This window comes from Affinirhizobium capsici, from assembly GCF_977018625.1.
The window spans coordinates 1,815,078-1,872,614 of record NZ_CDRNXD010000004.1; the positions used below are offsets into that span (position 1 = coordinate 1,815,078).

Annotated in this window: 50 protein-coding genes (2 of these 50 running past the window's edge); 23 read left to right on the forward strand and 27 right to left on the reverse strand. The window is 57.2% G+C overall.

Annotation, left to right across the window (positions count from 1 at the left end; translation table 11 throughout):
- Both AC0JZ1_RS12195 and AC0JZ1_RS12200 read left to right on the forward strand, forming a co-directional pair.
- A protein-coding gene (locus tag AC0JZ1_RS12195; protein WP_471882626.1) for an energy-coupling factor transporter transmembrane component T family protein crosses the window boundary here: on the forward strand, window positions 1-474 show its 3' portion. It extends 150 nt beyond the left edge of the window; only the last 474 of its 624 coding nucleotides appear in the window; the start codon falls outside the window, past its left edge; its stop codon occupies window positions 472-474.
- 35 nt (window positions 475-509) lie between these two features.
- Complete coding sequence (locus AC0JZ1_RS12200) at window positions 510-1,073, forward strand: biotin transporter BioY (RefSeq protein ID WP_471882627.1); 564 nt, start codon at window positions 510-512, stop codon at window positions 1,071-1,073.
- On the opposite strand, the gene AC0JZ1_RS12205 is transcribed toward AC0JZ1_RS12200, so the two are convergent.
- Window positions 1,070-1,453, reverse strand: a complete 384-nt coding sequence (locus tag AC0JZ1_RS12205; RefSeq protein ID WP_471882628.1) for an acyl-CoA thioesterase — start codon at window positions 1,451-1,453, stop codon at window positions 1,070-1,072. The genes AC0JZ1_RS12200 and AC0JZ1_RS12205 overlap by 4 nt on opposite strands.
- A gap of 157 nt (window positions 1,454-1,610) precedes the next feature.
- On the opposite strand from AC0JZ1_RS12205, the gene AC0JZ1_RS12210 reads away from it, so the two are divergent.
- The 5 genes from AC0JZ1_RS12210 (at window position 1,611) to AC0JZ1_RS12230 (ending at window position 4,713) form a co-directional block, all read left to right on the forward strand.
- Window positions 1,611-2,546, forward strand: a complete 936-nt coding sequence (locus AC0JZ1_RS12210; protein ID WP_471882629.1) for a histone deacetylase family protein — start codon at window positions 1,611-1,613, stop codon at window positions 2,544-2,546.
- Window positions 2,547-2,548: 2 nt separating this feature from the next.
- Window positions 2,549-2,803, forward strand: a complete 255-nt coding sequence (locus tag AC0JZ1_RS12215; RefSeq protein ID WP_471882630.1) for an exodeoxyribonuclease VII small subunit — start codon at window positions 2,549-2,551, stop codon at window positions 2,801-2,803.
- 55 nt (window positions 2,804-2,858) lie between these two features.
- A complete protein-coding gene (locus AC0JZ1_RS12220; protein WP_471882631.1) occupies window positions 2,859-2,987 on the forward strand; it encodes a hypothetical protein in 129 nt (42 codons plus the stop codon).
- 477 nt (window positions 2,988-3,464) lie between these two features.
- Window positions 3,465-3,758: a hypothetical protein gene (locus AC0JZ1_RS12225; protein WP_471882632.1), complete on the forward strand. Its 294-nt coding sequence runs from the start codon at window positions 3,465-3,467 to the stop codon at window positions 3,756-3,758.
- 133 nt (window positions 3,759-3,891) lie between these two features.
- Window positions 3,892-4,713 (forward strand): hypothetical protein, encoded by an 822-nt coding sequence (locus tag AC0JZ1_RS12230; protein ID WP_471882633.1) that lies wholly within the window; start codon window positions 3,892-3,894, stop codon window positions 4,711-4,713.
- 3 nt (window positions 4,714-4,716) lie between these two features.
- Here the strand turns inward: AC0JZ1_RS12230 and AC0JZ1_RS12235 are convergent, their stop codons facing one another.
- Entirely contained in the window at window positions 4,717-5,925 is a 1,209-nt protein-coding gene (locus AC0JZ1_RS12235) for an ROK family protein (protein WP_471883433.1), read from the reverse strand.
- Between the two features lie 224 nt (window positions 5,926-6,149).
- On the opposite strand from AC0JZ1_RS12235, the gene xylF reads away from it, so the two are divergent.
- The 3 genes from xylF to AC0JZ1_RS12250 all read left to right on the forward strand — a co-directional run bounded on the left by xylF (window position 6,150) and on the right by AC0JZ1_RS12250 (window position 9,434).
- Window positions 6,150-7,190 (forward strand): D-xylose ABC transporter substrate-binding protein, encoded by a 1,041-nt coding sequence (gene xylF, locus AC0JZ1_RS12240; RefSeq protein ID WP_471882634.1) that lies wholly within the window; start codon window positions 6,150-6,152, stop codon window positions 7,188-7,190.
- 121 nt (window positions 7,191-7,311) lie between these two features.
- Entirely contained in the window at window positions 7,312-8,634 is a 1,323-nt protein-coding gene (locus AC0JZ1_RS12245) for a sugar ABC transporter permease (RefSeq protein ID WP_471882635.1), read from the forward strand.
- Between the two features lie 14 nt (window positions 8,635-8,648).
- A complete protein-coding gene (locus AC0JZ1_RS12250; protein ID WP_471882636.1) occupies window positions 8,649-9,434 on the forward strand; it encodes an ATP-binding cassette domain-containing protein in 786 nt (261 codons plus the stop codon).
- 37 nt (window positions 9,435-9,471) lie between these two features.
- Here AC0JZ1_RS12250 and AC0JZ1_RS12255 read toward each other — a convergent pair whose 3' ends face one another.
- Genes AC0JZ1_RS12255 through AC0JZ1_RS12275 form a run of 5 tightly spaced genes read right to left on the reverse strand, consistent with a single transcriptional unit; the run spans window position 9,472 to window position 13,414 of the window.
- On the reverse strand, window positions 9,472-10,380 hold the full coding sequence (locus tag AC0JZ1_RS12255; protein ID WP_471882637.1) for a homocysteine S-methyltransferase family protein: 909 nt from the start codon (window positions 10,378-10,380) through the stop codon (window positions 9,472-9,474).
- Between the two features lie 18 nt (window positions 10,381-10,398).
- Window positions 10,399-11,088, reverse strand: a complete 690-nt coding sequence (locus tag AC0JZ1_RS12260; RefSeq protein WP_471882638.1) for an ABC transporter permease — start codon at window positions 11,086-11,088, stop codon at window positions 10,399-10,401.
- A 12-nt stretch (window positions 11,089-11,100) separates the two neighbouring features.
- Entirely contained in the window at window positions 11,101-11,826 is a 726-nt protein-coding gene (locus AC0JZ1_RS12265; protein WP_471882639.1) for an ABC transporter permease, read from the reverse strand.
- Window positions 11,827-11,837: 11 nt separating this feature from the next.
- Window positions 11,838-12,611: a transporter substrate-binding domain-containing protein gene (locus AC0JZ1_RS12270; protein ID WP_471882640.1), complete on the reverse strand. Its 774-nt coding sequence runs from the start codon at window positions 12,609-12,611 to the stop codon at window positions 11,838-11,840.
- Window positions 12,611-13,414, reverse strand: a complete 804-nt coding sequence (locus AC0JZ1_RS12275) for an ABC transporter ATP-binding protein (RefSeq protein ID WP_471882641.1) — start codon at window positions 13,412-13,414, stop codon at window positions 12,611-12,613. The genes AC0JZ1_RS12270 and AC0JZ1_RS12275 overlap by 1 nt, the downstream gene beginning before the upstream one ends.
- A 192-nt stretch (window positions 13,415-13,606) precedes the next feature.
- Here AC0JZ1_RS12275 and AC0JZ1_RS12280 point away from each other — a divergent pair, with 192 nt between their 5' ends.
- Complete coding sequence (locus tag AC0JZ1_RS12280; RefSeq protein WP_471882642.1) at window positions 13,607-14,077, forward strand: Lrp/AsnC family transcriptional regulator; 471 nt, start codon at window positions 13,607-13,609, stop codon at window positions 14,075-14,077.
- Here AC0JZ1_RS12280 and AC0JZ1_RS12285 read toward each other — a convergent pair whose 3' ends face one another.
- From AC0JZ1_RS12285 to AC0JZ1_RS12295, 3 genes are all read right to left on the reverse strand, one after another.
- A complete protein-coding gene (locus AC0JZ1_RS12285) occupies window positions 14,078-14,458 on the reverse strand; it encodes a response regulator (protein WP_471882643.1) in 381 nt (126 codons plus the stop codon).
- A gap of 2 nt (window positions 14,459-14,460) precedes the next feature.
- Window positions 14,461-16,770, reverse strand: a complete 2,310-nt coding sequence (locus tag AC0JZ1_RS12290; RefSeq protein WP_471882644.1) for a GAF domain-containing protein — start codon at window positions 16,768-16,770, stop codon at window positions 14,461-14,463.
- Between the two features lie 269 nt (window positions 16,771-17,039).
- A complete protein-coding gene (locus AC0JZ1_RS12295; RefSeq protein WP_471882645.1) occupies window positions 17,040-19,022 on the reverse strand; it encodes a DEAD/DEAH box helicase in 1,983 nt (660 codons plus the stop codon).
- A 237-nt stretch (window positions 19,023-19,259) separates the two neighbouring features.
- Here AC0JZ1_RS12295 and AC0JZ1_RS12300 point away from each other — a divergent pair, with 237 nt between their 5' ends.
- Window positions 19,260-20,177, forward strand: coding sequence for a pirin family protein (locus AC0JZ1_RS12300; RefSeq protein WP_471882646.1), 918 nt, complete (start codon window positions 19,260-19,262; stop codon window positions 20,175-20,177).
- 68 nt (window positions 20,178-20,245) lie between these two features.
- Here the strand turns inward: AC0JZ1_RS12300 and AC0JZ1_RS12305 are convergent, their stop codons facing one another.
- A complete protein-coding gene (locus AC0JZ1_RS12305; RefSeq protein ID WP_471882647.1) occupies window positions 20,246-20,485 on the reverse strand; it encodes a hypothetical protein in 240 nt (79 codons plus the stop codon).
- 292 nt (window positions 20,486-20,777) lie between these two features.
- Here AC0JZ1_RS12305 and dxs point away from each other — a divergent pair, with 292 nt between their 5' ends.
- From dxs to AC0JZ1_RS12320, 3 genes are all read left to right on the forward strand, one after another.
- Window positions 20,778-22,694 carry a 1-deoxy-D-xylulose-5-phosphate synthase gene (gene dxs, locus AC0JZ1_RS12310; RefSeq protein ID WP_471882648.1) on the forward strand — a complete coding sequence of 639 codons (1,917 nt, stop codon included), beginning with the start codon at window positions 20,778-20,780 and terminating at the stop codon, window positions 22,692-22,694.
- Between the two features lie 153 nt (window positions 22,695-22,847).
- Window positions 22,848-23,108, forward strand: coding sequence for a hypothetical protein (locus tag AC0JZ1_RS12315; protein ID WP_471882649.1), 261 nt, complete (start codon window positions 22,848-22,850; stop codon window positions 23,106-23,108).
- Window positions 23,109-23,203: 95 nt separating this feature from the next.
- On the forward strand, window positions 23,204-23,437 hold the full coding sequence (locus AC0JZ1_RS12320) for a hypothetical protein (RefSeq protein WP_471882650.1): 234 nt from the start codon (window positions 23,204-23,206) through the stop codon (window positions 23,435-23,437).
- Window positions 23,438-23,537: 100 nt separating this feature from the next.
- On the opposite strand, the gene AC0JZ1_RS12325 is transcribed toward AC0JZ1_RS12320, so the two are convergent.
- The 3 genes from AC0JZ1_RS12325 to AC0JZ1_RS12335 all read right to left on the reverse strand — a co-directional run bounded on the left by AC0JZ1_RS12325 (window position 23,538) and on the right by AC0JZ1_RS12335 (window position 27,112).
- Window positions 23,538-23,924, reverse strand: a complete 387-nt coding sequence (locus AC0JZ1_RS12325) for a pentapeptide repeat-containing protein (RefSeq protein WP_471882651.1) — start codon at window positions 23,922-23,924, stop codon at window positions 23,538-23,540.
- Window positions 23,925-23,973: 49 nt separating this feature from the next.
- Window positions 23,974-24,981, reverse strand: a complete 1,008-nt coding sequence (locus tag AC0JZ1_RS12330; protein WP_471882652.1) for a DUF4424 domain-containing protein — start codon at window positions 24,979-24,981, stop codon at window positions 23,974-23,976.
- Between the two features lie 130 nt (window positions 24,982-25,111).
- A complete protein-coding gene (locus AC0JZ1_RS12335; protein WP_471882653.1) occupies window positions 25,112-27,112 on the reverse strand; it encodes a methyl-accepting chemotaxis protein in 2,001 nt (666 codons plus the stop codon).
- Between the two features lie 244 nt (window positions 27,113-27,356).
- Here AC0JZ1_RS12335 and AC0JZ1_RS12340 point away from each other — a divergent pair, with 244 nt between their 5' ends.
- Together AC0JZ1_RS12340 and AC0JZ1_RS12345 are read left to right on the forward strand one after the other, a co-directional pair.
- Window positions 27,357-28,133: a TlyA family RNA methyltransferase gene (locus tag AC0JZ1_RS12340; RefSeq protein ID WP_471882654.1), complete on the forward strand. Its 777-nt coding sequence runs from the start codon at window positions 27,357-27,359 to the stop codon at window positions 28,131-28,133.
- Entirely contained in the window at window positions 28,130-29,377 is a 1,248-nt protein-coding gene (locus AC0JZ1_RS12345) for a class I SAM-dependent RNA methyltransferase (RefSeq protein WP_471882655.1), read from the forward strand. Before AC0JZ1_RS12340 ends, AC0JZ1_RS12345 begins: the two co-directional genes overlap by 4 nt.
- A 9-nt stretch (window positions 29,378-29,386) precedes the next feature.
- Here AC0JZ1_RS12345 and AC0JZ1_RS12350 read toward each other — a convergent pair whose 3' ends face one another.
- From AC0JZ1_RS12350 to AC0JZ1_RS12365, 4 genes are all read right to left on the reverse strand, one after another.
- On the reverse strand, window positions 29,387-29,641 hold the full coding sequence (locus tag AC0JZ1_RS12350) for a hypothetical protein (RefSeq protein WP_471882656.1): 255 nt from the start codon (window positions 29,639-29,641) through the stop codon (window positions 29,387-29,389).
- Window positions 29,642-29,755: 114 nt separating this feature from the next.
- Window positions 29,756-31,837 carry a methyl-accepting chemotaxis protein gene (locus AC0JZ1_RS12355; protein ID WP_471882657.1) on the reverse strand — a complete coding sequence of 694 codons (2,082 nt, stop codon included), beginning with the start codon at window positions 31,835-31,837 and terminating at the stop codon, window positions 29,756-29,758.
- 323 nt (window positions 31,838-32,160) lie between these two features.
- Window positions 32,161-32,922 carry a crotonase/enoyl-CoA hydratase family protein gene (locus AC0JZ1_RS12360; protein ID WP_471882658.1) on the reverse strand — a complete coding sequence of 254 codons (762 nt, stop codon included), beginning with the start codon at window positions 32,920-32,922 and terminating at the stop codon, window positions 32,161-32,163.
- Window positions 32,923-32,941: 19 nt separating this feature from the next.
- The gene (locus AC0JZ1_RS12365) at window positions 32,942-34,720 is read right to left on the reverse strand and encodes an acyl-CoA dehydrogenase (RefSeq protein WP_471882659.1); all 1,779 of its coding nucleotides are present in this window, start codon (window positions 34,718-34,720) and stop codon (window positions 32,942-32,944) included.
- Window positions 34,721-34,958: 238 nt separating this feature from the next.
- Between AC0JZ1_RS12365 and AC0JZ1_RS12370 the strand changes: the two genes are divergently transcribed.
- Window positions 34,959-35,954 (forward strand): transporter, encoded by a 996-nt coding sequence (locus tag AC0JZ1_RS12370; protein WP_471882660.1) that lies wholly within the window; start codon window positions 34,959-34,961, stop codon window positions 35,952-35,954.
- 47 nt (window positions 35,955-36,001) lie between these two features.
- On the opposite strand, the gene AC0JZ1_RS12375 is transcribed toward AC0JZ1_RS12370, so the two are convergent.
- The 4 genes from AC0JZ1_RS12375 to AC0JZ1_RS12390 form a co-directional block, all read right to left on the reverse strand.
- Window positions 36,002-36,508, reverse strand: a complete 507-nt coding sequence (locus tag AC0JZ1_RS12375; RefSeq protein ID WP_471882661.1) for a BA14K family protein — start codon at window positions 36,506-36,508, stop codon at window positions 36,002-36,004.
- A gap of 216 nt (window positions 36,509-36,724) precedes the next feature.
- Window positions 36,725-37,204 carry a BA14K family protein gene (locus AC0JZ1_RS12380; protein WP_471883434.1) on the reverse strand — a complete coding sequence of 160 codons (480 nt, stop codon included), beginning with the start codon at window positions 37,202-37,204 and terminating at the stop codon, window positions 36,725-36,727.
- Between the two features lie 106 nt (window positions 37,205-37,310).
- Window positions 37,311-38,393, reverse strand: a complete 1,083-nt coding sequence (locus tag AC0JZ1_RS12385) for an FAD-binding oxidoreductase (protein ID WP_471882662.1) — start codon at window positions 38,391-38,393, stop codon at window positions 37,311-37,313.
- A 4-nt stretch (window positions 38,394-38,397) separates the two neighbouring features.
- A complete protein-coding gene (locus AC0JZ1_RS12390; protein ID WP_471882663.1) occupies window positions 38,398-39,642 on the reverse strand; it encodes an aromatic ring-hydroxylating oxygenase subunit alpha in 1,245 nt (414 codons plus the stop codon).
- Between the two features lie 506 nt (window positions 39,643-40,148).
- On the opposite strand from AC0JZ1_RS12390, the gene AC0JZ1_RS12395 reads away from it, so the two are divergent.
- From AC0JZ1_RS12395 to AC0JZ1_RS12405, 3 genes are read left to right on the forward strand one after another with little or no spacing between them, the layout of a single operon-like run.
- Window positions 40,149-40,754: a DUF6656 family protein gene (locus AC0JZ1_RS12395; RefSeq protein ID WP_471882664.1), complete on the forward strand. Its 606-nt coding sequence runs from the start codon at window positions 40,149-40,151 to the stop codon at window positions 40,752-40,754.
- Between the two features lie 43 nt (window positions 40,755-40,797).
- Window positions 40,798-41,784: an L-threonylcarbamoyladenylate synthase gene (locus AC0JZ1_RS12400; protein ID WP_471882665.1), complete on the forward strand. Its 987-nt coding sequence runs from the start codon at window positions 40,798-40,800 to the stop codon at window positions 41,782-41,784.
- A 2-nt stretch (window positions 41,785-41,786) separates the two neighbouring features.
- Entirely contained in the window at window positions 41,787-43,217 is a 1,431-nt protein-coding gene (locus AC0JZ1_RS12405; RefSeq protein WP_471882666.1) for an FAD-binding oxidoreductase, read from the forward strand.
- 9 nt (window positions 43,218-43,226) lie between these two features.
- Here the strand turns inward: AC0JZ1_RS12405 and AC0JZ1_RS12410 are convergent, their stop codons facing one another.
- Window positions 43,227-45,515: a DUF1217 domain-containing protein gene (locus AC0JZ1_RS12410; RefSeq protein WP_471882667.1), complete on the reverse strand. Its 2,289-nt coding sequence runs from the start codon at window positions 45,513-45,515 to the stop codon at window positions 43,227-43,229.
- Between the two features lie 341 nt (window positions 45,516-45,856).
- Between AC0JZ1_RS12410 and AC0JZ1_RS12415 the strand changes: the two genes are divergently transcribed.
- Entirely contained in the window at window positions 45,857-46,423 is a 567-nt protein-coding gene (locus AC0JZ1_RS12415; RefSeq protein WP_471882668.1) for a DUF6101 family protein, read from the forward strand.
- Window positions 46,424-46,499: 76 nt separating this feature from the next.
- On the opposite strand, the gene ubiA is transcribed toward AC0JZ1_RS12415, so the two are convergent.
- The 4 genes from ubiA to AC0JZ1_RS12435 all read right to left on the reverse strand — a co-directional run bounded on the left by ubiA (window position 46,500) and on the right by AC0JZ1_RS12435 (window position 57,058).
- Window positions 46,500-47,459, reverse strand: a complete 960-nt coding sequence (gene ubiA / locus AC0JZ1_RS12420) for a 4-hydroxybenzoate octaprenyltransferase (RefSeq protein WP_471882669.1) — start codon at window positions 47,457-47,459, stop codon at window positions 46,500-46,502.
- Window positions 47,460-47,593: 134 nt separating this feature from the next.
- Window positions 47,594-52,801: a hypothetical protein gene (locus tag AC0JZ1_RS12425; RefSeq protein WP_471882670.1), complete on the reverse strand. Its 5,208-nt coding sequence runs from the start codon at window positions 52,799-52,801 to the stop codon at window positions 47,594-47,596.
- Between the two features lie 503 nt (window positions 52,802-53,304).
- Entirely contained in the window at window positions 53,305-54,579 is a 1,275-nt protein-coding gene (locus AC0JZ1_RS12430) for a class I SAM-dependent methyltransferase (protein ID WP_471883435.1), read from the reverse strand.
- 160 nt (window positions 54,580-54,739) lie between these two features.
- The gene (locus tag AC0JZ1_RS12435) at window positions 54,740-57,058 is read right to left on the reverse strand and encodes a Tex family protein (protein WP_471882671.1); all 2,319 of its coding nucleotides are present in this window, start codon (window positions 57,056-57,058) and stop codon (window positions 54,740-54,742) included.
- A 174-nt stretch (window positions 57,059-57,232) separates the two neighbouring features.
- Here AC0JZ1_RS12435 and purD point away from each other — a divergent pair, with 174 nt between their 5' ends.
- Window positions 57,233-57,537, forward strand: the beginning of a protein-coding gene (gene purD / locus AC0JZ1_RS12440; RefSeq protein WP_471882672.1) for a phosphoribosylamine--glycine ligase. Its footprint extends 958 nt past the window's final position; the window shows 305 of its 1,263 coding nt (coding positions 1-305); it begins with the start codon at window positions 57,233-57,235; its stop codon lies beyond the right edge, outside the window.

Consider the following 57,537-nt stretch of genomic DNA (forward strand, 5'->3'; position numbering starts at 1 on the left):
CTTGCCATGCAGGTGGGGCTGACGCCTGGTCCCCTCTGGCAGCGCATCAAGCCGGTTCTCTTCACCATCGCGCTTCTGGCACTGGTGAACTACGTCGTCGTGTCCCCGAGGGAGGCACTGGTGACGATACTGCGCCTGCCTGCCATCGTCGTGCTGGCCAGCATTGTGACCGCGACGACTTCGCTTTCCGCCTTCATGGATTGCCTCACCAAGGCTGCGCAACCGCTGGAACGGCTGGGCCTTTTTCGTGCTGCCGATGTGGGGCTCGCCTTGGGTCTGGTTCTTCGCTTCGTGCCGGAAATCGCTGCACGGCATGAAACGTTGCGCGAGGCGCATAAGGCACGCGGCATTCCCTACCGGCTGCACCGCGCCATTGGGCCGCTGATTATCGCCACGCTGAAGGATGCGGATAGCATTGCCGAGGCAATTGACGCGCGCGGCATTCGCGGCCAGAAAAGCGCACAACAAGAATAAATTTTTGAGGCTCTTCGCCTTCGAGGGAGACTTTCATGAATACAAGAGATCTCGTGCTTGCGGCGCTTTTCACCGCTATCATCATCGTTCTTGGCCTTATTCCGCCAGTCACCATTGCTCTTATTCCCGTTCCCATCACGGCGCAGAGCATGGGCGTCATGCTGGCGGGCTGCATTATCGGCGCCAAGCGCGGCGCCCTGGCCTATGCGCTTCTGGTGGTTCTGGTGGCCGTTGGCCTGCCGGTTCTGGCGGGCGGCCGCGGGGGCCTTGCCGTGTTGATGGGGCCGACCGGCGGCTACATTTTCGGCTGGATCATCGGTAGCTTTGTGGCAGGTCTCGTGGCGCAGCAGTTTGTGCGTGAAGGCCAGACGGCAGCACGCCAGTTCGGCGGCTTCCTGATTGCCAGCCTCATCGGCGGCATTGTCGTGGTCTATGCCATTGGGATGCCGTGGCTCTCAATGGTTTCAGGCACACCGTTCGACAAGGTGGTGATGGGTTCGCTGGCATTCATTCCCGGCGATCTCCTGAAGGCCGTGATTGCCGCACTGGCAGCGCGTGCGGTGATGGTGGGCTATCCGCTTTTGCCTCAGAGAGCTTAATCGAGGTATTTATACAGCCAATCGCGAAGCTCCTCGGGAAGCGGCACAGCCTTGCCGCTTTCATCGTTGCAGGCAGTCCAGACCACCTCTGCCTCGGCCACCCGTTCATCGCCGCGATACATGATGATGACGAAACCTGCCGATCTGCCGCCAATCTTGCTGACGCGCACCGTGCATTCTACCCGTTCGCCGAAGTGGAGCGCGCGAAGCAACGTGCAGGACACTTTCGAGACATAGAAAGCGGGATCGGATGATGCTGGTTGTCGCGTGGCCCAGAACCGGGACAGCGCCTCTTCCGCATGGGTGATGTAGGCGGCACTGAACATCTCGCCGCGCAAGCCGACATCCCTGAACGGCACTTCGAAAACATTGGCTTTCATTCTTATCCCCCCGCTCCGGCTATCATTTAAGTACAGGCTCTCGCGGCGCACAAGTTAGCAAACCTGAGAGAACGGTTGGCGGCGCTTGAAATTACGCCGCTTCTTTGCCATTTCGAAAGCGCCCGCTTTCATTCGAGGCGGCAGGAGGCAAAAGCCCATGACGACCCGCCTGTACGAACACAAGATTTTCCTTGAACACAACACGCCCGAAGGCCATCCAGAGCGGGCCGATCGCCTGCGCTCACTGCACATCGCGCTGGAGCATCCGAATTTTGAGCGGTTGGAGCGGTTGGATGCACCGCAGGCCAATGAAGATGCCGTCTTGCTCGCGCACCCGGAAAGCCATCTCACCTCCGTGATGCGGGAAATTCCCGAAGAAGATGACCGGATCCGCCAGATCGAGGCGGATACCTATGTGAGCCAGAAAAGCTTGCAGGCGGCGCTCACGGGCATTGGCGGTGCACTGGCTGCCGTGGATGATGTGTTTACCGGCAAGGCGGATAATGTGTTCGTGGCGTCTCGCCCACCCGGCCACCATGCGGAAAAGACGAAGGCCATGGGCTTCTGTCTCTTCAACAATGTGGCGATTGCCGCCCGCCATGCGCAGAAAACCTATGGCGTGGAACGTGTAGCCATTGTCGATTGGGACGTGCACCACGGCAACGGAACCCAGGATATTTTCTGGAACGATCCGTCTGTTCTCTTCTGCTCAACACACCAGATGCCGCTTTACCCCTGGAGCGGTGAAGTGAAGGAAACCGGCGAGCACAATAATATCGTCAATGCGCCTCTCGAAACGAATTCGGCGGGCGAGCATTTTCGTGAAGCCTTTTCCAGCCGCGTTCTGCCCGCGCTTCATAACTTCCGGCCCGATTTCATTCTGATTTCCGCCGGTTTCGATGCGCATCATCGCGATCCGCTGGCCCAGATCAATCTGGTTGGTGACGATTTTGATTGGGCGACAGGCCGCTTGATGGAGATTGCTGGCCGATATGCCGATAACAGGCTCGTCAGCCTGCTGGAGGGCGGCTATGATCTGGAAGGGCTGGCGGAATCGGCTGGCCTCCACATTTGCAGATTGATGAAGGGTTGAGAATGGCAGACGGCGCAGAGAACCACGATGTCAGCGGCTTGAGCTTCGAGAAGGCCGTGGCAGAGCTGGAAAGCATCGTGACCCGGCTGGAGCGGGGCGACGTGGCGCTGGATGAATCCATCGCCATCTACGAGCGGGGCGAAGCTTTGAAGAAACATTGTGAAAAGCTTTTGAACGCAGCGGAAAACCGCATCGAGAAGATTCGTCTCGACCGCGCAGGCAAACCGCAAGGCGCAGAACCGCTGGACGGCGAATAGTATTTACACCGTACAGAGACGGGAACTTAGAACCGTCTCTGTACGTTTTGCGGCCATGGCAAAAGATACCGGACCCAAGGCCCGCAAGGGCATGATCAGCTTCGTTGTTACCATTCTGCTTGTGGCGCTGGCGCTTGCCGCGATCTACATGATCGGCTTTACGCCGGGTGAGACGAACCCGTAAAGCGGCGCCCCTCTTCCAACATCTGCGCATCAACGAAATAAACCCGTGACATCTTGCAGTGTGCAGCACAACCTCGATGACGTAGCTTGGTTGTGGAGCCGGAAGTAACGGGCCGGTTCCGGGACTCGTAATCCCTCGTACGTTAGGCTGGCATCCGCTATACGAGATGCCCCCTCAGTCATTCTTCGGTGGCTGAGTGCTTGAGCTTGTCTTATAAGGCTCTCCACCTTCTATGGCTGGGGAGGCCCCGACGTATGTTCAAGGCGTTCGCGCCTAAAGGTCGGGGCGGTCGTACGTACGCGATTTACGAACTCCCCGGCCGCCAGAGGCTTCCAAGCAACTCGTCTTTGGCGCGCCCCCGTTTCATGTAGACACCTGCCTGCCAGCGCCAAGCGCGACGTTCGCGCAGACGCGTCCCGCAGTGCGCATTGCCGGAGCCGGAGATGGAGATGGAGATGGAGATGGAAAAATTACAACGTGATTGCGGATTTTCTGGCGACGTTCCGCGCCTCGCCAGATTTCATCAAGGCACTGTGGCTGCTGATTCCGCCAGTGTTTGCAATCACCGTGCTGGCCCTGATTTTGAAACGAACAAGACGCGCCATGCCAGAAGCAAAGGTGGTGGATGCCCTGAAGCAAATCGAAATCCTGCCCCTAGCCGAACCGCCCTTGCGGCTGGAGAGGGTGAACGAATTCAAGCTCCAAGAGATAACGCGGGATATTTACAAGGATCAAGGGGAGCATTTGGCTGTTTCGCCAGCCCAAAAATGAAAACCCCAGCTCAAGGCTGGGGCTGAAGTTCAGGTATCTACGTAAGGCCGTATGCTTGCGCAAATTGGTGCCTTACGACAACCCGTGATTAAACATTAGGGGGTTAGATCGCGGATGTCAACAACAGCGCCGATTGAGTGAAATGCCTTTCACTGTTCCCCTGCACCCTGAAATTATCCCGGTTACAGTAACGCGAGAGCGTTTAAAAAGCTATCTGAGCGTATTCCAACATTCCTCACAACATCAACTGATGGCTTGCTATGTGTGGAATTCACATGTCTGTTCAGCACTGCATCCTCTTCTATCAGCTGCGGAGATCACGCTTCGCAACTCGGTCGACAAGGCGCTGGTCTACGATCCTAAATTGAGTACCTTCTGGTGGAGTGGATCAAAACTCAGGTACAGGTCCTATTCTGGGGGCACCCCGATACCAGATGTGGTTCAGAAAATTCGCGACAATTTTTCTAAAGCAACCAACGCTGCCCGCCGTGATAAGCAGTTGCGATATGGCATCACGGCGTGGCCCAAACATGATGACGTTATAGCGAAAACGGACTTCTCCACCTGGGAATGGATTTTTGACCAAGAGTTTCTAGGGCCAGGACTGATCTGGCAATCAAAACTCGGTAAAGTCTTAAAAGGACCATGGCCAGCAACAAGCGTTAACGCAACACTGACCGAAGTCGCACGATTAATCAAAATTGTTCGGGAGTTCAGGAACCGGCTTTCGCATCATGAACCGGTTTGGAAACGCAGCGGGATCCACACTGAGGTGGAGGCCATTGCTCACCTTCAAGAGAAAATCGATAATATTGTTCAACTTGTCCAATTAGTTTCCCCTAATCAGCTCGACCTGTTGGTAAAGAACAAATTTGTCTCACACGCTCGAATGATCTGCTCTATCGATGAGCTGAACAGGAGGAAGCGAGACGCGACCCCACCCAAACCTTGCTGATCATCACCGCAATTGCGTGAGCCGCTGATCAATGGCGGCGAGTGCCAGATCCACATGGCCTTCGAAGACCAGCGATTGTTCATCCGAAACGATGGAGATGTTCGGCATTCCATTCAACCGCGTATGGAGCGTTTGTGAGAGCCCTTCTTCCAGGCCGCTGGACAGAAGATCATAAAAGCGGCTGCCGGGCCCGGTTATAACAACAGGCATATCGCCCACCATGCTGAGCACACGGGAAAGGCCTTGGCCCAAAGCGATGCCTGCTTGGCGAAAGGCAAATTGCGCCATGCGATTGTTCTGGCGGGCAGAAAGCGCGATCTTTTCCATTTCAGCAATCGGCACGAATTTCGCTGGAATGGTGTTGGGTGGCACCTGGAAGGCAAGGCGCAGGATTCCGTAAAATCCGGCGGAAGCCTCGATGCAGCCATAGGCTCCGCAGCGACAGAGCCGGTTATCCGGCGCGTTCAGCATATGGCCGAAATTCGGAGCCGTGGCGACAATATCGCCGCCCTCCTCCCGCGCCACACCAAGCCCGATGCTATGGCCGAGCGAAAGTGCAATGAGGCTCGATGCGCGAGGAGTATCCTTACTCAGCAACAGGCGTTTACCAAGCGCCTGCACCACCAGCAGGCTCTCATTGCTCAGTGTCAGTGTCGCATTGGGATAGGAGCCTGTCAGGCTGCTGAAGTCCACCTCTTCCCGGCCCAAGACCGGCGACCAGACAAGGCGGCTTTGATCCGAATCTACGATGCCTTTGCTGCTGAGGGAAAGATGCAGAACCGCATCCGGCGCCAGACGTGAACGCATCATCAAGCGCTGGATGGATTGTAAAATATCCTCAATCATGCGCTCTGGCCGGGCGCTCGTAATGTCACGCGCCGTGCTGAAACGGTCGATTAGTTTGCCGCGATAATCCGACAGCGCATAATGCAGCGCATCAGAGGAAATTTGTACCGAAATGGCATGAGCGTGGATGCTTCCCCGCTCCAACAGGACGCGTGGACGCCCTCGCCCGCTCGGTGCACTTTGCTCCTGTCGCTCAATGGCGCCCGTTTTTTCGAGTTCCGTCGTCACTGCCGTCACCGTGGCAGAGGCAAGGCCTGTAAGCTCGGAGAGTTCAGTATGGGAAAGCGCACCTTTCAGCCGCAAGACTTTCAACACAGCCAGCATGTTCTGGCGGCGCAAAAGTTCGGTAGAGGGCTTTAAATTCATCATGCTCAAGGCCGCAGCCTACTCATTTCACAGCGAGCTTGTGGCCTCGCTAAATTTCACACTTCAAGGGCAGTTGACACCTTACGCATCATCTGCCAGTTATTTTCTCGACTGTCGAGAAAAACAATTCCTGCACGGATTGGAGGGGCTCGACGGCACATCACGCGGGGGACCTGGAGCGGACGAGGAGGTTCGCAGTCCCTGCATTCACTTGGGAGGTTTACATGAAATCAGTACTCAAGCTGATGGCCTGCGCGGCTGTTCTGGCTTCCGTTCACACGCCTGTTTTCGCCAAGGATCTGGTGGTTGGCGTTTCCTGGTCCAACTTCCAGGAAGAGCGTTGGAAGACCGACGAAGCCGCCATCAAGAAGGCTCTGGAAGCTGCTGGCGCGAAATATATTTCCGCTGACGCCCAGACTTCTGCCGCCAAGCAGCTGACCGACATTGAAAGCCTGATCTCGCAGGGTGCAAACGCCCTCATCGTTCTGGCGCAGGATTCCTCCGCAATTGGCCCGGCCATTGAAAAGGCTGCCAACGAAGGCATTCCTGTGATTGGTTACGACCGCCTGATCGAGAACCCATCGACCTATTACATCACCTTCGACAACAAGGAAGTCGGTCGTCTTCAGGCCAAGGCAGTCTTCAAGGTCAAGCCGGAAGGCAATTATGTGTTCATCAAGGGTGGCTCGACTGACCCGAACGCCGATTTCGTCTTCTCCGGCCAGCAGGAAGTGCTGAAGGATGCCATTGCATCCGGCAAGGTGAAGAATGTCGGCGAATCCTACACCGATGGCTGGAAGCCGGAAATTGCCCAGAAGAACATGGAGCAGTTCCTGACCAAGAATAACAACAAGGTCGATGCTGTTGTATCGTCCAACGACGGCATGGCCGGCGGTGTTGTGGCAGCGCTCGAAGCGCAGGGTCTTGCCGGTTCCGTTCCTGTCTCCGGTCAGGATGGCGACAAGGCAGCGCTCAACCGCATCGCACTTGGCACGCAGACGGTTTCCGTCTGGAAGGATAGCCGCGAGCTTGGCAAGAAGGCCGGTGAAGTGGCCGTGGCGCTCGCCAAGGGCACCAAGATGACGGACCTGCCTGGCACGCAGAAGTTCAAGGGCGGCACCAAGGGTGTTGAAATGAACTCCGTATTCCTCACGCCAATTGCAATCACCAAGGACAACCTGAATGTTGTTCTGGATGCTGGCTGGATCTCCAAGAAGGAGCTTTGCCAGGGCGTGAAGGCCGGAAGCGTGAAGGTTTGCAGCTAATCGCTGCGACCAAATAGCAAAGCAAAACGGCAACTCGTTCTTCTGATCGGGACGTCGCGGCATGGCCGCGGCGTCTTTCGCTCGGGCATGCTTGCCGTATAACGAGGGGAGTTGAAGGCTTATGACGGATCACACCATTCCGGCTGCCGCCAGCCGCACCACAGGTGCGCGCGCAGCAACCGGCAATCCGCTGAAGCGCTTTTTCCAGGCCACCGAAATCGACACGCGCCTCTTGGGCATGGTGGTCGCGATGGTGGTGATCTGGATTGGTTTCCACATCATGTCTGGCGGATTGTTCCTGACATCGCGCAACCTCTGGAACCTGTCCGTTCAGGCTGCTTCCGTTTCGGTCATGGCAACGGGCATGGTTCTGGTCATTGTCACGCGCAATATCGATCTGTCTGTCGGCTCCATTCTGGGCTTTGTCGGCATGATCATGGCCGTCACCCAAACCAAATTCCTGCCCGCATGGCTTGGTTACGACCATCCGATGAATTGGGTTCTGGCGCTCAGCGTCGGCCTTGTTCTGGGTGCGGCCATCGGTGCATTTCAGGGTGCCATAATCGCGTTTTTCGGCGTTCCCTCCTTCATCGTTACGCTGGGCGGACTTCTGATCTGGCGCGGGGCAGCCTGGATGGTCACCAGCGGCGCGACCGTTGCGCCCATGGATGTGAACTTCCGTTTGATGGGCGGCGGCGCGGATGGCTCCATCGGGGCCAATGCCAGCTGGATCGTTGGCATTATCGCCTGCGTGTTTATCGTTCTGTCCATCCTGCATTCCCGCAAGCAGCGCAAGCGCTTCGGCTTTCCCTTAAAGCCCGTCTGGGCTGAACTTGTGGTGGGCGTGGTTGGCTGCGGCGTGGTTCTAGGCGCCGTGAAGGTGCTGAACAGCTATTACATGCCAGTAAACCTTGCCCGCAAATATGCGGAGGAGAACGGCATTGCCTGGCCAGAAAACGGCCTCGATATTCCGCTTGGCATCGCCATTCCGGTTCTGATCGCTCTCGGCATTGCCATTGCCATGAACTTTCTCACCAACCGCACGCGCTTTGGCCGTTATGTTTTCGCCATCGGCGGCAACCCGGAAGCTGCAGAGCTGGCCGGTATCAAGACGCGCTGGGTCACGGTGCGGCTGTTTGCGCTGATGGGTGCGCTTTGCGCTATCGCCGCTGCCATTTCCACGGCACGCCTCAACGCTGCTACCAATGCGCAAGGCACGCTGGATGAGCTTTACACAATCGCGGCAGCCGTCATTGGCGGCACATCGCTTGCCGGTGGTGTTGGGACGATCGCAGGCGCGGTTCTAGGCGCGCTGGTCATGCAATCACTCAATTCGGGCATGGTGCTTCTGGGCATGGACGCACCGTTGCAGAGCATCGTTATCGGTGCAGTGCTGGTTCTGGCCGTATGGCTCGACACCATCTACCGCGCCAGAGCCCGATAGAAGGAACATGAAAGATGACGCAAGACAAAACACCTCTGGTGGAAATGCGCGACATTTCCATATCCTTCGGCGGCATTCACGCAGTAGACGGTGCCTCGGTCGATCTGTTCCCCGGTGAAGTGGTGGCCCTGCTCGGACACAATGGCGCTGGCAAATCCACCCTCATCAAGATTCTCTCCGGTGCCTATAAGAGAGATTCCGGTGAAATCCTGATCAATGGTGATAATGCCGACATCAACAATCCGCGCGATGCCAAGAAATACGGCATCGAGACCATCTACCAGACGCTGGCGGTGGCCGATAACGTGGATGCGGCAGCCAATCTCTATCTCGGCCGTGAGCTTCGCACTCCCTGGGGTACGCTGGACGATGTGGCAATGGAGGCCAAGGCGCGCGAAGTGATGGGCCGTTTGAACCCGAACTTCCAGCGCTTCAAGGAGCCGGTGAAGGCGCTCTCCGGTGGTCAGCGCCAGTCTGTTGCCATTGCCCGCGCCATTCTGTTCGACGCTCGCATCCTCATCATGGACGAGCCGACGGCGGCGCTCGGCCCCCAGGAAACGGCTCAAGTTGGTGAACTTATCACCCAGCTGAAACGGGAAGGCATCGGCATCTTCCTCATCAGCCACGACATTCACGATGTCTTCGATCTGGCAGACCGGGTCTTCGTGATGAAGAACGGCCGCGTGGTGGGCCATGCCAAGACCGAGGACGTGACCAAGGATGAAGTGCTCGGCATGATCATCCTCGGCAAGGTGCCGCCGGGTGCTGTGGCGGGTCCGGGCGCCATGCAAGTGGCGTAAAACTGCAAAAGGCGGCTCCAGGGCCGCCTTTTCTGAATCACCGCGCCTTCAGCACGCCTGAGAGCGTGTGGATGTGGGCAGCGCCGATGCCGCAGCAGCCGCCGATGAGGGTGGCGCCCGCATCTGCCCAATTGCAGGCAAAGCGGGAATAGGCGTCGTCTGTTAGGTCTTTGCGGGTGTCGTGCAGGCCTTCATTGGCGGCGCTATCATCCGCATCGGCCTCGAAGGCATTGGCGTAGACACCGATTTGAAGCGAGACGCCCTTTTGCTTGAAGATTGCTGAGGCGGTTCTGACAGCTGCTTCCATGACTTCCGGCTTGGCGCAATTGAAGAGAAGCGCTTGCGCACCGGAGCCTGCCGCCCAGCCTGCCGCATCGGCAACTGTTTCACCAGAGCGGAGCTTCGGTTCCGCGCCTTTGACCTGTGCATCATCATCCGACAGCGTGAACGAGATCCAGAAAGGTTTGCCGGTTTCCTTTACGGCCACGCGCACCGCCTCGCCTTCGGCAATCAGGCTCAAGGTTTCGCCAAGCCAGACATCCACATGCGGGGCAAGGTTCTCAACCAGCACGGAAAGGTAATCCTGCACGCGGGTGGGATCGAAATTCTCTGGCTCGTAGGAGCCGAAGATCGGCGGCAGGCCACCGGCAACCGTGACGGGACGGCCTGCGTTATCGGCGGCCTCACGCGCCAGCCTGCCAGACAGCGCGATCAGTTCGGCCCCTTCCCGCTCGAAGCGCTCATCCCCGATATGAAACGGCACCAGCGCATAGGAATTGGTGGTGATGACATCGGCACCGGCTTCAATGAATTCCTGATGCACCTGCTTGACGATCTGCGGCGAATTGATGAGGGCCAGCGCCGACCATTCCGGCTGCTTGAGTTCTGCACCAAGACGCAGAAGCTCACGGCTCATGCCGCCATCGAGGATACGCAGATTGGTCATGGGATTAGCCTTTCGGAATTATCGGCGGATTGGCACCTGCCCCTCAATGCCCTTGAAAAAGCGGGTGATGAGGAGGGTGAGGAAAACATAGAAAAGCGTGACCACCAGCAGCGGCTCATAGACCAGCAGCGTATCCTGCCGCACCTTGTAGGCGACGGCATAAAGATCCACCACAGTAACCGTGAAGGCGAGCGGCGTGGACTTCAGCTGCAACACGATTTCGCCCGCAATGGTGGGCAGCGCATTGCGAATGGCACGCGGCAACCAAATACGGCGCACAAGCGTCCATGGGCTCATGCCCACGGCGCGTCCGGCCTCCAACTCACCCTTCGGCACAGCCAGCAGCGCGCCACGCAGCACTTCCGCCTCATAGGCCGCATAGTTCAGCGTGAAGGAGAGTGCTGCAAAGAAGAAGCCCTCGCGCAGCACCGGCCACAGGAAGCTCTGGCGAATGCCGGGGATCATGGGCAGAAGCGAGCCAACACCATAATAAAGCAGCCAGAGCTGGATGAGCAGCGGCGTTCCACGAAAGAAGGTGCAGTAGGCGCGAGAGAGATTGCGTGCCACCGGCCCGCCGCTGACCTGCGCGAAGGCAAGGCCAATGGCAAGCAGGAAGCCGAAGACGACGGAAATGACCAGAAGTGCTAGCGTCTGGTAGGCACCATCCAGCAGGAGTGGCCAGTATTTGACGATCCAATCAAACTGCATGCGCCACCTTCCTCAAACCATTTGCGGCTGGCCACGGCGCACGCGCCGTTCCAGTGCCGAGAAGAAGAGGTTCGAAACCAGCGTTATCACCAGATAGAGAAGTGCGGCGGCGAAGAAGAACAGGAAATATTGCTTGGTATTGGCACCCGCCAAACGCGCCGCTGTTGCCAGTTCCTGATAGCCGACAACAGCAATCAACGCGCTATCCTTGGTCACCGACATCCAGAGATTGGCCATGCCGGGCAGAGCATTGGGCAAAAGCGCTGGAAGTGTCACGCGGCGAAACAGCAGGAAAGGCGAAAAGCCGAAGGCGCGCGCTGCCTCGATTTGTCCAACCGGAATGGCAAGGATCGCCCCGCGCAACACTTCCGTCATATAGGCACCCTGGACGAAGCCGAGGACAAACACTGCCGCAGCAAACGCATTGATCTCCACCGCCGGCAGCGACAGGAGGGCCAGAAGCCGGTTGAGCCCATCTGTTCCGGCATAATAGAGGCCGACAATGAGAATAAGCTCCGGCACCGCACGGATGATGGATGTGTAGGCGTTGAAGGCAAAGACCAGCGGGCGATTGCCGGAAAGCTTGGCCGTGGCACCCATCAGACCGATCAGAATGCCAATGCCATAGGCGCACAGAGATATGGCGACCGTATAGAGAGCGCCGGTCAGCAGCGTTCCACCCCATCCCGGAGGATAGGGGGACAGCAGTTCCCACATGCTCATTTGATTGGCCGCCATTCCAGATTGATTTACTTGCCGCCGTAGATGTCAAAATCGAAGTACTTCTTCGAAATCTCATCATACTTGCCGCTCGCGCGCACAGCAGCGATGGCGTCGTTCAGCTTCTTTTTCAGCTCGGTATCTTCCTTGCGCAATCCGCCGCCGACGCCGAGGCCCAGCACGTCCGTGTCATCCGCCACATTGCCCATGTCAGCGCAGCAATCCTTGCCTGTGGGGCTGTTCAGGAATTCGTTCAGCACGATGGAATCGGCGAAGACATAATCGATGCGACCGCTGGCCAGATCTTGCAGCGCTTCATCCAATGTCTGGTAGGTTTTCTGGTCCGCCTGCTTGGCGAAGTGCTTGTTGAAATATTCAGACTGGATGGTTGCGACCTGAACGCCGATGGTTTTACCCTTCACATCCTCCACCGTCGCGCCTGGCTTCTGATCCTTCGGGCCGATCAGCTTGCTCGGTGTCTTGTAGTATTTGTTGGTGAAGTCGATGGTCTTCAGGCGCTCATCCGTGATGGACATGGAGGCCCAGATTACATCCAGCTTCTTGGCCGTCAGTGCCGGGATCAGACCATCCCACGAGGATTCCACGATGGAGCACTTTTCCTTCATCTCTGTGCAGACTGCATCCATCAGCTCGATTTCCCAACCCTTCCAGGTGCCCGAGGCATCCTTGGCGAAAAAGGGTGGATAGGCTTCATTCAGAATGCCGAAGCGAACCTCTGCCTGTGCTGCAAAAGCGGAGGCGATAAATGCAGCGCCTGCGAGAAGGAGGGAAAGAGACTTCATCAGACAAGTTCCTTGGAGGGTGAAGATGAGCGGGCAAAACCGCTGGTGAATATACGCGCACGCTCGGTGAGCGGCGCATCGAAAATTTGTTGGGGTGGCCCCTGTTCAGCAATTTCTCCCTTGTCGAGAAAGATTACCGTGCTGGAAACCTCACGAGCAAAGGCCATTTCATGCGTGACGAGAAGCATGGTGCGCCCCTCCTCCGCCAGATCGCGGATAACTTTCAGCACCTCGCCCACAAGCTCCGGGTCAAGCGCCGATGTGGGTTCGTCAAACAGCATCACCGCCGGGTCCATGCAGAGCGCACGGGCAATGGCGGCACGCTGCTGTTGCCCACCGGACAGGAAGGCTGGGTAGGCATCGCGCTTGTCGGAAAGGCCGACCTTGGCGAGCATGGCCTCGGCCTTCTCAATCGCCTCGCGCTTGCCAACACCTTTGACATGAATAGGCGCTTCGATCAGATTTTCGATGACCGTGCGATGTGCCCAGAGATTGAAGCTCTGGAAAACCATGCCAAGCCCGGTCCGCAGGCGTTCCAGCTGTTTGCGATCAACAGGTTCGAGCCCGCCCTTGCGGGATGCCTTCAGCCGTAATTCCTCACCATCAACGACGATACGGCCTTGATCAGGGCGTTCCAGCAAGTTGATGCAGCGTAAGAGCGTGCTCTTGCCGGAGCCGGAGGAGCCGATGATGGAAACGACATCGCCACGCCGTGCCTCCAGCGATATGCCGCGCAGGACCTCCACGCCTGCAAAACTCTTGTGCAGGTCCTCAATCTTCAGGCTTAAGTGAATTTCGTTCACGATCGGTCGCCGGCTTCGTTTTTAAGTTGCCGCACAATAATGGGATATTGCGCATATTATTTTCGCTGATGTCTCTAATGACGCATAAATTCTCCGCTGGTAAGAAAATTTCGCTTTTTTACAGCACGCTGGACGGAAATTTCCTCTACCGCTATGACTTCAAGCGCAATAACTGGATATAAGGGTGCAGACATGTCGGAAGCGCTGGACGAGTTCGATCGCGCCATTCTCCAAATCCTGCAAAAGGATTGCCAGTTAAAGGCGGAAGCAATCGCCGACGAGGTGGGCCTTTCCCCTTCAGCAGTACAGCGGCGGCTGAAGCGATTGCGAGAAGGCGGAACGATCCAGGCGGAGGTTGCCGTCATCAACCGCAAGGCTACCAATTTCCCGATGACTTTTATTACCGGAATGGAGATCGAGCGCGATAATTACGATGCTCTTGCGCGGTTTCGCCTCTGGGCCGATAAGCAGGAAAATGTCCAGCAGGTCTACTACGTCACAGGGCAAGTCGACCTTATCGCCATCATCACTGCCCGCGATGTGGAGCATTACGACGATATCAGCGCGCAATTGATGGCGGACAACCCGCAGATTCGCCGCATGACGACAAATGTCGTGCTGCGCGATGTGAAGGTGGGGCTGCATGTGCCGGTGAAAGAGTAATCAAGCCAGCATGTCGCGGATGGCATCCAGCAACTCGCCTTCACGGTAGGGTTTGGAGAAAAAGCGGGTTTCCGCCGGAATCTGGTCGCCCGGATCTTCAAGATGGCCAGAAATGATAATGACCTTGATGGGCGGCCAGCGATCCCGAATGATGGCGGCAAGACGCATTCCGTCAACGCCTCGCGGCATATCAACATCCGTCATCACCAGACGGATATCGGGCCGGGCTTCGAGGATGGCAACAGCTTCCGTCGCATCGGCTGCCACAACCGTCTCATATCCTGCGTCCTCTACCAGATCCATGGCTGCAAGACGCTGCAAGGGTTCATCCTCCACGATCAGGATTACGTGGGGCGCCGACTGCTTCATTTCAGAATTCATGATTACTGCCGCAACTGGGAAACAAGGCCTTTCATACGGACATTCAGTCCCGCGGGGTCATAATCGATATCGACGCCTCCGGTTCCAATCAAACCCAAACGAATGAGTCTGGAACCGAAGCCTTTGCCAGTTGGCGAAGTAACGGGTGGGCCATCGGCTTCCCGCCAGCTTAGTGAAAGAATATCTTCTCCATGCAGGGTTTCGACAGTCCAGCCTACCCGAACATTGCCCCTATCGCTGGACCATGCGCCGTACTTCAACGCATTTGTGCCAAGCTCATGCATAAGAAGCGCCAGTGAGAGCGCACTGCGGGGGCCGATTTCGAGGTCCGGGCCCGTCAGTTCATAGCGGTTGTTTGGCGCGAGCTGTCGCAGAACATTATCGATGACCTCGAGCATGCGGGCCGAAGACCAGTTCTGATGCAGAAGAACCTCATGCGCCTTGGCCAGCGCGTGAAGACGGTTTGAAAAAGCCTCGACGGGCGCTCTATCTTGAACCGGCTTCAAGGTTTGCGCAGCAATGGCCTGCACCATGGACATGGTGTTCTTCAAACGGTGGCTGATTTCGTGGTTCAGGATTTGCTGATGCTCTTCGGCGCGGATGCGGGAAATCGCTTCCCGTGCCCTGTCAGCCACCGTTGCGACGAAAACACTATCCTCATAGGAGAAATCATAGCTACGGCTGAAATGGACGAGGATAACGCCGACAATAATCCCTCGATCAAGGATCGGTACATTGACGAGAACTTCAATCCCGATCGATTTCAGCATGTCTGCGTGGCTGGCGGTGCGTGGATCGGTTTCCACGTTGCCGATAACGACAGTTTTTCCGGCTTTCAAATCCTCGATAAAGCTGCCGTAGCTGCGAAAATGGTGGAGGCCGGACACACTGGGAACATCCGGCGCACACCAATCCGGCAGCACTTCCACGGTTTCGGCCACGGCATCTACGATACCGTAGCCCGCACGCGATGCACCTTCCATGTTGCTGGCGATAATTTCAGCTGCCGCAAAGGCCGTATCCGGAATGGTTTCCGCACGCCGTAACCGTTCGCCCAGTTCGTGCAGAGCAGATTGCCGGTCCCGACTACGCTTTTCTGAAGTGGCATTGCGGGCAATCTTGATGAAGCCCAGACTTTTTTCCCCATTCGGATTTGGCAGCGGGCGGACCGTTCCTTCCAGAAACACCAGAGCGCCATCAGCGCGCATGTGCCAGCGGCGATCCACCACAACGCCATGCAATCGCGCCTCGCGCAACTCTTCCTCAGGCACGCCAGCCTGCCTATCCTCTTTGGTGAAGATGGTGGAAAATGGCTTTCCCAGCACATCATCCTCCTCGATGCCGAACGTTTCTTCAGCACCTCCACTCCAACTGCTGATACGGTGATCGTTATCAATGGTTACGATGACATAATCCTTGGCAGCTTCGATCAACAGACGCAGGCGCTCTTCGCTTCGGCTCAGCGCCTCCAGCGTGTCACGCTGTTCTGTCACATCGAGAAACATCACCAGAAAGCCGTCATCGCCCGTGGGCTGCACATAGCCGTCGAACCAGCGGCCAAGCGCCTCGACCTGACGCAAGAAAGGCTTGGGAACACGGCTTTCCACCGCTTCCGCCACGTCGGTAATCCACTCTTCCTCAATCCCGGGAATAAGGGTGCGGGCCGTTTTGCCCACCGCGTCCACATCTCCCAAGCCCAGCAATTCGCTCCAGGCAGGATTAACGTGATCGTACCGCCAATCGACCACGCGACCGGTCTCGTCCCTCAAGACAGAGCCAATGATAATTCCTTCCTGCAACTGCTCGAAAAGATGGCTCCACCGGCGCTCGGAAAGAAAGGTATTGATCTGGTTGCTGACGATCCTGCCGAACCGGGAAAGAAGATCGAGCTCTGCTTGCGTCCATTCGCGTGGCTTGCCATCGATTGCGGCGATCGCACCGATAACAGTGCCATCCGGCAGGGTGACCGGCACGCCAAGATAGGAGATGACCCCCAGATCGCGAATAGCAAGGTTATCCCGCACCCGCTCGTGCAAGGTGGCATCTGTGACAACGAAAGGCTTTTGATCTTCCACCACATATTGGCAGAAGGAATGGCTGAGAGGAGTTTCTCCACGATTGGCCCACTCGCTGGGCAGGCCCAGATGGGCGATGAAAACCTGCCGATACTCATCGAGAATGGAAATAACGCTGACCGGGCAGTGCAAGGCTGCCTTTACGGTATCAACAATATCGGCGAACTCGCCTTCGCCATGGATGTCGAAGAGGCCGGATGAGCGGACAATGCGAAATCTCTGAGAACTACTGAACATCCGGCTATGCTTGATCCGCGGGCACGAGAGGAGATGAAGACCAATTCGTTGCCCGGAGTTTTCGGAGGCATGTGCTCTCAAAAAACCAAGCGTGCAGTCAGTGGTCGAACCGAAACAGTTAATTCAGCAAGTTCGATTTTTGTTCCTTCAACAGAGCGGCAATACTTGTGTTTTGTCAAGTCACGTGGAGCTAAAAGAGAGAAGGTCTCAGCCAAACACACAATGACCGCGAACCTTGGAGGGTCGCGGTCATTGTGAAGAGATGAAACTTAGCCCCAGACTTTTCCCTTGCCATTGGCCTGCTTGGGTTTGCCCTTCCTGGCAAAAGGCTTGGCGCCCTCTTTTGCGAAAGGCTTTGCGCCATCTTTGGCAAAGGGCTTGGAACCTTCTTTTGCGCGAGGCGGCTTATCCGCGAAGGCGCGGTCGCCAGCCGGACGGTCGTCCGAGAAGCGCTTCTTTGGCTTGTCCTTTGCCCAGTCATCGCGGCGTTCGCCACGCGGCTCACGTCGGCTATCGTCACGGCCTTCCGTGCGGGCGGGACGGTCCTCATAGGCACGCTTGGCAAAGGGCTTGCCCTCGCCACGGCTTTCGTTCTGGCGGGAAAGATCCGGCATGCCATCCAGCGACGTGACGCGCACGCCACGCTCCAGCGTCTTGTTAGGACCAATCGCACCGAGGAAATTATCTGCCTGATCGGCAGAAATTTCCACATAGGTTTCCTGAGCCTGCATCTTGATCGCGCCGATATCGGCCTTCGTCAGTCCGCCATTGCGGCACAGCATTGGGATGAGCCAGCGGGGTTCCGCATTCTGCTTGCGACCAACCGACAGCGAGAACCAGACGGAAGGGCCGAACTCACCACGCGGGGTGCGCGGGGTGGATTCGAATTCCTGCCGCTCACGGCCTTCGCGGGGCTTGCGCGCATCCTTCGGCTGGATGGAAACGGGAATAAGATCTTCCGGTGCTGCATTGCGGGCGCGATGCATGGCCACAAGCGCCGTTGCCAGGCGCTCGGCACCATATTGCTCTGCCAGCTTGCCGATCAAATCCTGTTCTTCCTCGCGAGCCTCTTCCTCGAAAATCGCATCCGAGAGCAGGCGCTCCTGATCGCGGGCAATTACCTCTTCGGCGCTTGGCGGCAGAACCCAGTTTGGCGTGACGGCTGCTCCGCCCAGCAGGCGTTCGGCCTTGCGGCGCTGGTTGATTGGCACCACCAAGGCGCTGATGCCCTTGTTGCCGGCACGGCCTGTACGGCCCGAACGGTGCAGCAAAGTTTCCGAATTGGTGGGCAGGTCGGCATGGATCACCAGTTCCAGGCCGGGAAGATCGATGCCGCGAGCCGCCACATCCGTTGCGATGCACACGCGGGCGCGGCCATCGCGCATGGCTTGTAGCGCATGGGTACGCTCGTTCTGCGTCAATTCACCAGACAGGGCCACAACGGAGAAGTTACGGTTGCTGAGGCGGGCCGTCAGATGGTTCACATTGGCGCGGGTGGAGCAGAACACGATGGCGTTCTTCGCTTCATAAAAACGCAGCACGTTGACGATGGCGTTTTCGCGGTCGGCCGGGGCGACCATGAGGGCGCGATATTCAATATCGGCATGTTGCTTTTCTTCCGAAGTCGCCTCAATGCGCAGGGCATTGTTCTGATACTGCTTGGCGAGCTTGGCGATGCCGGATGGCACCGTGGCCGAGAACATCAGCGTGCGACGATCATCCGGCGCGGATTCCAGGATGAATTCCAGATCCTCGCGGAAGCCGAGATCCAGCATCTCATCCGCTTCATCCAGCACGGCCACGCGAATGTTGGACATATCCAAAGCGTTGCGGCGAATGTGATCGCAGATGCGACCTGGCGTGCCGACAACAATATGCGCGCCACGTTCCAGCGCACGGCGCTCGTTGCGAATGTCCATGCCACCAACGCAGCTGGCAATAACGGCACCTGTCAACTCATAAAGCCATTCGAATTCGCGCTTGACCTGAAGCGCCAGTTCGCGGGTTGGTGCAATGACGAGCGCCAGAGGAGCCTCGGCGCGGCCAAATTTCTCTTCTTCGCCGAGCAGGCTTGGCGCCATGGCAATGCCAAAGGCAACCGTTTTGCCGGAGCCGGTCTTGGCGGATACAAGCGCGTCGCGGTCGGAAAGGTTCGGGTCCAGCATGGCTTGCTGAACAGGGGTCAGGGTTTCATAGCCACGCTTTGACAACGCCTTGGCAATCGCCGGAACGGCGTTCTTCAGTTCGGACATCGATGTTCTTTCGGAATAAGGGATCAAGCGCATTGACGCGCCGCCGCACGACCGTGCAGCGTCATTTAGGGTTCTCCTACTCACTCACGCCGCAAATGTCAAAACACAAGGTTGAGGCCCTGCCCCCACACTCTTGCATGGCTGACAGGATGTGAGAGCAAAACCACAAGATTGGACTATTCACGTCCCAGCCTGATATTTAGATTGCTCTGAAGTGCAAGCAGGAGGCATTGGGCTATGTCATTTTTTCCCGGAAACGACCCTGATCCCGGCGATTCCTTCGCCTGCGATGCCATTGAAAACCTCATCATCCCGCGCTCCAGCGATATTGGCGGGTTTGAAGTGCGCCGGGCGCTGCCCACGCGCCAGAGGCGGCTCGTGGGGCCTTTCATCTTTTTCGACCGCATGGGGCCTGCGGTGCTGCGCGCCGATGAGGCGCTTGACGTAAAGCCACATCCACACATCGGTCTTTCCACGGTCACCTATCTCTTCGATGGCGAGATCAAGCACCGCGATAGCCTTGGCACCGAACTTGTCATCCGACCCGGCGATATAAACCTCATGACGGCGGGGCGGGGTATCGTGCATTCAGAGCGCACGCCGGAGAACCTGCGTGGCCATCCGCTTGCCATGTCCGGCCTGCAAACATGGCTTGCGCTGCCGGACGAGAAGGAGGAAATCGAACCAACCTTCGATCATACGGCCAAGAGCGCAATGCCGTTGATCGATATGCCCGGCATTTCCGGCCAGGTGGTGATTGGCAATCTCGATGGGCTTGCCTCTCCGGTGAGAACCTTCACTGATACGCTTTATGTGGATTTGCGGCTGGAAGCTGGACGCCGCTTCCCCTTCTCTGCCCGGTCGGAGGAGCGGGCCATCTATATTCTTTCCGGCTCGCTTAAGGTTGCGGGAGACCGTTTCGCGCAGGATCAATTGCTCGTTTTCCGCCCCGGCGACGACATTACGTTAGAGGGCGGGCCGGAAGGTTGCCACGTGATGCTATTTGGCGGCGCAGCATTGAATTCCCGCCGCTACATCTGGTGGAATTTCGTCTCCTCCTCCAAGGAGCGGATCGAACAGGCAAAAGAGGAATGGAGAACTGGCCGTTTCGACATAGTGCCGGGGGATGAAGAGGAATTTGTGCCTTTGCCTTAGGCGAGCTAACCAAGGCAGACGTGAAGAGCAGAAGATCAACGCCTCTCGCTCTTCACCGCTGGATGCGCTTAACGGCAGACCTTCGTCACGCGCGTTACGCGTTCACCATGACGGAATGTGGTGACCTTTTTGGTCATGCAGTGCTTGCGGCGGTCCTCGCGAACTGTCCGGTAATGGTGGCCCCGATAGTGGTCGCCGCGGTGCATACCGTTATCGGAACGAATGACGACAGTTTCGGCATGAGAGGCCGCAGGGATTGCAATGATTGACGACAGCGCAAGGGTTGCAGCAAGGATGAGCTTGTTCATGAATTCCACCTTCGGATTTGATACCGACCATGAACGCGGTTCGTGCCTTTCGGTTCCGGGAGATAAAAAACACCATGAGCGGAGACCTGCGGCGAAGCTGAAAGGCGGTTTCGGCACTCTCGCGGATGGCATTTCTTGTTGCCGCAGGGCGATTTTATTCAAACAGCCTTTGCCCTGGAGCGTGAAAATCCTATAGAAGCGCGAGGCATCGACACTTGAAAAAGCCGCGTTTCTTATCAATTTGAGTAGAAACGCAGGCTCCGGATGAGAGAGCAGAAAAGGCCAGAACTCCGTGACATCCAACCCGAAAACGCCGCTTTTGGATCAGGTTCATATTCCAGCCGATCTGAAGCAGGTCGAAGACCGTGATCTGCCCCAGCTTGCGCGCGAAGTGCGCGACGAGATGATTGACGCGGTCTCAAAAACGGGTGGACATCTGGGCGCTGGCCTTGGCGTGGTGGAGCTTACCATCGCCATCCACAAAGTATTCAACACGCCGCATGACCGGCTGATCTTCGATGTGGGCCATCAGTGCTATCCGCACAAGATCCTGACCGGCCGCCGCGACCGCATTCGCACACTGCGGCAGGAAAACGGGCTTTCCGGCTTCACCAAACGGGCGGAAAGCGAATACGATCCCTTTGGTGCTGCGCATTCCTCCACCTCCATTTCCGCTGGTCTAGGCATGGCTGTGGCATCGGAACTTTCCGGCACGCCGCGTAATGTCATTTCCATTATCGGCGATGGCGCTCTTTCCGCTGGCATGGCCTATGAGGCGCTGAACAATGCCGGTGCGCTGGATGCGCGCCTCATCGTTATTCTCAACGATAACGACATGTCGATTGCGCAGCCGACTGGCGCGATGAGCGCCTATCTGGCGCGCCTTGCCTCAGGCCGCACCTATATGGGTGTGCGCGAAATCGGCAAGAAGCTGACGGCCTATCTTGGCAAGAACATTGACCGTGCCATTACCCGCGCCGTGGAACATGCGCGGGGCTATGTGACCGGCGGCACCATGTTCGAGGAAATGGGCTTTTACCATATCGGCCCGATTGACGGACACTCCTTCGAGCATCTTCTGCCCGTGCTGCGCAATGTGCGCGACAATGCCAAGGGGCCGGTGCTCATCCATGTGGTCACGCAAAAAGGCAAGGGCTATCCACCCGCGGAAGCAGCTGCCGACAAATATCACGGCGTCAACAAGTTCGATGTGATTACCGGCGCCCAAGCCAAGGCCAAGCCAAACGCACCCAGCTACACGAATGTGTTCGCCGATGCGCTGGTTCAGGAAGCCAAACTGGACGAGAAAATCGTCGGCATCACTGCCGCCATGCCTTCCGGCACGGGGCTGGACAAGCTGCACGACCTGTTTCCCGAGCGTACTTTCGATGTCGGCATCGCCGAGCAACACGCAGTCACCTTTGCCGCCGGTCTCGCCTCGGAAGGCTACAAGCCCTTCTGCGCGCTTTATTCCACCTTCCTGCAACGCGGCTATGACCAGGTGGTGCATGATGTAGCCATTCAGGGATTGCCTGTGCGCTTCCCCATTGACCGCGCGGGCTTCGTGGGTGCCGATGGTCCGACCCATGCGGGCTCCTTCGATACCGGCTTCCTCGCCTCCCTCCCCGGTTTCGTGGTGATGGCAGCTGCCGACGAGGCGGAGTTGAAGCACATGGTGCGCACCGCCGCTGCTTACGACCAAGGCCCGATCTCCTTCCGTTATCCGCGCGGCGAAGGCGTGGGCGTGGAGATGCCGGAGCGCGGCGAGATTTTGGAGATCGGCAAGGGCCGTGTCATGAAGCAAGGCTCCAAGGTTGCCCTCCTCTCCTTCGGCACGAGGCTGGCAGACTGTCTGCTGGCGGCAGAAGACCTCGAGGCCGCTGGCCTTTCCACCAGTGTTGCCGACGCCCGCTTCGCCAAGCCGCTGGATCACGACCTCATTCGCCAGCTCGCCCGTCATCATGAAATCGTGGTGACCGTGGAAGAAGGTGCCGTGGGCGGCTTTGGCTCACAGGTCATGCATTTCATGGCCAATGACGGCCTGTTGGATAGCGGCCTCAAGATCCGCTCCCTCGTGCTGCCTGACCTCTGGATGGATCAGGCCAAGCCCGAAGTCATGTATGCCAAGGCGGGGCTTGATCGTGCGGGGATCGTGAAGACCGTGTTCGATGCGCTGGGCCGTGGCGTGCAGGTGGGTGCCGCTGGGTGAGTGAGGCAGCTTCACGCCTTGCTCGACCAGCCAAACAGCAAATGATTTTTGCAACTGTCGCTTGATCCTGCGACACGTGCGCTTAATTCCATCGCTCGATGAAAAGAGACTTAAGCGGCACAGCAGATATTAGACGTTTACGGGATATCATCTATGGAAACGGCAAATGAAACTCGGCCTCAGCCAGCGACCTGGCGTATTGTCCTTGCAGCAATCTTCGATTTTTTCACAGCATTCTGGGTATTTGGCCTGGGCATCGCGTATATTTTCGGCGGCATGACTGAGGCGGGCTTCAGCCTGAATGGCGGTCCGGCGCTTTTGTGCTTCGCCTTGATCGTTGCCTACTTCGTTATTGGCAACAAGTATTTCGGTGGCACCCTCTGGAAGCATATCTTCCGGGCGCGTCGCTCCTAGTATCGCTCCTCTAATAGTATTCGTCGGTATGAAGGTGTTATTCCGCAGGCGAAAAATGTGGTAAGCGCCAACCGAATAATAGCAGGAGTACAGCAGTGAGCGAAGCGACCGTAGCAGATGCGACAAACCGCATCTACGAATCCCTTCAGGCGGATAATGCCGATCTTGACGTGCATATCGCAACCCTCAAAGCAGCCTTGGCGCGGGAAGGCTTGAAGGAGGCCGTATTTGAGCCAGCCAAGCTTGCACACAACAATCGTTCCGGCCGAAAGCTTATGCAGGCCTATTTTCGCCAGCGCGGTGTGACGGTCAAATTCTCAGGAGAGTAAGGCTTCCAGGCGCATGGCGTGCAACGGTTTTGCAAAACGACATGCGTCGAAAGAACGACCTAAAGCGTTGGCGGTAAACTGAAATATCGCTCCGAGCGCTTTAGGGCTTGGCTTTTTCAAAGGCCAGGAACAGATCTGTAACGAGAACGCCGTTGATCTTCATCCCGGTCAGATCGGCATTTTGAATGTCTGAGCCTGCCAAGGTGACACCGCTTATTGTCAAGCCCGACAGGTTAGCGTTCGTGATCGAGACACCAGACAGGTTGACGTTATTGAAGCGCGCATTTGCAAGGCTGACATCGTCAAAAACCGCTTCGCTCAGATTGGTGTCGCTAAATTTTGCATTCGTCAAAACCGCGTAGAACCGGGCATCTGCGAGATTCACACCATCAAAATGAGCGCCAGCCATATCAGCCCGCTCATAGTGCATCTCCTGTATCTGAGGTCCATCGAACGGATTCTCTCCTTGGTGGTCGCTCACGGTCATATCCTCCGCTTAAAAGTGACTGCACAAACCGGAGAATTCCGGTCCATGCCTATTGCTGCATTGGCGGGTTTGACACCAATAACAACAGATCCAGATCCTTCTGTGGCCAGAAGTCGGTCTTTTCCATTACGAAAGTCGTTGGGCCGGTTTTCTTCACGCCTTCGCCGCAGAAGCTTAAGTAATTGTCCGGCTTGCCCTTATCGATGGTGAGCTTGAACTTGCCGATGGTACCGCCCCAATTTGCGCCAGTTTTCAGCACGTAGGAAAGCCAGGCTTCGGTATAGATCGGGCCGCTCGCCTGGCCTGCCTGATCGAGCTTGGCGGCGGTTTTGACGAAGCTGTCATCCATGCAATAGCGGGTCTTGTAATCATTGAAGCCCTCGGTCGGCTTGCCATTGCTGAGGAAAGAAATAGCAACCGTTCCCCCAACGCTCGGCTTATAGCGATGGCTGACGCGCACCTCTTTCTTCGCCGGGAATGTCGTTTTCCACCAATAGGTAGAGTGCATGGTCCAGATAGGGCGATAAACGGTTTGCCAGCCTTGACCCGCATCGAACTCATCGGCAAAAACGAGGCCCTGGCCCTGCCATTCCTTCAAGGTTTCTGGCGAAAGCCCTTTCAGCGCATCTACGGCCTTGTCGCTATAGGGCAGAAGCGGAATGTTGCGACGCCTCAGCTCCTCTGTGAAATCAATGGACAGGGCACTCACACGCTGCTGTAATTGCGGCTGGATGGGCTGGCCATCCTGGGTAACGGTAAAGCCGAGGAAGTTATCAGCCTCGAAATCCGGGATTGCGACATTGCTATCCGGGCTGCCGGTAATATCCGGCATGGGAAAGGCGATGATGCTGGTCACATCCTTGTCGCTTTCATTGCGAAAGACATAATCCACCCGCACCTCATCCATGGAGAGAAACAGCTCTTCCTCAGCCATCGTGACATGGCTGGAAGTGACATATTCCAGCCCGCCGGTGCGCAGTTCCGCCATCGTATCATTGGCGGCGGCGGGTGACGCGATTGAAAGAATTCCTGCAAACCCAAAGATGAAGATTTTCATGAGACCCGTTCCCATATGCCCTTGCGAAGGTTAGCCCAAACGCCCGCAAAGTGCAGGTGTGAAATCACTTTATCCAAAACGGGAAAGGGCGGCATTTGCGCCGCCCTTTCAACCTGTCTTTCGTGATTGCTCAAAACTCTTCCCAGTTATCCTGGGTGGGCTTGACGGCGGGGGATGCAGAGCCGAAGGCTTTAGCCAATGAGCTGTGCAGAGCATTGGCCGGAGAGGCCGCTGGCCGCGAGGTGGCGGTGGCGGCAACCGGCCCACGCCCCACAGCCGCACGTGGCGCTGCTTTTGGTGTGGGCTGCGGTGCTGGCACGGGCCGTGCCGCAGCAGAGGCTACACCACTGGTCGCCGGGCTGGAGACGGGTTGCACACGCGGCTTCGCATTCACTGTTCCAAGCTTGAACTGGCCAAGCAGATCATCCAGGCCGCTTGCCTCGCGAGCGAGCGCGTGGCTGGCAGCCGTCTGCTCTTCCACCATGGCTGCGTTTTGCTGCGTATTGTGGTCCATGGCGGCAATCGCCTGGTTGATTTCCTGAAGACCGAGGGACTGTTCCCGCGTGGAAGTAACGATGGCCTTGATGTTTTCGTTGATTTCCTGAACCTCGACCACGATGGCCTGAAGCGCCTCGCCCGTTTCGCCCACCAGCGCCACACCGGCATCCACTTGCTGGCTGGAGGTGGTAAGCAGCGTCTTGATTTCGCGGGCAGCATTGGCAGAACGCTGCGCCAGTTCACGCACTTCCTGTGCAACAACGGCAAAGCCCTTGCCCGCTTCGCCAGCACGCGCGGCTTCAACACCGGCATTCAGCGCCAGAAGATTGGTCTGGAAGGCGATATCGTCGATGACGCTGATGATGTTGACGATTTCGTTGGACGACTTGGAAATGCCTTCCATGGCGGAGACGGCGCGGCGCACCACTTCGCCGGAACGTTCGGCACCCACGCGGGCACGCTCCACCCGCTGGCCCACATCTTCCGCACGCTTGGCGGAATCCTTGATGGTGGTGGTGACTTCCTCCACGGCGGCAGCGGTCTGCTCCACAGATGCAGCCTGACGCTCCGTGCGCTTTGCAAGATCATCCGTGGCCGAGCGAATTTCGGCAGCACCGGCATTGATGGCAGACGCATTGCGGCCAACGCTTTCCAGCGCATCCTGAAGGCGGCCCAGAGCCTGGTTGAAATCGACCCGCAGGCGATCCAGATGGTCGGCAAAGGGGCGATCCAGACGGTAAGCAACATCACCGCCTGCCAGCTTGGAAAGACCATCGGCCAGCGAGTTCATGGCAAATTCAATCTCTGCCGTCTCACGCGCCTTTCGGGCATCGTTTTCCTGCCGCTCGCGATCGGACATCTGGCGCATTTCTTCCGTTTCGGAAGACAGGCGCAGCTTCTCGATGGCGGCATCCTTGAACACGGCGACGGCCTTTGCCATCTGGCCCACTTCATCGCCACGGTCGAGCGCCGGTACATTGATGCGGTGGTTGCCGCTCGCCAATTGGGTCATGGCATCTGTCATGCCAACAATTGGTGTGACAATGGCGCGAGACAATGCCCAGATGAGGCCCACTGCAATGACGCCCGCCACGCCACCGCCGATGATGAGGGTCCACAGCACAGCCGCTTGAGCATTGCTTTGCACGGCAACCATGCTTGTTGCGAGAGCTTGCGCATCCGCGCGCACTTTGGCAGCCGCCTGACGAAACTCACCCAGAGGGATTGCAGCGCTAGCGCCCTGGCCTTGCGCCTTCACGACAGCCGCGTTGAAATTATCTGCAGCCGTGCGCAGATCGCCAAGCGATGCAAGAATGGCGCTCTTGCCTTTGGCAAGCTTCTGAGCTTCATCCAGCGCCGTTACAACAGCAGTGCGCTTGGTTTGAATGGCCGTGGAATGTTCGCTACCGCCGCTGGACATAAAATCGCGGTGGGAAATGGCCTGCTCCAGCTGCGCTTCCGTGGCTGTGGAAACAGCGGCAACAATGTGCTGAGCCGTTACCAGACCCTCCGAGGCATCGGAAGAGCGCAAGCCCTGCCAGTAGACAACCGCAGAGGCGCATAGGCAAACAGACATCAGGGCAAGGAATGTCGTGATGATCTTTTTGTTGATGGACAGGTCTCGAAAGGACATTGGGCACCGCGTTTCAGACAGTCAAAAGCATGGGCCTTACACAAACCGAAGTTCATTAAGATTGAGTTGAACAGGTGCATCAAAAGAGCCGAAAAAGAGAGGCATCGTCAGATATTTAGCTCTCACTGCTCAAGCACCTCGGCATAGAATTGACCATCGTCATTTTACCGCCAGATGCTGGTGTCGCTGGATGCGAAATGCGATTTTGCTTGCGTGAGGTTCGAAGGAACGGCATGGACAGGCCATGACCACATCGCAGCCTCAAAGACTGGATCAACTCCTCATCACGCTCGGCCTTTTTGAAAGCCGTTCGCGTGCGCGCGATGCCATCCAGCGCGGCACGGTGACGGTGAACGGCATAGTGGTGACAAAGCCCGGACAGGTGGTTTCCCCCTCCGCAGAGCTTGCCGTTGCCGATCCTGCTCAAGCCTATGTTTCCCGCGCCGCCTTAAAGCTGGTGGCAGCGCTCGATCATTTCACAGTGGACCCTCGCGGACAAATTTGTCTTGATATCGGCGCATCGACCGGCGGCTTCACGGAGGTGCTGCTGGAGCGGGGCGCAAGCCATGTTACCGCGGTTGATGTGGGCCATGGACAGATGCATGAACGCATTGCGAATGACTCGCGTGTGACCAATCTGGAAGGATTGAATGCGCGCAATCTAAGCGAAGACGATATCGAAGCACAGCCTATCGATCTGGTGGTTTCCGATGTCTCCTTCATTTCACTGAAGCTTGCGCTGCCCCCAGCGCTTGAGATGGCCAAGCCGGGCGCATTGTGCGTGTTGCTGGTAAAGCCGCAGTTCGAGGCTGGCCGCGAAGCTATTGGTAAAGGCGGGCTGTTGCGCGATCCTTCCACCGCACCGGATGTCGCCGAAGGGCTCAAGATCTGGCTAGAACAGGAGATGGGCTGGGAAGCGCTCGGCCTCATTCCCTCGCCCATTGCAGGCGGCGACGGCAACCAGGAATATCTGCTGGCTGGGCGAAAGCCGCTGGCAACACGGAACAAGCAGGAACCATGACCACCGAAACCGTCACCATATCTGCCCTTAGCCATAAGGGCAGCGGCATTGCTCATGGCGAGAAGGGCCCGATCTTCGTGCCTTACACGCTTCCGGGTGAAACTGTTGCCATTGCCCGTGTGAAGGATGAAGGCACTGTGATGTCCTTCGCCACCACGGCACCGGACCGGGTGCAGCCGCCTTGCAAGCATTTTGGTCCGGAAGGCGTTGGCGGCAGCTGTGGCGGCTGTTCGCTGCAACATCAGGCGAAGTCCAGCTATAATGCCTTCAAGCGTGATCTGCTGGTGCAGGCACTAAAATCCAAGGGCATTGAGGCCCCGGTCGGCGATATTATCGAGGCACAGGCTCACCAAAGGCGGAGGCTCGTCTTTACCGTGCGGCGTCGGGAAAAAGGCCTCGTCATCGGCTTCAACCAGGCTGAGACACATCATGTCGTGCCGGTGGAAGAATGTCCCATCGCATCGAGCGCGCTCATCTCGCGCCTTGATGCACTGCATCTCATTGCCCGCGCCACTGGCAGCGATGCTTTTCGCATCACAGTGACGGAGACCTTGACCGGGCTCGATATTTCCATGGATGGCCTGCGCGGCGGCCTGGGCGACCGCGAACGCCGTGCCGTGACAGAAGCCGTGATCAAGCTGCAGGGCATTGCCCGCGTCTCTGGTAACGGCGAGATCATCGTGGAGCCGCACAAGCCGCAACTGGATTTCGGCGGTGCGCGTGTGGTTATTCCCCCCGGCGCCTTTACGCAAGCAACGCAGGAAGCGGAAGAGGCCATGGCGAAGATCGCCATTGAGCACATCGGCAAGGCAAAGCGCGTGGCCGATCTTTTCTCCGGTATCGGCACATTTGCGCTTCGGATCGCCCGTCAAACGGCGGTTCACGCAGTCGAATCCGAAGAACGTGCGGTCAAGGCGCTGGATCAGGCGGCCCGCATGACGCAAGGGCTGAAGCCCCTGACCGTTGAGCGGCGTGATCTTTTCCGCCGGCCCATGACACCGCAGGATTTGAAGACCTACGATGCCGTGGTGTTCGATCCGCCGCGTGCGGGCGCGGAAGCCCAATCGGCAGAGCTTGCCCGCTCTCAGGTGAAGAAGATCGTGGCTGTCAGCTGCAATCCGCTGACCCTGGCGAGAGACCTCTCCATCCTGACAAAGGGCGGCTATCGCATCAAACAGGTCATTCCGGTCGATCAGTTCCTCTGGTCACCGCATGTGGAAGCCGTGGCCCTGCTCGAACGATAAGGCTTCCGATCAGCCGCCCAATTGCAGCGTGCCGGTTCCTGTCACATTGGGGCAACGGCAGCTGCCGCCGACGCGGCCTTCCGGCGCGCGGCAAACATTGGGATATTGCTGGTCAGCGCTGCGTGGTGGCGGCACGACGCAAACATAGCGCTGGCGCGGCTTGAAATCGCTGCTGTTATAGGTGCGGGAGTTAGGCCCGTCCTGGGCCAGGGCTGCACCGGCACCGGCTGCCAAAAGCGCAACTGTCAGCGTGACGATCTTCATGAACATCTCCTTGAACATTTGAAAGGAGCTTGAGCATTGCTCACTTAATGGCTGGTGAATGAACAGAAGGGGGCGCTCAGCACCCCCTCCTCATGAGCGAATATGTTTAAGACTTCATGCCACGCGGCGTGCCGGCGATGACGACTGAACACCTTCATCAATGCGGAATTGCGAGAGCAGACCGTTGAGGTTTGCCGCCTCTTGCGCCAGACCATGACTTGCGGCCGTTTGCTCTTCCACCATGGCGGCGTTCTGCTGCGTGCCCTGATCCATGGTGTTCACTGCTGTATTGATCTCCTGCAACCCGGTCGATTGTTCACGCGATGCCGTGACGATGGCGTGGATATGGGTGTTGATCTCCTGCACCTCGCGCACGATGACGGAAAGCGCTTCGCCCGTCTTGTTGACGAGATCCACACCGCCGCGCACCTGACCGCTGGAGGTGGTGATCAAGGCCTTGATTTCACGCGCCGCATTGGCCGAACGTTGGGCGAGTTCACGCACTTCCTGCGCCACGACAGCAAAACCCTTGCCCGCTTCACCGGCACGTGCGGCCTCGACACCGGCATTCAGCGCCAAGAGGTTTGTCTGGAAGGCAATCTCATCAATCACGCCAATGATGTTGGAAATTGCCTCAGAGGATTTCTCGATGCTTTGCATGGCTTCAACAGCCTGCTGCACTACCTCACCCGATTTTTCCGCACCCGACCGAGCGCGTGCAACAAGGTTGCCCACTTCTTCGGCGCGACGGGCGGAATCCTTGACGGTGGTGGTGATTTCTTCCAGCGCCGCTGCTGTTTCTTCCACGGAGGCTGCCTGTTGTTCCGTGCGGCGGGCGAGATTATCGGCGGCGGAGCGGATTTCAGCCGCGCCGTTATCGATAGCGCGCGCGTTTTGGCCAACAGTCACCATGGCACTGTTCAGGCGAAGCACGGCCTCGTTGAAATCCACGCGCAGACGGTCCAGATTACCTGCGAAGGGTTTCTGGATGCGACAGGTGAGATCGCCATTGGCGAGCTGGCCGAGCGCTTGCGCCAGAGATTGAACCACTGACGCGATCTGTTCTGCCTCCTGCGCTTTCAGCGCTTCGCGCTCACGACGCTCCTGTTCGCTGAGCGTGCGGGTTTCATCGGCCTGCCTGGACAGGCGGCCACGTTCGATCATGTTGTCACGGAAAACGGCCACGGCTGCGGCCATTCGACCGATTTCATCCCTGCGTTCGACACCGGGAATTTGCGCGCCCACATCGCCTGCAGCCAGACGGTCCATGCTGGCTGTCATGGCGGTGACCGGGCGAACGACAACGCGGGAAATCACGAAACCCAGCATGCCGCTCATCAGCAGAACACCGAGAAGGGTTGCGACCACACCACCGATGCGCGCCTCGACCAGAGGGGCAAACACCACATCCTTGTCGAAGACAAAGCCGAGCTGCCACTGAACATTCGGCAAGCCCTTGACGGCCAGGAAGCTGACCAGAACCGGCTTCTCGTTCAACCGCGTTTCCGTCAAAGTCGCGCTGCGGCCCTTCAGCTCAGGAAAGAGGTCGCTGACATTCTTGTTGATCAGGTCCTTGTTTGGATGCAGCAGAATCTTGCCTGCATCGTTGATAAGGAAGGCATGGCCCGTGCCGTTGAAGTTAAGCGCGGCAATCTGATCCACCAGCGTCTTCAGCGGGAAGTCGCTGCCAGCAATGGCGACAATCTTACCATCCTTGCGGACCGGAACGGCAGCGGTAACAGTCAGCTCATTTTCGGAGGCAGATACATAGGGTTCCGTGAGGATCGTGGCATTGGCAGCCATGGCGGCCTTGTACCAGGGACGCTTGCGCGGATCATAATCCGCCGGAACCGCCTTTATGGGCCAGTTGGTGAAGACGCCCTGTTCATCGCCAATATAGGAGCTGGAGAAATGGGCAAGCGCATCGTTCTTCAACATTCCACGAATGTCTTCCGGCGTAGACAGTTTTTCCGCAGCCGATGCAATCATTCTGGTGAGCTGTATATTGGAATTAAGCCAGTTTGCCATGCTCTCACCGGCAAGGCTGCCAGCGATATCTACCTCATGCTGAACTGTATCAGCAAGCAATTTGGACTGGATACGATCCCCGTAGAGGGTAAAGGCACCGAGCGCGAAGACTACAACCGTGGTTGCAGCAACAAGGATGCGCGTCATGAGATTGGCGCTTTTCAGCATGCGAGACTTCCCTCAAAACAGGCAGTGAGCCAGCACGCTCAAGCACGCCAGTCTCCTTGCCTAACCGGCAGAAACATCATGTTGGGAACATCGGTCCGGCAGCATCCCGGCCTGCAGAATTGACAAATTCAAATTACATATCGGGTGCAGGGCTTAACATACCCTAAACCATTACAGGGGCTTACGTCGCTGCCGTTAAAGAAGTTGTCGCATGTAAATAATACACGCAATCATTTCAGATGCTTAAGAATTTTTGCATCCTCTAAATTTCAAAGAATTGACAGATATCAAAGCCCTTTGCATAGCAAAGGGCCCCCAGGATCTTAGGATCGGCGCTTCATGAATGCCTCGAAGGCGGCCCGCGCTTCCTGGCTTTTCAACTGTGCGGCGAAATGCACCATCTCGGCATCGATCCGAGCCAGAACATCCTGACCGTCCCCACGCAACAGATCGCGGGCAATGCGCAAAGCGCCAGCGGGCTTGGTTGCCAGAGATGCCGCGAGTGCCAGCACTTCCTGCTCAACCGCTTCCGCCTCCACAACTTTCCAGATCAACCCGGCCAGCTGCGCCTCGTCTGCTGTCAATGGCAGACCCGCCGCCAAAAGCGCGAATGCCCGCTGATGACCTGCCAACCGCGGAACCAGAAGGCTGGAGGCCGCTTCCGGCACCAGGGCCAGATCGGTGAACGGCGTGCGGAACTGGCTGCGCGAGGAGGCGACAGTGAGATCGCAGTGAAGATGTAATGTTGTGCCAATGCCAATGGCAAGCCCGTCTACGCCCGACACGAGAGGCTTGCCGAAAGCGACCAGCGCTTTCAGGAAATCCACCGCCGCCGGCGCTTCCAATGTGCCGGACATGGCGTAGCTGAGGAAATCCCCCATGTCGTTACCGGCGGAGAAGCATCCCTCCGTACCGAGAAAGGCCACCACGCGAACACTCTCATCCGCATCGGCCTGACCCAGTGCATCGACCATTTTTCGATACATGTCAGAGGTCAGGGCATTTTTCTTCTCTGGCCGGTTGAGCCGGATGATCAAAACCCCCGCCTGTGCTGAGGGACGTTCGATCAGAATATGATCCGTCATGATTTTCCCCCGACCTTTCTCAGGCAAACAAAGCGCGGGCAGCGCTCAGGCTTTCGGCACCGCTGATGACGCGATCTTTCAGAGCAACCGTTTCCGCCAGCAGGTTTTCAGCCGTGAAGCGGCAAAGCGAGAGCCGCTTGTCGCGCTCATGCTCTTCTTCTGCCAGCGCACCCTTTGCGAGATAGGCACCCGTGAGCGCCAGGCCGAAAAGGCGCTGGTAAGGCGTCGCACCTGCCAAGGCAGAGGCGGCATCGCCCAAGGCCAGACGTTCCAGCAACCAGTTCGTTGCCTCCTCCAGATCGGCAAGGCTAGCAGCAAGGCGATCTGCGGTTTCGCCGAAGCCTTCCAGATTGGAGCCGCGCACCTGCTCGGCGATCTGCTTCAACTCACCAATGAAACCGCGAACGTGGTTGCCATCCGAAAGCGGCAGCTTGCGGGTCACAAGATCCGCCGCCTGAATGCCGTTTGTGCCTTCATAGATCGGGGCAATGCGGCTGTCGCGCCAAAGACGTGCGGCACCAGTTTCTTCGATAAAGCCCATGCCGCCATGCACCTGGATACCCAGCGAGGAGACATCCACGCCCGCATCCGTTGCAAAGCTCTTGGCAATCGGCGTCAGAAGTGCTGCCCGCTCTGCCCAGTTGCGTGCTTCCTCACCTTCCGCATGGTGGCTCATATCGGTTGCATGTGCGCAGGAATAGCAGATGGCGCGGGAGCCTTGCGTGAGCGCTTTCATGGTCACCAGCATACGCGCCACATCCGGATGCTCGATGATGGGGCTCATACCGGAACCGGTCCAGCCGGGGGCTTTGCCTTGTGTTCGGTCCTTGGCGTATTGGATAGCCTTTTGCGTTGCAGCCTCGGCCACGGCCACGCCCTGCATGCCCACGGCCAAACGTGCATTGTTCATCATGGTGAACATGCAGGCGAGACCGCGATTTTCTTCTCCCACGAGATAGCCGATCGCACCCGGCTCGCTGCCATACTTGCCGTCGCCATAGATCATGGTGCAGGTGGGCGAGCCATGGATGCCGATTTTATGTTCCAGCGAATGGCAGTGCAGATCGTTGCGTGCGCCGAGCGACCCATCCTCGTTCACCAGGAATTTCGGCACGAGAAACAGCGAAATGCCGCGCGTCCCGGCTGGCGCATCCGGCAGGCGAGCGAGGACGAGGTGGATGATATTTTCCGTCACCTCATGTTCGCCCCAGGTGATGTAAATCTTCTGGCCGAAAATGCGGTAAGTACCATCACCACGGCGCTCGGCACGGCTTTTCATGACACCAAGATCAGAACCCGCATGTGGTTCCGTCAGGTTCATCGTACCCATCCACTCGCCGGAGACCATTTTGGGCAGATAGGTCTGCTTCAAGGCATCGGAGCCGTGGGCGGTCAAGGCATCAGCAGCACCCATGGTGAGCGTCGGCCCAAGTGCGAAAGCCATCGAACCCGCATTCCACATTTCAAGGGCTGCGACATTCAACATATGTGGAAGGCCCTGCCCGCCGAAATCGGGGCTCGCAGTCAGGGAGTTCCAGCCACCGGCAGACCAATCGCGATAAAGCTTGTCCCAGCCGGGCGGCACTTCCACTTTGCCATTCACCAGCTTTGCGCCCTGCTTGTCACCGATGTCACCGAGAGGCGCGACTTCATCTGTTGCAAAGCGACCGGCTTCAGAGAGGATCGCATCGACAAGATCATCGCTGAGATCTCCGAGCTTCCCCTCACCCAGCGCCTGTTTCAAACCGGCTACATGGTTCAGCGTAAAGGCGATATCTTCCACCGGGGCCTTGTACATGATGTTCTCCTCTAAGCTCCCGCGATAGAACAAGCGGCAGCAAATCTCCTGATTGCTTTTTACGTAAACGTAAGAGGCTCTGTCAATCGCGGACTGTTCACAACTCCTCTTACCTGAGCTTCATCCCGTGTCACATGACTGTCGCATAGGGAGCGCACAAGGCTGGCTGTATGTCCTTGCCTTGCGCCAATTGCCGGTCAAAGCTGGGCTTTTTCTTTGCGAATGCCAAAGGCCATTCATGCTGCAAACGCCTGTTATTCCCGGTCTTGTCTGGGCCTATCACCTTCTGCCCGAACACCAAAGCTGCGCTCGCCTTCAGCCGGAGATGGGGCGAAGCGAGCTAGATCCTGCCGAGGGGGCGTTTCTTTGGCTGCATCTGAACCTGGCGGATCAGCGCGTGCCAGCTTTCCTGGAAAGCCTCGGCGGCTTGAGCCCTGATGCGGTGGCCGCGCTTACCACGCATGAAACCCATGCTTCCATCACGCTGGACGAGCAAAGCGTTTACGGCACGCTGGTGGATTTTCAGCGCGAATTCGACAGTGACACCCGCGATATCGGCTGGCTGCATTTTGCCGTGGTGGATCGCATGATCATCACCACAAGGCTCCAGCCGCTTCGCTCCATAGACCGGGTGCGGGCAGCGCTGGAAAAGAACCCGGGCCGCTATCGCCATCCCATCGACATCTTCGAGATGATCGTCGTCGAGTTCCAGCGCACGCTGATTTCGCTGGTGATGGAGCTGACCGAGGAACTGAACCAGATCGAGGATATCGTTTACGACAACACCCCGCGTGACGAGCGGCGCCGCCTGGCGCCCGTGCGCCGGACCGTGGTGCGACTGCACAGGCATTTGCGCACCATCCTCACCCTTATGCGCCGGGCTGCAGCATCCGACGACGACGAGATGCCGCCTGGTTTCGACGATGCCGCAAGCAGGGTGATGGCGCGGCTGGAATCGGTTGATTACGATGTCTATGCGTTACAGGAACGAGCGCGCCTTCTGCATGAAGAGATGGATTCCAAGCTCTCGTCGGAAACCAACCGCCATCTTTACATTCTCTCGCTGATGACGGCTTTCCTGCTGCCGCCGACCTTGGTAACGGGCTTCTTCGGCATGAACACGTCCGAACTGCCCTTCGCCCATGTTTCTGGCGGAACAGGCTATGCGCTCACGCTGATTGTTTTGTCGGTTCTGGGAGCCTGGTGGCTCTTGAAACGAGCCGGTATTCTATAGGGTATGAAAAAGGCCGCCTCGAGGGCGGCCTTCATCCAGAATTTGGATCAGGAATAAGGCGAGTAGCACTGCTGGCGTGGCCCATTATAGGGCTGGAAGGTGTTGCTATAGACATCGTAGGAGCGGTAACGCGCCGAGCAATACTGCACATGGCGCGGGCTCAAGCCGTTCGCTGGAACCACATAGCGCGGAGCTGGCGCAACATAACGAGGAGCCGGAGCGACATAACGCGGCTGGGCGATAGCGCCTCCAATGATGGCACCTGTTGCGAAGGCGGCGAGCGGGAACCAATAGCCATTGTGATAGCGGTAGCCGTCACGGCGTTCGCGGTAGCCACGGTAGCCACCATAATAGCCTTCACGATAGTAACCGCCGCGATAATAACCGCGGTCCGCCCAACGGGGGCGATCATCACGCCAATATTGCACGGTCTGCACATCGCTCTTCACCACCGGGGCGCTTGTCAGCGGCATGGCTTCTGCCGAGACCAGAGACCCGGCGAGCATGACGGCCGAAAGGCCAAGGAGCGAGACCTTCTTTGTCATCGTGGTCATTTCAAACTCCACTTTTGCGATCATCTGAAGAACCGCGCAGGCGGCTGATCGTCGATGCCAGCCATACGCGGGAACTGAGGTGGAAGCTTAAAAACTGCAAGCTGAACGGGTGATTAATAAAAATTTCACGATTTCGCGCGCTGGACGTGAGCCGTGAGCGCAAAACCCGACCGAGCGCATGCTCGGCCGGGTCATGGTTTTTACTTCCCAACCAGATCAATAGGGCGAGTTGCAGAGACGGCGCTCACCGCGGCTGTTGGCAACGTAGGTGTTATCGGAAGCGCGGTAAGTCTTGTAGCGCTGCTGGCACCAAGCATAATGGCTGGAGCTATAGCGACCTGCAGGTGCCACTGCACGAGGCGCTGATGTTGCGCCGCCGATAATGGCACCTGCAGCGAACGCTGCCAGCGGGAACCAGTAACCATTGTGGTAGCGATAACCGGAGCGACGCTCACGATAGCCGCGGTAGCCGTTGTAATAGCCGGAACGTGCATGATGACGGCGATCCCATCGGCGATCGTGATGACGCTCCCAGCGGCGTGCATCGCGGCGATCCCACTGCACGTTCACAACCGGCGCTTCATCTCTTGCCTGCGTGCTCGTTACAGCCATGACCGGCATGGCCTGCGCGGGAGCAAGGCCCGTGACCGTAACGGCAAGTGCCGTTGCCAGAACGGCAAACTTTCGGGAGAGAATACCCATCAATGTGCTTCCTCTTTTTGTTTTGGATTTCCAGCCTAACGCACGGAATGCGTTAGGAGTTCCAGTCAAAAGAAGGCACGAAATTGTGATAGCGGAGCCGTTACGCCTCGACCTCGATGTCCGTCTTGGGGCGCGAGCAGCAGGCGAGAATATAGCCTTCTTCTATCTCTTCATCGAGAATGCCGCCATTGTGGTTCATGTCCACTTCGCCGGAAACCAGCATGACACGGCAGGTGCCGCAGAGGCCTGATTCACAAGCCGCACCGATGCGCACACCATTGGCGCGCGCAGTTTGCAACACAGTAAAGCCCGGCTCGCACTTGGCATCCTTGCCAGTCATGGAGAAGGACACTTTGTGCGCCCTCACCTCACCGTCTGCATCCGCCACCACCACAGGCAGTTCCGGGGCAACTGGCTGGAAGGTCTCCTCGTGGTAGCGGCTCATATCGAAGCCAGCGCTTTTGAGCGATTCCCGCACCGTTGCCATGAAGGGTTCCGGTCCGCAGCAAAATACGGTGCGATCCAGGAAATCCGGTGCCAGCAGCGAAATTTTTGCCCTGTCTACGAAGCCCTTCAAACCAGACCAAAGCTGCGATCGGCCAATCTGCTCCACAATGAAGCCGAGGTGGAAATGCGGCAGGTGGCGCGCGAGATATTCCAGCTCCCACCGGCAGATGATGTCATCCGGTGAGCGAGCGCAGTGGATGAAGGCCACATCTGAATCCGGCTGACGATCCGCCATGTCGCGGGTCATGGACATCATGGGTGTGATGCCGGACCCTGCGGAAATGAAGAGATATTTCTCGCCGGGATGTTTTACATAGGAGAAATCGCCAAGCGGCCCGATGGCACGGATTTTCATGCCCGGCTTCAGGTTCTCGAACATCCAGCGTGTGCCGATGCTGTTCTTCTGCGCCTTCACCGTGACCGCAACCGTATAGGGCCGCGATGGGCTGGAAGAGAGCGTATAGGTCCGCAGTACCGGCTCTGGCCCCACTGGAAGCTCCAGCGTGACGAACTGCCCCGGCAGATAGCGGAACCAATGGCCCGGATGCTCCGGCTTGAAGGTGAAGGTCATGACATCCGGGGCTTCCGGCGTCCAGGAGACCAGTTCCAGAAGATGCGTCCGGTCAGACCAGGGACGCATCTCATCGACGTGCTTATAAGGATGCTGTGGGGCCATTCGTTCAGGCCACCGCAGAAAGCTTCGCACGGTCGCCCTGCAGGCGATCCATCATGAAATTGGTGTACCATTCCACGAATTGCATGACACCGCCTTCATGATCCGGCGAATAGGGGCCGGGCTCGTAAGCGGGCGAGTGGATGCCAAAGGCGTTCTCTTCCACGATCTGCCGGTCCTGGTCGTTCGTCATTTTCCAGACGTGGGTCAGCTCTTCGAGGTCGTAATCCACGCCTTCCACAGCATCCTTGTGCACCAGCCACTTGGTGGTGACCTGGGTTTCTTCTGCCGAAAGCGGAAGGACGCGGAAGGAAATGGCGTGATCGACCAGCATGTGGTTCCAGGTGGTCGGATAATGGAACAGCAGCATGGTGCCGATATGGCTGATCTTCACATCGTCGGACAGCGGGCGCTTGACCGCGCGCTTGCCGGACATGGTGTAGCTTTCGGCATCTTCGACCAAGGGCATGCGTGCAACGCGGAACTGGCCGCTTTGGTGCATTGTGAAGGTGGATGGCAGGCCCGCTGCCTCGCAACGCTGCCAGTGTTCGGAGATGATTGGATCGTCCGCAGCACCCTGAACGCCCGTGGCTGACGGCGCTTCGGGATAGGTACGGCAAAGCTCGGGGTGGTTGCCGGCGCAATGGTAGCATTCGCGGTTGTTTTCCCACACCAGCTTCCAATTGCCCTTTTCGACAATGGTGCTTTCGAACGCGACCTTCACCTCTGTCAGGCGATGCGGCGCGATGTAAGGTTCGATGGTTTGGCGAATGGGCGCGAAGTCAGGCGCTTCCTGAGCAAGGCAGATGAAGATATAGCCGCCGACACTTTCGCAATGGACATGCTTCATGCCGAATTCCGACTTATCGAAATCCTCGCCCATCTGGCGGGCAAAGACGAGCGAACCGTCGAGGTCGTATGTCCACTGGTGATAAGGGCACACGAGCTTTGCCGCCGCACCCTTGTCTGCCGTGCACACGCGGTGGCCGCGATGGCGACAGGTATTGTGGAAGGCGCGGATCTGCTTGTCGCGGCCACGCACGATAACAACCGGATAGTCACCGATCTGCACGGTGAAATAATTGCCGGGACGATTGACTTCGCAATCATGGCCAACGAACAGCCAATCGCGATACCAGATCATCTCCATGTCCAGCTTGAAATAATCCTGATCGATATAAAATGGTTGCTCCAAGCTGAAGCCTTCGCGGCGGTTCTTAAGCTGGCGCAGCACGGTTTCGCGAATATCCATCTTCCGTTCCTGTCGATCAGGGCTTTGGATGGGATGCCTTAACGGGCAGCCCTCCAGCCCGTCAAAGCATTGTCCAGCAAAAGTGCGTTAGCGGTTTTGCGTCCGGACTGCGCAAAACAGAGAGATAGAGCATTTCACATGATCCGCGTTCTGATCGAACATGCTGCAGCCCGCGGATTATCCGGCTTCCGCAGCCTGGATTTCAGGTGGTGAAGCGATGTTGAAAGATATAGCCGAGGGCACCCCAGTGCCGACAGGTGACATTGCGACATGTCCTTCCGCATTGACGACAAAAAGCGACACCCATTTGGAACGCTATCAGACCAACCTCAAAGGGAATGCAGAGGCTTAAGCTTGAAGGAGAACAGCCTGAAAATCACCGGGAAATGACGTAATCAGGATAGCCGAACTGTTTCTTGATCTCGCAACCATGACGCAAGCTCCCGTTAAGCAAAGAGTAATAGATTGCGCCAAATATTCGAGAATGAAGACGCGGGAGAAGACCATTGGAGACAAGGACGAGATTCCGCTATTTTGACTCCACACCGAAACGCGTGCTGCCGAAGCTGAAAAGCACGGCGCATTCGGAGTTTTTGCGCACCGGCAAAATCTCGCGCGAGAGCCAGGACTGGCTTGCCGATGAGAAGCGATACCTGACTTACGACGAGGTGGCGGAGCGCACGGAACAACGCTTGGCTACCGCTGGCGAAACGACGCATGATCGCATCAACAGCGTGCACAAGCGCATCCGTTTCCCACGCTATATTTTCAGCCATGCACTGCAAGAACGCCCGCATCTGGGTTACTGTCACGTCACCACGGCACCCGCCACGATTGGGACCAGTCGAACGCTCTGGTCCTTCTACATGTGCAATTTCACTGCGGAAATCGGCGAGGAGGATACGTTTTTCCGGCGTATCCGCACGGATTTCGGTCGCATGTATTTTGCCGTGGCGATCGAGCGGGACGAAATGGGACTGACAAGGCTGAACCGGTCGTTGCGTGACAATGGTCTTTTGTTTCGCACCAGCGACCCCAACGAAGCCTTGAAGAACGTGCTGATGCTGGGCGCACCGGATGACACGGTGCGCGAGATCATTCGCAAACTGTGAAAGAATTTGCCTTCAGCGCTTCTTTGGCGCTATGCAATTTCTCATGGCCGCAAGCATCATATCTGTCCTGACTGAACAAGACCGTGCGCTGGAAGAAGGCGTTACGCGCCTCACCCAAGGCTTGCCCGTCGCAATTCCAACCGAGACAGTCTACGGTTTGGCTGCAGATGCCACGCGTGCTGAAGCAGTCACCCGCATTTACGAGACCAAGGGTCGCCCGCAGTTCAACCCGCTGATCTGCCATATGGCCGATCTGGCGATGGCAGAGCACTATGCCATCTTCGATCCGCTTTCCATCCAGCTGGCTCAGGCTTTCTGGCCCGGTCCCCTCACTCTGGTTCTGCCACTTCGTACCGAGAGCCGCATCCACCCCTTGGCCACTGCCGGTCTCGATACGGTTGGAATTCGGGTGCCCAAGGGATTTGCGGGAGACCTGATCCGCGCATTCGGCAAGCCGCTTGCTGCCCCCAGCGCCAACACGTCCGGCAAGGTAAGCCCTACCTCCGCACAGCATGTGGCGGACGATCTGGGTGAAAAGCTTGCCCTTATTCTGGATGGCGGAAGCGCGCCGGTTGGTGTGGAATCCACCATCATCCGCGTCGAGAATGGGCGTGTGCGCCTGCTTCGACCCGGCGGGATCGCTGCGGAAGAGATCGAAGCGCTGCTTGGCCAGCCTGTCGAGCGAAAGCTTGGCGCGAGCCCAACCATTGAGGCCCCGGGAATGCTTGCCTCACACTATGCACCAGGCGCTTCCGTTCGGCTGAACGCGACCTATGCCGAGGCTGGGGAAGCCTTGATCCGCTTTGCCGGTCAACCCGCAAATGAAGGTGATAAGGCTATGGCGGTGTTTGACCTCAGCCCCTCGGGCAATCTGGCGGAGGCTGCAGCCAATCTGTTCGGCTTCTTGAAAAAGGCGGATGCGGTGGGTGCGAACCGCATCGCTGTTGCCCCCATTCCGGAACAAGGGCTGGGCGAAGCCATTAATGACCGTTTGATGCGCGCCGCCGCCCCCCGCGAAGAAATGAGTTAAACATGGATAGCAGCCTGCCCTCTTCCGATCTTCTGGACCGCTTTGCCGCAATTGTAGGGAAAGCCAATGCCGTGACGGATGAGGCGGAACTTGCGCCACGCCTCAAGGAAAATCGCGGGCTCTACCATGGCCGCACCGCCATGTTGCTGAAGCCGGCTTCCACACAGGAAGTTTCGCAAATTCTGGCGCTTGCCAGCGAAACCGGCACGCCTGTCGTGCCACAGACTGGTAATACCGGCCTTGTGGGTGGACAGACCCCCAGCGAAGACGGCCATTCCATCATTCTTTCGCTCGAGCGGATGAACCGCATCCGCGATGTGGACCCGGTTGCCAATGTGCTTGTGGCCGATGCGGGCTGCATCCTGGCCGATATTCAAAAGGCCGCTGAAAATGTCGGGCGGCTGTTCCCGCTCTCTCTCGGTTCTGAAGGCTCATGCCGCATTGGCGGCAATCTATCCACCAATGCGGGCGGCACGGCGGTTCTGGCCTATGGCAACACCCGTCAGCTGTGCCTCGGCCTTGAAGTCGTACTGCCCACCGGGGAAATCTGGGAGGGTCTGCGGCGGCTCAAAAAGGACAATACGGGCTATGATCTGCGCGATCTGTTCATTGGCGCAGAGGGCACACTGGGTGTGATTACCGGGGCGGTTCTCAAGCTTTTCCCACGCCCGGTCGGCCATCAGGTTGCCTTTGCCGGCCTTGCCTCACCGGAAAAAGCGCTGAAGCTTTTTGAGAAGGCCTCCAACCTTTGCGGCACGGCGCTGACGGGGTTTGAACTGATGCCGCGGATCGGCATCGATTTTACCACCCGCCACATTCCCGGCGTGCGAGACCCCTTGCCCTCTGCCCATGACTGGTATGTGCTGATTGACATCTCCACCAGCGATGCGGCTGAAACAGCGGAGACCATGGTTCATGCACTTCTGGAACAGGGGCTGGAAAACGGGCTGATCGATGATGCTGTGATTGCATCATCCGTAGCGCAACAGCAGGCGCTGTGGCATATGCGCGAAAGCATGTCAGACGCGCAAAAGCCGGAAGGCGGGTCGATCAAGCACGATGTATCGGTGCCGATTTCGAAAATTCCAGAATTTATGGGCGAAGCTGAAAAGGCCGTTCTGGAGGCCATGCCGGGAGCCCGCATTTGTGCATTTGGCCATTTGGGCGACGGCAATATTCACTACAATATCTCGCAGCCCCTCGGCGCGGATAAGGCCGCGTTTCTGGCGCGTTGGCGCGAGATCAACGCCATTGTGCATGGCATCGTGTTGGAAAAAGGCGGATCTATTTCAGCCGAACACGGAATTGGCCAGCTGAAGCGGGACGAGCTTGCCTCCATTCGCCCGGCTATCGAAATCGAACTGATGCGCCGGATCAAGCGGGCCTTCGATCCTGCCGGGATCATGAATCCCGGCAAGGTCATCTCGGTCTGAAACCTGTTATTATTTCTGCAGTGAGCTCAGAAGATCCGCGCTAATGGAAGCCGAGCCGCTGCTGGTCAGAAGCGACAAAGCCGAAGCGCTGGCGCTCGTATTCTGCAAATCATAAAGGGCGGTGAACCGGCTGACGAGCTTCTTCACCTTCTCAGGATCTTGAAGGCTCGCCAGATCAAGCTTGCTTTTGACCAGCGCTGCCTGCTTATCGACATTCATACTGCCGAAGCTTTCCGGCATCTGGAATGTCACGCGGAAGAACTCCAGGAGCGCCGTGTCGCCCAATATGTCGAAGGGGCTGGTGATATCCTTGGCTTTCCGGTCAAAATAAAGCGCCAGACGAACGCCGTTATTTTCATTGCCTTGCTCTTCTTCCAGCGTCAGGCGTTCGAAATTATTCTCGGTTTCGATGATTTTTCCGCGCGACTGAATGCCGGAATTGACCTGGCGGGAGAGATTGCCCTTCGCGTCAAAATTAAAGGCACCGACCATTTCCGCCCAGGCTGTATTCTTCTGTTGGTTGGCAAAGCTCTTTGGATCGGAAAGATCGGAAGCAAAAAGCTGCTTGAGGAAATCGGGGGTTGCCGTCTTCGGGTCCAGGCCATAGGCCTTTAGCACAACATTGACGAGGCGGCTGTCACCGAGGAACTGGCTTGCCGATTCTATCCCCGTAATCTGCTTGGTGTAATAGGTAAGCTCTTCCTTGGCCTTTGCTTTGGCATCCGTCAGTTCCGTGCCGGTCAGGAAGCGGGTTTGAGCCACGGTATACCGAGAGCCAACGGTGGTGATGGTTGCCGAGGATTGCGCGGTCAAAGGTGCGGTAGGATTACCATCCTTGCCGAAGTTGAAGGCCTTGGCGAGCGTTAGGTAACGGTCGTCCTTCAGCTGGTTGACGTAGCTGTTCGGATCACTCAAATCGCTTTGCAGAACCTGTTTGACGGTGAAGGAGGAAACTTCGTTTGGATCAAGCCCGACAGCTTTCAGTGAAAATTGATAGGCATCCGTCGAGGCCAGAAACTCATCCACCGTCTTCACGCGGCCCATGGCTGTTTTGTACAGGGTGACGGCACGCTCATCCGCCTCATCCTGAATATCATTATAGCGGGCGAAATAATTGCTGGAGGTTTGGGCAGCCTGTGTTGCATTTTGCGCATTGCCTGCAGCAACCGTGCCATCAGTATTGAAATTGAAGGCTTTTGCGAGATCCAGGAAGCCCGGATTGGTCTTGGCCAGAAGGTTGGCGGGGCTGTTAGGATCGTTGAGATCGCTGGTCAATGCGCTTTTGATACTATCCCAGAACGTATCAGTCAGGTCAAAGGCCGTGCGGATATAGGCAAACAGGCGGGTATCCGTGGAGAGTTGATCAACCGATGTTATGCTGCCGATCTTGCTTTTGAAATAGGTGTCTTCGTTGGTGGCCGTCGCCGTGGAAAGACGTGGCTGGTTGCTGTAGTAGCGGCTGTTCATCGCATCCATTTGCTGCGCCGTCTGCGCGCCGCCAGCAGGAACCGTGCCATCGCTGTTGAAGCTGAAGGCACTGGCCATATCGTAATAATTGTTCACCTTTTCCAGGCTGTCCATATAAACGAACATGCGGTTTCGCAGCGCAACGCGTTGATCTGGGTCGGTGCTGGCATCCACCTGCGCTTGCAATTGGTCGATCTGGGTTTGCAGGTCTGCCTTTTGAGTGCCTATCTGCTGGTTGATGTAGCTGTTCGGATCATTCGGATCGCTTGTCAGCACACCTTTCAGGAAATCACGCGAATAGTTGTTCGTATCCAACTTGAAGGAGGTGAGGAGGTAATTGCGTAATCTGTCATCGCTCAACAACTGATCAGCGCTCTGAAGCTGCCCCATCATGGCGTTGAAATAGCGCGTTTCATCGCCCGCGCCCTCTTCCTGCGCCGTCATCGTCGCACTATAGAGCCCCAGCATCTTATCGATCTGGCTGGAAGTTTGGGCAATCGTGGTGGCTGTATTGAAGTTGAAGGAGGCGGCGAAATCGCGATACCGCTTGTCCGTCAGCTTATTGGCAAAGCTGTTATCGTCGGACAGATCACTTTCCAGCACCTTGCGGATAAAGGCCTTGGCATAGGCCATGTCTTCCAGCCCATAGGCTTTGACCGCATAGTTATAGATACGCGCGTCCTTCATGAAATCGTCGACCGACTTCACCTTGCCGATGTTTGCCTTGTAATATTCAGCCTCTTTCGAGACGCTTGTCTGCTTGGCTACGCGATCGAGGCTGCGCTGGAGATCGCGGCTCACGATATTGTAGCTGAGAAAAGTCGATACCATCGGAAGGCCTCACATTTTCCGGCTGCGCATAGCTGTGCCGCTACACTACATCAAGGAAACTTTAAGATTTGCTTGCAGGCAGCTTGCCACAGCTGCCTTGCCCCGGCCTGTCGAATCTCCGTTTTTGTAGCGCTTACGTACATTAGAGGTCGCATTCATTCAAATGTAACCTAAGACGGTTGAGTTTTGATAACCATCTGAAGATGCTACAATTTCTTAACCGCAATTTTTAAGCGGTTCTGGAAATACCTGACCCTATGTTGAGCCCACCAGAGGACAAAAGTCCCGGGAGATGTCCAGAAAAACAACGGCTCTCAGGTAAAACAAGGGTAGCATTCGAGATGACAAATACGGTTCTGAAACCCAAATGGGCAGGAGCAACGTTGCGGTTAGACCCGTCCCGTTTCCCCCAGCAGATCACGTACGGGCTGCATGATGCCGCCGGCGATGTCACCATTACCATCGACGAACGCGGCGCAGTTCTGCGCAAAATACTTCCCGAGAGCGGCCTTCCGCTTTCCTTTGCTCTTCCGGCTCGCGCATTTAAAGGTGTCGCGGCCCGGGCCATCGATCACGGAAACGGCGAAGTCACGGTCACGCTGGAACTCCACCACGAAGACCCTGAGCTTTGCATCCCGCTTCTGGTTGCACATGACCTGTGCGACATTGCCGCCGACTGGCGTAGCTGGTCGGAAGCCTTCGGGATACCCATGCTGATGGTGGAGGCTGATGGCGTTGCCCGTCCGCTGGAAAACCATCTGGGCGATCTGCGCACGCAACCTTCACGTCAGCGCCGCCGCCATTCCTACTTCGCTGCTCGCCGTCCGCGCTTTCTGGTTCGCCGCCAGACCGGCAGCCTCGGCGTTGCCATGAAGATCGAGGGCAAGGAAATTATCGCCCGGCGCTGATGAGCCGGCATCCTTCTGAACACTAGAACCCGGCGATGACCTTCGCCGGGTTTTTGCATGGGAAGGCTGTCATATATCAGCCGTAGCTGGCCACCGAGGCTGCTATGCCAATGAAAATGACGGCGCCAACCCGGCTGTTGAACTTGAACAGGCGCAGGCACTGATCGGCATTGTCGATATCCAGCAGCAGGATCTGCCAGGCGAACATGATGGCCGCAACGATGAGGCCGAGATAGGCCAGTAGCCCGGCATGAGCTGTGGCAAAGGCGAAAATGAAGAACAACAGCGCCAGCCCATAAAGCAGAACCAGCCAGAGTTTTGTGTGTTCGCCAAACAGGCGCGCGGTGGATCGCACACCGACCAGCGCATCGTCTTCCTTATCCTGATGCGCATAGATCGTATCGTAACCGATGGTCCAGGCAACCGCCGCGCAATAAAGCCAGAAAGCTGGCCAGCCAAGGCTGCCATAAAGCCCTGCCCATCCCATGAACGCACCCCAGGAGAAGGCGAGACCGAGGAAAAACTGCGGCCAATCGGTAAACCGTTTGGCGAAGGGATAGATCGCAACCACTGCCAAGGAAGCAAAACCGAGCAGGATTGTAAACGTGTTGAACTGCAACAGCACCACAAGCCCCACAAGCGCCTGAAGCGCCAGAAAGACCTTGGCTTGCAGCCGTGTGACCCTGCCGGAAGGCAGTGGGCGCGAGCGCGTTCGCGCCACCTCCGAGTCAATTTTCTGGTCCACAAGATCATTGTAGGTGCAGCCCGCACCGCGCATTGCTACCGATCCGATGAAAAACAAAAACAGGTGGAAGAGTTTTAACTCCAGCGAAAACCCGCCATCAGGGGCAACATCGGCATTGGCCGCAAGTGCTGCCGACCAGAAACAAGGCCACATTAGCAGTTGCCAGCCAATAGGGCGGTCCCATCTGGCCAATTGGGCGTAGGGCCAAAGCGATTGCGGCAGCAAACGATAAACCCAGTTGTCGGACGGCGCATCAGCGACGCGCTTATGCAGTGCGGTGTCATTTGTCATGGAGTGGTTCTATCGCATCTGGCGCATAAGTGTGTAGCGGTTTTGCAAAATCTGCCTCTGCCTTCGATAAAATGAGTAGAGCGCTGAGGATCTCAGCGCTCTACTTGCCTAGAACTTAGTTCAGGGGAGTTGCGTCAGACCTGTACGTTCTGAACCCCAGGATAGAGCCAATCCATGCCGCCATTGGCGTTTCGCCATTCTGCTGCCTGATTTGCGACCTCATTCCAATCAGTCTTGGTCTTTTCCTCTTCAGGAACGTCACGCCTTGGCAACGGCATTTTTGGGTTCTGAATTGGGTCCTTCACATAGAGGCTGACTTGGTCACCGACCAGGCGCGTCAATTGATCGTTCATCTGGTCTTTCTGTCCGCTCCATTCCTTCCATCGACGAACATCGTTGTAGATCTGAAGCCCCGACCAGGCCGCCCAGGACGCAATACTGCCAGCGGTGAAGACCGTGGAGAAGGCTGCCGGGAGGAAGCGGGTTGCCGCGCCTGCTCCACGAACGAAGTTCGAATTCAGCAAGCTTTGTGCAAGACCAGATATGCCCTCGACAGCTCCGACTGTATCACCTGCGGTTCCGATAGCGGATAGTATTGTCCCTGTCGTATCCAGGCTACCTGATTTGATACCCTGGAAGAGCTGGTGATAATCCACCGGCAACCAACCGACAGCGGCAATGTTGCCAATCGCGTTACCGAGGCCCTTCAGCGCTGTCGCTGTCGCCTTTTTCTCAGCGGCAAGAAAATCTCCATCGTAAACGCCTGCCAAATCGCCAAGGAACTTGGATGCATTTTCAACCGAGCTTCCCGCAGCCTTTAAGAACTGTGAGGTTCCAGCCATGCTGTGCAGGAGCACCGTACCGATGGCATCAGGTGTAGGACTATTCATGTTCACACCTGACCAGACAGCGCGCGATCCCTGCAGGATGCCCGTGGCACCCGACAACAATGCCTGTTTGTACTTGGGTTGCTCCATGCCACCAGCAGATGAATTTATGTTCTTGTCGATGTATCCACCGATCTGCTTTGTAAGATCGTCGAAGTTACCACCAGGTTTGCCGAGCTGCCACGCGGCTGTGATAATGGTCGTGAGGTTGGTTTTGTAGCTGTTTTGAGCTTCCTGGTTATCCTTGAAGTAAGTTTCAGCAACGGCGTTCAGCGGCTCCTTCAGGATGGATGCCAGCTTGTCTTCATTGGACATTTTTGGGCCTGCCGGGTCGTTCGGAACCGCATCAACCAGTCCCTTCAACGCCTCGTTTGTGTCCGGCAGGTTCTTCAGGAAGTCATCTGTAAAGAACTTGGAGTAGCTTTTGTTGACATCCTCTATACTGTCCTTGGTGATCGATTCAGGCAAAACAGAGTTGTAGATACCCACAGCAGAATTGTATTGCTGGAAGATGGTTTTGTAGTCCTGGCCCGCTTCTCGCCCTTGCTTGAGCAGCCCACCCTCAACAATATCCTTCTGGTAAGATGCCATCAGGTCATTCTTCAGGGTTGTCGCACGGTTACCCTCGTCCATCACCTCTTGCATGTTCTCTTCATAAGACTTGTTATCGTCATAGACGTGCCCGACGATCTGCCCATCAAAGCCGCCCTGCAAACGCTTGAAAACGTTCTCGGTTAGTTTCGTCTGAACCCCCTGATCGGTTCCGAGAATGGCCACGGCGTTTTGCAGGTCGGTCATCACCTCTTTGCTGTTATTCGTCGCATAACCGTTGTCACCGAGTGTATCCTTGAACCTGCTATAGGCTCCTTGCGCAGAGAGTGCGTCGAGATAAGCAATCATGCGCTGCTTTTCGTCATACTTACCGGGATTGGACAGGATATCCGGATTGATGAAGCTTTTGTCAGTGTTTTTGAGAGCGTTGTACAACGACTTGTTGACATCCCCCATGTAATCCGAGCCAAAGATCTTCCTGGCTAGATCACCAGCCGGGCTCCATTTTTCTCCAGCTTCGGCATTGGCTTCAGCAAGCTGAGCCTTGGATGCAGCAAGCTCCTTAGGATTGACACTATCCGTTTCTGATATTCGCTGAGCTTCCCTCACTTCAATGGAGGCCTTCGAGTCCTGCGATGCCTGAGATGCCTGAGATGCCTTGGCAGCCTTGGAGGCCTCCGAAGCTTCCATGCCGGTCATCTCCTTGTCAGCCTTGCCTGTTCCGGCCTTGTCCTTATCGACAGGTGAGGCATCGAGATCGGAGGCATCCGGTGTCTTGCCATCCTTACCGACTTCACCCGGCTTGGTGTTGCGAGTCTCTTCCGCGACCGTTCCAGCCTTGTCCTTATCGACAGGCGAGGCATCGAGGTCGGAGGCGTCCGGCGTCTTGCCATCCTTGCCGACTTCACCCGGCTTGGTGTTGCGGGTCTCTTCCGCGACCGTTCCAGCCTTGTCCTTATCGACAGGTGAGGCATCGAGATCGGAGGCATCCGGTGTCTTGCCATCCTTACCGACTTCACCCGGCTTGGTGTTGCGGGTCTCTTCCGCGACCGTTCCGGCCTTGTCCTTATCGACAGGTGAAGCATCGAGATCGGAGGCGTCCGGCGTCTTGCCATCCTTGCCGACTTCACCCGGCTTGGTGTTGCGGGTCTCTTCCGCGACCGTTCCAGCCTTGTCCTTATCGACAGGTGAGGCATCGAGATCGGAGGCATCCGGCGTCTTGCCATCCTTGCCGACTTCGCCCGGCTTGGTGTTGCGAGTCTCTTCCGCGACCGTTCCAGCCTTGTCCTTATCGACAGGTGAGGCATCGAGGTCGGAGGCATCCGGCGTCTTGCCATCCTTGCCGACTTCGCCCGGCTTGGTGTTGCGGGTCTCTTCCGCGACCGTTCCAGCCTTGTCCTTATCGACAGGCGAGGCATCGAGATCGGAGGCATCCGGCGTCTTGCCATCCTTGCCGACTTCGCCCGGCTTGGTGTTGCGGGTCTCTTCCGCGACCGTGCCAGCCTTGTCCTTATCGACAGGCGAGGCATCGAGATCGGAGGCATCCGGTGTCTTGCCAGCCTTGCCGACTTCGCCCGGCTTGGTGTTGCGGGTCTCTTCCGCTACCGTGCCAGCCTTGTCCTTATCGACAGGTGAGGCATCGAGATCGGAGGCATCCGGCGTCTTGCCATCCTTGCCGACTTCGCCCGGCTTGGTGTTGCGGGTCTCTTCCGCTACCGTTCCGGCCTTGTCCTTATCGACAGGCGAGGCATCGAGGTCGGAGGCATCTGGCGTCTTGCCATCCTTGCCGACTTCGCCCGGCTTGGTGTTGCGGGTCTCTTCCGCGACCGTTCCAGCCTTGTCCTTATCGACAGGCGAGGCATCGAGATCGGAGGCATCCGGCGTCTTGCCATCCTTGCCGACTTCGCCCGGCTTGGTGTTGCGGGTCTCTTCCGCTACCGTTCCGGCCTTGTCCTTATCGACAGGCGAGGCATCGAGGTCGGAGGCATCCGGTGTCTTGCCATCCTTGCCGACTTCGCCCGGCTTGGTGTTGCGGGTCTCTTCCGCGACCGTGCCAGCCTTGTCCTTATCGACAGGTGAGGCATCGAGGTCGGAGGCATCTGGCGACTTGCCATCCTTGCCGACTTCGCCCGGCTTGGTGTTGCGGGTCTCTTCCGCTACCGTTCCAGCCTTGTCCTTATCGACAGGCGAGGCATCGAGGTCGGAGGCATCTGGCGTCTTGCCATCCTTGCCGACTTCGCCCGGCTTGGTGTTGCGGGTCTCTTCCGCGACCGTGCCAGCCTTGTCCTTATCGACAGGTGAGGCATCGAGGTCGGAGGCATCTGGCGACTTGCCATCCTTGCCGACTTCGCCCGGCTTGGTGTTGCGGGTCTCTTCCGCTACCGTTCCAGCCTTGTCCTTATCGACAGGCGAGGCATCGAGATCGGAGGCATCCGGCGTCTTGCCATCCTTGCCGACTTCGCCCGGCTTGGTGTCTGCTGCTTTCGGATCAGCAGCCTTCGCATCCGTCTTGTCGCTAGCGACCTTGTCTGCCGCGTCAGCTTTGGGGTCGGCCTTTGGATCAGCAGCCTTCGCATCCGTCTTGTCGCTAGCCACCTTGTCTGCCGCGCCAGCTTTGGGGTCGGCCTTTGGATCGGCAGCCTTCGTATCCGCTGGTTTTCCAGCCTTGGTGTCTGCTGCTTTCGGATCGGTCTTGGCGTCAGCCGCCTTTGAGGCACCTGCTTTCGGATCAGCAGCCTTGGTGTCCGTTTTGTCGCTAGCCACCTTGTCTGCCGCGCCAGCTTTGGGGTCGGCCTTTGGATCAGCAGCCTTCGTATCCACGGGCTTTCCAGCCTTGGTGTCTGCTGCTTTCGGATCGGTCTTGGCGTCAGCCGCCTTTGAGGCACCTGCTTTCGGATCAGCAGCCTTCGCATCCGTCTTGTCGCTAGCTACCTTGTCTGCCGCGCCAGCTTTGGGGTCGGCCTTTGGATCAGCCGCCTTCGTATCCACGGGCTTTCCAGCCTTGGTGTCCGCTGCTTTTGGATCGGCCTTGGCGTCATCCGCCTTTGAGGCACCTGCTTTCGGATCAGCAGCCTTCGCATCCGTCTTGTCGCTAGCTACCTTGTCTGCCGCGCCAGCTTTGGGGTCGGCCTTTGGATCAGCCGCCTTTGAGGCACCTGCTTTCGGATCAGCAGCCTTCGCATCCGTCTTGTCGCTAGCTACCTTGTCTGCCGCGCCAGCTTTGGGGTCGGCCTTCTTGGGGTCGGCCTTTGGATCAGCTGCCTTTGCATCCGCTGGCTTTCCAGCCTTGGTGTCTGCTGCTTTCGGATCAGTCTTGGCGTCAGCCGTCTTTGAGGCACCCGCCTTGGGGTCAGCAGCCTTGGTGTCCGTTTTGTTGTTGGCGACCTTGTCTGCCGCGCCAGCTTTGGGGTCGGCCTTCTTGGGGTCGACCTTTGGATCAGCCGCCTTCGCATCCGCTGGCTTTCCAGCCTTGGTGTCTGCTGCTTTCGGATCGGTCTTGGCGTCAGCCACCTTCGAGGCACCCGCCTTGGGGTCAGCAGCCTTGGTGTCCGTTTTGTTGTTGGCGACCTTGTCTGCCGCGCCAGCTTTGGGGTCGGCCTTTGGATCAGCCGCCTTCGCATCCGCTGGCTTTCCAGCAGATCCAGAAGCCCCAGCATTGTCTTTTGCTGCGAAAGGAGAAACCTTTTGCGTCTGCGTAGAGCCGCTCTTGGTGTTCGAAGCTGCCGTTCCAGCTGCTGGTTGAGAAGCGCCGGGCGCAACCTTCGCTGTTGTCGTAGCGGGAGCCTTTGTATTCGTGGAGGCAGGAGCCGCTGCCTTGTTTTTATCCTTTTCCTTATCAGCCGGCGGCGGCGGAGGTGCCTGCTTCACATTGCTCGACTGCTGACCAGATACAGGTGCTACCATTTTCTTGTTCCCCTTTTGTGACTTGCCGCGGATTTCGCACACAAGCTTCATTGGGATTATTGTCATGGAGGATTACAGCAAGATCAAATGCATTTGTTTAGAGTACATTTAAAAAATTCTGACAATTGTATGCTTTATTTAAGTTATTTAGACTTTCCTGATTATTGCCGTGAGATGCATTGTCATGAATTATTCTGACGCATTTCAGCTCGTTTTCGATCAAATTCTCTCGCAAAGGTGGCACACATCAATTTTGCACCACAATGAACACTTTACGCCTACAAAAGTATATTTTTACAAATTTCGACGTATAGATTGTATATTTATTCGGATTCACACACCATTCACTAGGGATTGGCATATCCATACATGTGATATATCTTGTGATCCTGAAACTGATTAGAATTTTATTGTCGCACTTCCCGAGGATAAATGCCGAAAATATTCAATTAGCCCGTCACAAAACCGACTCAAGTTTCACGAAATGCTTGTAGGAAGATAACCTAACACCCTGCCATCGGACGGACAGGCTGCTCATGAAGCCCCTTTCGTTCCATCTCGATACTATTTAGGCTATGCTCATTTACTGGGATATAGTCGCGATTGCAGGGAACAGCATCACGCTGCTTCTTCAACTGAATTTGAAAGATGAAGAAGTTCTCATGTGTAAAAGCCATTTCCGAACCAGCTAAATAAAACTCCCACATGCGGAAGAATCGCTCATCGTAGAGCGCTATCGCCTCTTCCTTGCGTGCCACGAAGCGATCGCGCCAGTGCCTCAGCGTGTGGGCATAGTGCATGGGTAGGATCTCGATATCCGAGACCAGCAGCCCGGATTTTTCGATCTGCGGCAACACTTCGGAGAGGGCCGGAATATAGCCACCAGGGAAGATATATTTCTCGATAAAGGGGTTTGTAACATAGCTGACAGTTGGCTGACCGATGGCATGCAAAACCATCACGCCGTCATTCGCCAGGACCTCGTGCACCTTTTGAAAGAACTTTCCGAAATTGGCGCGGCCCACATGCTCGAACATGCCAACGGAAACGATACGATCAAAAGGCTCTTCAGGCTTGAGATAGCGATAATCCTGCAGCTGGAACCGCACAGCCTGTGACATCTGGCGAGCAACCGCCCGCTGTTGTGAGATCTTCAACTGCTCATCGCTCAGCGTAATGCCTGTGACATCCACGCCGGAGGTTTCAGCCAGATAAAGCGCCATCCCGCCCCAGCCCGATCCAATTTCCAGAACCCGCTGGCCGGGCTTCAACAAAAGCTTGGCCGCGATGTGCCTCTTCTTGGCCAGTTGCGCCTCATCCAGGGATATACCAGGCGGATTGAAATAAGCGCAGGAATACTGCCAGTCCTCGTCGAGAAACAAGGAAAACAACATGGCATTCAGATCGTAATGATGGGCCACATTGCGGCGATTGTGGTTGACCGGTACGCGGTTGCGAAACTGGCTGACGGCAATGCGTGCTACGCCACGCCAGAGCATTCCAAATGTCAGACCTTCGCTCAGTGTATTGTCTCTGATGAGGGCGAGGAAGTCGTAGATATCACCGCGCTCGATCGTAATGCGGCCATCCATATAAAGCTCGCCCAGCTTGAGGGCGGGGTCTGCCACCAATTCCGCCTCCGCCGCTTCATCGGTGAAGCGTACGGCTACCTCACGCCCTCCCCCGTCTCCGAACCATTCCTCGCCGCTTTGCACATAGACCTGCAAACGGCCAACCTTGATGATTTTTGACAGAAGCATGCGCAAGGACGAGTTCATCATGAACCTCCGGGGCTTAATAAGCTTGCCTTATCAAATCCTAAATTACGCTGTTTCCCTCCGCTGGCAAGAGCAAATATCTACCAAGAACGCCGGCTTTTATATCAGGCCGAACTCATGCTCGGCCTGCAAACTGCGCGTTTTTGATGCGTATCGCTGATCAACGTTTTTTCATCGCTTCGGCAAGGGCAGCACCAAGGCCGCCCAGCTGGCTGCCTTCGCTCTTTTGCGGCTTTGCCTGGGCGTGGCGCATAGGATTGCCAGTGCCTGGACTTCTGGTTTCGCGCATGGATGCCGGTGCTGCTTCGCCACCATCCTTGCGCATGGTCAGCCCAATGCGCTTGCGCTTCACGTCCACCTCCACCACACGCACCTTCACCACATCGCCCGCCTTCACAACCTCATGCGGGTCCTTGATGAAGCGATCAGCCAGTTGCGACACGTGGACAAGACCATCCTGGTGCACGCCGATATCGACAAATGCTCCAAAGGCAGCCACGTTGGTCACAGTTCCTTCCAGCATCATACCGGGCTTCAGGTCCTGAATTTCGTTGACGCCTTCGGCAAAGGTCGCGGTCTTGAAGCTTGGGCGCGGGTCACGGCCGGGCTTTTCAAGCTCTGCCAGAATATCCTTCACCGTCGGCAGGCCGAACTGGTCATCCACGAACTGGCGCGGATCGAGCTTTTTCAACGCGGCGCTATCGCCCATCAAATCGCGAAGGTCACGGCCACAGGCGGCCACAATCTTTTTTGCCACGCCATAGGCTTCCGGGTGAACGGCGGATGCATCGAGCGGCTCCTTGCCGTTGGGAATGCGCAAGAAGCCTGCGCATTGTTCGAAGGTGCGAGCACCAAGCCGCGCCACCTTCAACAGCTCTTTTCGGCTGGCAAATGGCCCGTTCTGGTCACGGTGGATGACAATGGCATCCGCTATGGTGCGGGTGAGACCGGCCACACGGGCCAGGAGCGGCGACGAGGCCGTGTTGAGATCCACACCCACGGCGTTCACCGCATCTTCCACCACGGCATCCAGAGAGCGTGAGAGTTTGCCCTGATCCACATCATGCTGGTACTGGCCAACACCGATGGACTTGGGCTCGATCTTGACGAGTTCCGCCAAAGGGTCCTGAAGGCGGCGGGCGATGGAAACGGCGCCGCGCAGTGAAACATCAAGATTTGGAAATTCAGCCGCCGCCAGTTCAGAGGCGGAATAAACGGAAGCGCCCGCTTCCGACACGATAACCTTGGTGGGCTTTGACCCGGCAGGCAGCGCGGCCAACATATCAGCCACCAGCTTTTCCGTCTCTCGGCTGCCGGTGCCATTGCCAATCGCAATCAGATCCACCTTGTGTTTGCGAATGAGGCTTGCAAGCTCGGCCTGCGTGCCGCGAAGATCGTTCTTTGGCGGAAACGGATAGACAGTTGTGGTTTCAACCAGCTTGCCGGTGCCATCCACCACCGCCACTTTCACGCCGGTGCGAATGCCGGGATCGAGACCCATGGTGGCGCGGGAGCCTGCGGGCGCCGCCAGCAACAGATCCTTCAGGTTACGGGCGAAGACGCGAATGGCCTCCTCTTCCGAACGCTCGCGCAGTTCGCGCATCAGATCGAGCGAGAGCGACATGGAAAGCTTCACGCGCCATGTCCAGCCGGCAACATCCATCAACCAACGGTCTGCCGGTCCCTTGTCACCAATCTGGAAGGCCCCGGCGATCATGCGGTGCGTTGGCTTGATCGGCGAGGGATCGTCCTGATCCACGTCGATGGTCAGCGTCAGGAATTCTTCGTTCCAGCCGCGCAACATGGCAAGTGCCCGGTGGCCGGGGGTGGTGGCCCAGCGTTCGGAATGGTCGAAGTAATCGGCAAACTTTGCGCCCGCCTCCTGCTTGCCATCCACCACCTTTGCCCGCAGCGTGGAAGTATCGCGCATATATTGGCGAAGGCGACCCAGGAGATCGGCATTTTCGGTGATGGTCTCGGCCACGATATCGCGTGCGCCTTCCAACGCTGCCTTCACATCCGCCACGTCAGCGGAGAGATAGGCTTCCGCCAGCTTTGCCGGATCAGCGGTACGATTGGCCCAGATGGCTTCGGCCAGCGGCGCAAGGCCACGCTCGCGGGCAATTTCAGCCTTGGTGCGGCGCTTTGGCTTGTAGGGGAGGTAAAGGTCTTCAAGTTCTGCCTTGGTCGTGGCGCGGGCAATCTTCAGCGCCAGTTCGTCGCTCATCTTGCCTTGGCTATTAATGCTGTCGAGGATGGAGGTTCGGCGCGCCTCCAGTTCGCGCAGGTAAACAAGCCGCTCGGCCAGTGTGCGCAGCTGCGTATCATCCAGCCCCCCCGTCACTTCCTTACGATAGCGCGCGATGAATGGCACGGTTGCCCCTTCATCCAGCAGGCCAATGGCCGCCACGGCCTGATCCGGGCGGGCATTGATTTCTGCGGCAATCGTCGCGGCAAGAAGCTTGTTATCGGCAGCCATGGGTCTTCCTGTTTCTTCAATCTGGCGCGACCATAGCGGCAGATCGTGGCAAGGCAACGTCTCACATGCCGATTCCACAGCTTGAAAACACGTGAACCAATGCTTCGGCCTTGACCTTTGCCGCCCCTGCCCTTAACCGCCCAACATCTCTTTTTAAGCAGTGGGAGCGCGGCAATGAAGGTTCTTCTCATCGGTTCCGGTGGTCGTGAGCATGCTCTCGCCTGGAAGCTCAATCAATCGCCCAAGCTTACCAAGCTTTACGCCGCCCCCGGCAATCCCGGCATTGCCGAAGAGGCAGAACTCGTTGCCCTGAATGTGGAAGACCATGGCAGTATCATTGCTTTCTGCCGCGACGAGGTAATCGATTTTATTGTCGTCGGCCCGGAAGCACCACTGGTTGCGGGTCTTGCCGATGATCTGCGCGAAGCGGGCTTTGTGGTGTTTGGCCCCTCAAAGGCTGCAGCACAGCTGGAGGGCTC

Excerpts from the sequence above, each read along its gene's own strand:
- AC0JZ1_RS12355 (WP_471882657.1), bottom strand. The coding sequence starts at position 31,837 with ATGCTGAAAAGCGCCAATCTCATGACGCGCATCCTTGTTGCTGCAACC.
- AC0JZ1_RS12435 (WP_471882671.1), bottom strand. The coding sequence starts at position 57,058 with ATGGCTGCCGATAACAAGCTTCTTGCCGCGACGATTGCCGCAGAAATC.
- AC0JZ1_RS12365 (WP_471882659.1), bottom strand. The coding sequence starts at position 34,720 with ATGTACAAGGCCCCGGTGGAAGATATCGCCTTTACGCTGAACCATGTA.
- AC0JZ1_RS12340 (WP_471882654.1), top strand. The coding sequence starts at position 27,357 with ATGACCACATCGCAGCCTCAAAGACTGGATCAACTCCTCATCACGCTC.
- AC0JZ1_RS12375 (WP_471882661.1), bottom strand. The coding sequence starts at position 36,508 with ATGACCACGATGACAAAGAAGGTCTCGCTCCTTGGCCTTTCGGCCGTC.
- AC0JZ1_RS12255 (WP_471882637.1), bottom strand. The coding sequence starts at position 10,380 with ATGACCAATCTGCGTATCCTCGATGGCGGCATGAGCCGTGAGCTTCTG.
- AC0JZ1_RS12405 (WP_471882666.1), top strand. The coding sequence starts at position 41,787 with ATGGATAGCAGCCTGCCCTCTTCCGATCTTCTGGACCGCTTTGCCGCA.
- AC0JZ1_RS12425 (WP_471882670.1), bottom strand. The coding sequence starts at position 52,801 with ATGGTAGCACCTGTATCTGGTCAGCAGTCGAGCAATGTGAAGCAGGCA.
- AC0JZ1_RS12390 (WP_471882663.1), bottom strand. The coding sequence starts at position 39,642 with ATGGATATTCGCGAAACCGTGCTGCGCCAGCTTAAGAACCGCCGCGAA.
- AC0JZ1_RS12215 (WP_471882630.1), top strand. The coding sequence starts at position 2,549 with ATGGCAGACGGCGCAGAGAACCACGATGTCAGCGGCTTGAGCTTCGAG.
- AC0JZ1_RS12285 (WP_471882643.1), bottom strand. The coding sequence starts at position 14,458 with ATGAATTCTGAAATGAAGCAGTCGGCGCCCCACGTAATCCTGATCGTG.
- ubiA (WP_471882669.1), bottom strand. The coding sequence starts at position 47,459 with ATGACAAATGACACCGCACTGCATAAGCGCGTCGCTGATGCGCCGTCC.
- AC0JZ1_RS12270 (WP_471882640.1), bottom strand. The coding sequence starts at position 12,611 with ATGAAGTCTCTTTCCCTCCTTCTCGCAGGCGCTGCATTTATCGCCTCC.
- AC0JZ1_RS12345 (WP_471882655.1), top strand. The coding sequence starts at position 28,130 with ATGACCACCGAAACCGTCACCATATCTGCCCTTAGCCATAAGGGCAGC.
- AC0JZ1_RS12235 (WP_471883433.1), bottom strand. The coding sequence starts at position 5,925 with ATGAATTTAAAGCCCTCTACCGAACTTTTGCGCCGCCAGAACATGCTG.
- AC0JZ1_RS12315 (WP_471882649.1), top strand. The coding sequence starts at position 22,848 with ATGGAAACGGCAAATGAAACTCGGCCTCAGCCAGCGACCTGGCGTATT.
- AC0JZ1_RS12200 (WP_471882627.1), top strand. The coding sequence starts at position 510 with ATGAATACAAGAGATCTCGTGCTTGCGGCGCTTTTCACCGCTATCATC.
- AC0JZ1_RS12360 (WP_471882658.1), bottom strand. The coding sequence starts at position 32,922 with ATGACGGATCATATTCTGATCGAACGTCCCTCAGCACAGGCGGGGGTT.
- AC0JZ1_RS12245 (WP_471882635.1), top strand. The coding sequence starts at position 7,312 with ATGACGGATCACACCATTCCGGCTGCCGCCAGCCGCACCACAGGTGCG.
- AC0JZ1_RS12415 (WP_471882668.1), top strand. The coding sequence starts at position 45,857 with ATGACAAATACGGTTCTGAAACCCAAATGGGCAGGAGCAACGTTGCGG.
- AC0JZ1_RS12410 (WP_471882667.1), bottom strand. The coding sequence starts at position 45,515 with ATGGTATCGACTTTTCTCAGCTACAATATCGTGAGCCGCGATCTCCAG.
- AC0JZ1_RS12335 (WP_471882653.1), bottom strand. The coding sequence starts at position 27,112 with ATGTCCTTTCGAGACCTGTCCATCAACAAAAAGATCATCACGACATTC.
- AC0JZ1_RS12205 (WP_471882628.1), bottom strand. The coding sequence starts at position 1,453 with ATGAAAGCCAATGTTTTCGAAGTGCCGTTCAGGGATGTCGGCTTGCGC.
- AC0JZ1_RS12210 (WP_471882629.1), top strand. The coding sequence starts at position 1,611 with ATGACGACCCGCCTGTACGAACACAAGATTTTCCTTGAACACAACACG.
- AC0JZ1_RS12385 (WP_471882662.1), bottom strand. The coding sequence starts at position 38,393 with ATGGCCCCACAGCATCCTTATAAGCACGTCGATGAGATGCGTCCCTGG.
- AC0JZ1_RS12325 (WP_471882651.1), bottom strand. The coding sequence starts at position 23,924 with ATGACCGTGAGCGACCACCAAGGAGAGAATCCGTTCGATGGACCTCAG.
- AC0JZ1_RS12305 (WP_471882647.1), bottom strand. The coding sequence starts at position 20,485 with ATGAACAAGCTCATCCTTGCTGCAACCCTTGCGCTGTCGTCAATCATT.
- AC0JZ1_RS12350 (WP_471882656.1), bottom strand. The coding sequence starts at position 29,641 with ATGAAGATCGTCACGCTGACAGTTGCGCTTTTGGCAGCCGGTGCCGGT.
- AC0JZ1_RS12280 (WP_471882642.1), top strand. The coding sequence starts at position 13,607 with ATGTCGGAAGCGCTGGACGAGTTCGATCGCGCCATTCTCCAAATCCTG.
- AC0JZ1_RS12300 (WP_471882646.1), top strand. The coding sequence starts at position 19,260 with ATGTCATTTTTTCCCGGAAACGACCCTGATCCCGGCGATTCCTTCGCC.
- AC0JZ1_RS12290 (WP_471882644.1), bottom strand. The coding sequence starts at position 16,770 with ATGTTCAGTAGTTCTCAGAGATTTCGCATTGTCCGCTCATCCGGCCTC.
- AC0JZ1_RS12400 (WP_471882665.1), top strand. The coding sequence starts at position 40,798 with ATGGCCGCAAGCATCATATCTGTCCTGACTGAACAAGACCGTGCGCTG.
- AC0JZ1_RS12430 (WP_471883435.1), bottom strand. The coding sequence starts at position 54,579 with ATGAACTCGTCCTTGCGCATGCTTCTGTCAAAAATCATCAAGGTTGGC.
- AC0JZ1_RS12260 (WP_471882638.1), bottom strand. The coding sequence starts at position 11,088 with ATGCAGTTTGATTGGATCGTCAAATACTGGCCACTCCTGCTGGATGGT.
- AC0JZ1_RS12250 (WP_471882636.1), top strand. The coding sequence starts at position 8,649 with ATGACGCAAGACAAAACACCTCTGGTGGAAATGCGCGACATTTCCATA.
- AC0JZ1_RS12265 (WP_471882639.1), bottom strand. The coding sequence starts at position 11,826 with ATGGCGGCCAATCAAATGAGCATGTGGGAACTGCTGTCCCCCTATCCT.
- AC0JZ1_RS12295 (WP_471882645.1), bottom strand. The coding sequence starts at position 19,022 with ATGTCCGAACTGAAGAACGCCGTTCCGGCGATTGCCAAGGCGTTGTCA.
- xylF (WP_471882634.1), top strand. The coding sequence starts at position 6,150 with ATGAAATCAGTACTCAAGCTGATGGCCTGCGCGGCTGTTCTGGCTTCC.
- AC0JZ1_RS12370 (WP_471882660.1), top strand. The coding sequence starts at position 34,959 with ATGCTGCAAACGCCTGTTATTCCCGGTCTTGTCTGGGCCTATCACCTT.
- AC0JZ1_RS12220 (WP_471882631.1), top strand. The coding sequence starts at position 2,859 with ATGGCAAAAGATACCGGACCCAAGGCCCGCAAGGGCATGATCAGCTTC.
- AC0JZ1_RS12330 (WP_471882652.1), bottom strand. The coding sequence starts at position 24,981 with ATGAAAATCTTCATCTTTGGGTTTGCAGGAATTCTTTCAATCGCGTCA.